Annotated in this window: 37 protein-coding genes and 2 tRNA genes; 20 read left to right on the forward strand and 19 right to left on the reverse strand. The window is 68.0% G+C overall.

All coding sequences use genetic code 11. The features are described 5' to 3' along the window. Positions 1 to 167: 167 nt before the first annotated feature. From SPR02S_RS01435 to rpmH, 8 genes are all read right to left on the reverse strand, one after another. On the reverse strand, positions 168 to 1259 hold the full coding sequence (locus SPR02S_RS01435) for a ParB/RepB/Spo0J family partition protein (protein ID WP_026150111.1): 1092 nt from the start codon (positions 1257 to 1259) through the stop codon (positions 168 to 170). Beyond that, positions 1256 to 2329: a ParA family protein gene (locus tag SPR02S_RS01440; RefSeq protein ID WP_078622775.1), complete on the reverse strand. Its 1074-nt coding sequence runs from the start codon at positions 2327 to 2329 to the stop codon at positions 1256 to 1258. Before SPR02S_RS01440 ends, SPR02S_RS01435 begins: the two co-directional genes overlap by 4 nt. Positions 2330 to 2648: 319 nt before the next feature. After that, on the reverse strand, positions 2649 to 3365 hold the full coding sequence (gene rsmG, locus SPR02S_RS01445) for a 16S rRNA (guanine(527)-N(7))-methyltransferase RsmG (protein ID WP_019055150.1): 717 nt from the start codon (positions 3363 to 3365) through the stop codon (positions 2649 to 2651). A 135-nt stretch (positions 3366 to 3500) separates the two neighbouring features. After that, positions 3501 to 4013, reverse strand: a complete 513-nt coding sequence (locus tag SPR02S_RS01450; protein WP_019055151.1) for a Jag family protein — start codon at positions 4011 to 4013, stop codon at positions 3501 to 3503. A 15-nt stretch (positions 4014 to 4028) separates the two neighbouring features. Then, positions 4029 to 5327 carry a membrane protein insertase YidC gene (gene yidC, locus SPR02S_RS01455; protein ID WP_019055152.1) on the reverse strand — a complete coding sequence of 433 codons (1299 nt, stop codon included), beginning with the start codon at positions 5325 to 5327 and terminating at the stop codon, positions 4029 to 4031. A 3-nt stretch (positions 5328 to 5330) separates the two neighbouring features. Continuing rightward, positions 5331 to 5684, reverse strand: a complete 354-nt coding sequence (gene yidD / locus SPR02S_RS59755) for a membrane protein insertion efficiency factor YidD (RefSeq protein WP_078622776.1) — start codon at positions 5682 to 5684, stop codon at positions 5331 to 5333. After that, a complete protein-coding gene (gene rnpA / locus SPR02S_RS59760) occupies positions 5681 to 6052 on the reverse strand; it encodes a ribonuclease P protein component (protein WP_078532680.1) in 372 nt (123 codons plus the stop codon). The genes yidD and rnpA overlap by 4 nt, the downstream gene beginning before the upstream one ends. A 21-nt stretch (positions 6053 to 6073) precedes the next feature. Further along, positions 6074 to 6211 carry a 50S ribosomal protein L34 gene (rpmH, locus tag SPR02S_RS01465; RefSeq protein ID WP_019055154.1) on the reverse strand — a complete coding sequence of 46 codons (138 nt, stop codon included), beginning with the start codon at positions 6209 to 6211 and terminating at the stop codon, positions 6074 to 6076. 398 nt (positions 6212 to 6609) lie between these two features. On the opposite strand from rpmH, the gene dnaA reads away from it, so the two are divergent. The 9 genes from dnaA to SPR02S_RS01510 all read left to right on the forward strand — a co-directional run bounded on the left by dnaA (position 6610) and on the right by SPR02S_RS01510 (position 19706). Next, complete coding sequence (gene dnaA / locus SPR02S_RS01470; protein ID WP_078622777.1) at positions 6610 to 8538, forward strand: chromosomal replication initiator protein DnaA; 1929 nt, start codon at positions 6610 to 6612, stop codon at positions 8536 to 8538. Positions 8539 to 9716: 1178 nt separating this feature from the next. Continuing rightward, on the forward strand, positions 9717 to 10847 hold the full coding sequence (gene dnaN, locus SPR02S_RS01475; RefSeq protein WP_019055156.1) for a DNA polymerase III subunit beta: 1131 nt from the start codon (positions 9717 to 9719) through the stop codon (positions 10845 to 10847). Positions 10848 to 10997: 150 nt separating this feature from the next. Continuing rightward, on the forward strand, positions 10998 to 11873 hold the full coding sequence (gene gnd, locus SPR02S_RS01480) for a phosphogluconate dehydrogenase (NAD(+)-dependent, decarboxylating) (protein WP_019055157.1): 876 nt from the start codon (positions 10998 to 11000) through the stop codon (positions 11871 to 11873). 87 nt (positions 11874 to 11960) lie between these two features. Continuing rightward, a complete protein-coding gene (gene recF / locus SPR02S_RS01485) occupies positions 11961 to 13082 on the forward strand; it encodes a DNA replication/repair protein RecF (protein WP_019055158.1) in 1122 nt (373 codons plus the stop codon). After that, positions 13079 to 13627, forward strand: a complete 549-nt coding sequence (locus SPR02S_RS01490; RefSeq protein ID WP_019055159.1) for a DciA family protein — start codon at positions 13079 to 13081, stop codon at positions 13625 to 13627. Before recF ends, SPR02S_RS01490 begins: the two co-directional genes overlap by 4 nt. Before the next feature lie 352 nt (positions 13628 to 13979). After that, positions 13980 to 16040, forward strand: a complete 2061-nt coding sequence (gyrB, locus tag SPR02S_RS01495) for a DNA topoisomerase (ATP-hydrolyzing) subunit B (protein ID WP_174447512.1) — start codon at positions 13980 to 13982, stop codon at positions 16038 to 16040. Positions 16041 to 16082: 42 nt separating this feature from the next. Further along, entirely contained in the window at positions 16083 to 18674 is a 2592-nt protein-coding gene (gyrA, locus tag SPR02S_RS01500) for a DNA gyrase subunit A (protein WP_026150114.1), read from the forward strand. Between the two features lie 18 nt (positions 18675 to 18692). After that, complete coding sequence (locus SPR02S_RS01505) at positions 18693 to 19505, forward strand: DUF3566 domain-containing protein (protein WP_019055162.1); 813 nt, start codon at positions 18693 to 18695, stop codon at positions 19503 to 19505. A 124-nt stretch (positions 19506 to 19629) separates the two neighbouring features. Continuing rightward, positions 19630 to 19706 (forward strand) — tRNA-Ile (locus tag SPR02S_RS01510). A gap of 509 nt (positions 19707 to 20215) precedes the next feature. Here the strand turns inward: SPR02S_RS01510 and SPR02S_RS01520 are convergent. Then, positions 20216 to 20554, reverse strand: coding sequence for a DUF6344 domain-containing protein (locus SPR02S_RS01520; protein ID WP_019055164.1), 339 nt, complete (start codon positions 20552 to 20554; stop codon positions 20216 to 20218). 338 nt (positions 20555 to 20892) lie between these two features. Here SPR02S_RS01520 and SPR02S_RS64475 point away from each other — a divergent pair, with 338 nt between their 5' ends. Both SPR02S_RS64475 and SPR02S_RS01530 read left to right on the forward strand, forming a co-directional pair. Further along, complete coding sequence (locus SPR02S_RS64475; protein WP_003999697.1) at positions 20893 to 21021, forward strand: DLW-39 family protein; 129 nt, start codon at positions 20893 to 20895, stop codon at positions 21019 to 21021. 152 nt (positions 21022 to 21173) lie between these two features. Next, a complete protein-coding gene (locus SPR02S_RS01530) occupies positions 21174 to 22559 on the forward strand; it encodes a hypothetical protein (protein WP_026150115.1) in 1386 nt (461 codons plus the stop codon). Positions 22560 to 22603: 44 nt separating this feature from the next. On the opposite strand, the gene SPR02S_RS01535 is transcribed toward SPR02S_RS01530, so the two are convergent. Beyond that, positions 22604 to 24034 carry a serine/threonine-protein kinase gene (locus SPR02S_RS01535; RefSeq protein ID WP_019055166.1) on the reverse strand — a complete coding sequence of 477 codons (1431 nt, stop codon included), beginning with the start codon at positions 24032 to 24034 and terminating at the stop codon, positions 22604 to 22606. A gap of 216 nt (positions 24035 to 24250) precedes the next feature. Further along, positions 24251 to 24799 carry a helix-turn-helix domain-containing protein gene (locus SPR02S_RS01540; protein WP_019055167.1) on the reverse strand — a complete coding sequence of 183 codons (549 nt, stop codon included), beginning with the start codon at positions 24797 to 24799 and terminating at the stop codon, positions 24251 to 24253. A 180-nt stretch (positions 24800 to 24979) separates the two neighbouring features. On the opposite strand from SPR02S_RS01540, the gene SPR02S_RS01545 reads away from it, so the two are divergent. Beyond that, positions 24980 to 25052 (forward strand) — tRNA-Ala (locus tag SPR02S_RS01545). Positions 25053 to 25479: 427 nt separating this feature from the next. Here the strand turns inward: SPR02S_RS01545 and SPR02S_RS01550 are convergent. Further along, a complete protein-coding gene (locus SPR02S_RS01550; RefSeq protein WP_019055168.1) occupies positions 25480 to 26181 on the reverse strand; it encodes a DUF5324 family protein in 702 nt (233 codons plus the stop codon). Between the two features lie 318 nt (positions 26182 to 26499). Between SPR02S_RS01550 and SPR02S_RS01555 the strand changes: the two genes are divergently transcribed. Together SPR02S_RS01555 and SPR02S_RS01560 are read left to right on the forward strand one after the other, a co-directional pair. Next, a complete protein-coding gene (locus tag SPR02S_RS01555; RefSeq protein ID WP_019055169.1) occupies positions 26500 to 27027 on the forward strand; it encodes a peptidylprolyl isomerase in 528 nt (175 codons plus the stop codon). Between the two features lie 104 nt (positions 27028 to 27131). Then, entirely contained in the window at positions 27132 to 28043 is a 912-nt protein-coding gene (locus SPR02S_RS01560; protein WP_019055170.1) for a rhomboid family intramembrane serine protease, read from the forward strand. Between the two features lie 295 nt (positions 28044 to 28338). On the opposite strand, the gene crgA is transcribed toward SPR02S_RS01560, so the two are convergent. Further along, positions 28339 to 28593 carry a cell division protein CrgA gene (crgA, locus tag SPR02S_RS01565; RefSeq protein WP_019055171.1) on the reverse strand — a complete coding sequence of 85 codons (255 nt, stop codon included), beginning with the start codon at positions 28591 to 28593 and terminating at the stop codon, positions 28339 to 28341. A 142-nt stretch (positions 28594 to 28735) separates the two neighbouring features. Between crgA and SPR02S_RS01570 the strand changes: the two genes are divergently transcribed. The 6 genes from SPR02S_RS01570 to SPR02S_RS01595 are packed head-to-tail and all read left to right on the forward strand — an operon-like array spanning position 28736 to position 32952. Next, positions 28736 to 29515, forward strand: a complete 780-nt coding sequence (locus SPR02S_RS01570; RefSeq protein ID WP_078622779.1) for a DUF881 domain-containing protein — start codon at positions 28736 to 28738, stop codon at positions 29513 to 29515. A 36-nt stretch (positions 29516 to 29551) separates the two neighbouring features. Then, positions 29552 to 30244: a class E sortase gene (locus tag SPR02S_RS01575; protein ID WP_019055173.1), complete on the forward strand. Its 693-nt coding sequence runs from the start codon at positions 29552 to 29554 to the stop codon at positions 30242 to 30244. A gap of 4 nt (positions 30245 to 30248) precedes the next feature. Then, positions 30249 to 30458, forward strand: a complete 210-nt coding sequence (locus SPR02S_RS01580) for a hypothetical protein (protein ID WP_019055174.1) — start codon at positions 30249 to 30251, stop codon at positions 30456 to 30458. Next, on the forward strand, positions 30455 to 31093 hold the full coding sequence (locus tag SPR02S_RS01585; RefSeq protein ID WP_019055175.1) for an aminodeoxychorismate/anthranilate synthase component II: 639 nt from the start codon (positions 30455 to 30457) through the stop codon (positions 31091 to 31093). The genes SPR02S_RS01580 and SPR02S_RS01585 overlap by 4 nt, the downstream gene beginning before the upstream one ends. Then, positions 31090 to 32190, forward strand: a complete 1101-nt coding sequence (locus SPR02S_RS01590) for a class E sortase (RefSeq protein ID WP_019055176.1) — start codon at positions 31090 to 31092, stop codon at positions 32188 to 32190. The genes SPR02S_RS01585 and SPR02S_RS01590 overlap by 4 nt, the downstream gene beginning before the upstream one ends. A 6-nt stretch (positions 32191 to 32196) precedes the next feature. Further along, entirely contained in the window at positions 32197 to 32952 is a 756-nt protein-coding gene (locus SPR02S_RS01595; protein WP_019055177.1) for a class E sortase, read from the forward strand. 90 nt (positions 32953 to 33042) lie between these two features. Here the strand turns inward: SPR02S_RS01595 and pknB are convergent, their stop codons facing one another. The 6 genes from pknB to SPR02S_RS01625 all read right to left on the reverse strand — a co-directional run. Continuing rightward, a complete protein-coding gene (gene pknB / locus SPR02S_RS01600) occupies positions 33043 to 35034 on the reverse strand; it encodes a Stk1 family PASTA domain-containing Ser/Thr kinase (RefSeq protein ID WP_019055178.1) in 1992 nt (663 codons plus the stop codon). 170 nt (positions 35035 to 35204) lie between these two features. Beyond that, complete coding sequence (locus SPR02S_RS01605) at positions 35205 to 36692, reverse strand: peptidoglycan D,D-transpeptidase FtsI family protein (RefSeq protein ID WP_019055179.1); 1488 nt, start codon at positions 36690 to 36692, stop codon at positions 35205 to 35207. Then, positions 36689 to 38131 carry an FtsW/RodA/SpoVE family cell cycle protein gene (locus tag SPR02S_RS01610; RefSeq protein WP_019055180.1) on the reverse strand — a complete coding sequence of 481 codons (1443 nt, stop codon included), beginning with the start codon at positions 38129 to 38131 and terminating at the stop codon, positions 36689 to 36691. Before SPR02S_RS01610 ends, SPR02S_RS01605 begins: the two co-directional genes overlap by 4 nt. A gap of 30 nt (positions 38132 to 38161) precedes the next feature. Continuing rightward, positions 38162 to 39694, reverse strand: a complete 1533-nt coding sequence (locus tag SPR02S_RS01615) for a Stp1/IreP family PP2C-type Ser/Thr phosphatase (protein WP_174447515.1) — start codon at positions 39692 to 39694, stop codon at positions 38162 to 38164. Positions 39695 to 39785: 91 nt separating this feature from the next. Next, positions 39786 to 40307, reverse strand: a complete 522-nt coding sequence (locus tag SPR02S_RS01620; protein WP_019055182.1) for an FHA domain-containing protein FhaB/FipA — start codon at positions 40305 to 40307, stop codon at positions 39786 to 39788. A gap of 10 nt (positions 40308 to 40317) precedes the next feature. Next, positions 40318 to 40651, reverse strand: a 334-nt coding sequence (locus tag SPR02S_RS01625; RefSeq protein WP_019055183.1) for an FHA domain-containing protein, incomplete at its 5' end; no start/stop codon positions are given.

Genomic DNA, 40651 nt, shown 5'->3' on the forward strand with positions numbered 1-40651 from the left:
CTAAGAGGTGCTGCCAGGTGGATGCGCCATACCCGAACGCATCGTATCGATGATGCGATTGCATCGATACCGACAGAAAGCAAAGAGCGGGCCGCCTTCCGGTACACACCGGACGCGGCCCGCTCTGCTGGTCGGACGGACAGAACCCATGCCGTCGGCAGGACGGCTCAGGCCTCGTCCTCCGATTCGTCGTCCAGCAGACTCCGTTGCAGGACCGGCCCCTCGCCCGGAGCCAACGAACCGAGGATCCGCTCAAGGTCCTCCATCGAGGCGAACTCGACAGTGATCTTGCCCTTCTTCTGGCCCAGGTCGACCTTCACCCGGGTCTCGAAGCGATCGGAGAGACGGGTGGCGAGATCGGACAGCGCCGGGGAGACCAGGGCGCCGGCCCGCGGTCCCTTGGAGCGCTGAGCGGTCTGCGGCCGGGAACCCATCAGGGTCACGATCTCCTCGACGGCCCGCACCGAGAGCCCCTCGGCCACGATCCGGTGGGCCAGCCGGTCCTGCTCCTCCGAGTCGTCGACGGAGAGCAGTGCCCGGGCGTGACCGGCGGAGAGAACTCCGGCGGCGACACGGCGCTGGACCGACGGCGAGAGCTTCAGCAGACGCAGGGTGTTGGAGACCTGCGGGCGCGAACGTCCGATGCGGTCCGCCAGCTGGTCGTGCGTGCAGTTGAAGTCCTTGAGCAACTGGTCGTAGGCAGCCGCCTCTTCGAGCGGGTTCAGCTGGGCGCGGTGCAGGTTCTCCAGGAGGGCGTCCAGGAGAAGCTTCTCGTCGTCCGTGGCCCGCACGATCGCCGGGATCGCCTCCAGGCCGGCCTCACGGCAGGCACGCCAGCGCCGCTCGCCCATGATGAGCTCGTAGCTCGTCAGGCCGATCTGCCGTACGACGACGGGCTGGAGGAGGCCGACCTCCTTGATGGAGGTGACCAGTTCCTGCAGCGCGTCCTCGTCGAAGACCTCACGCGGCTGGCGTGAGTTCGGCGTGATGGAGTCGAGGGGCAGCTCGGCGAAGAAGGCACCGATGGGAGGTGCCGGTGTCTCCGGAGTGCCGTACGCCGACAGGTCCTCTGTCTCGTAGGAGACCGGCGGCAGTGTGGTGACCTTTGCCGCGGCCACCCCCCGGTCGCCGGTGATGACCGGAACAGCCGAGGGGGATGTGGAACCCATGGCGGCCGGAGCCACCGTCTTCTCCCCGGTCGGGGCTGCGGGGATCAGTGCGCCGAGCCCACGGCCCAAACCCCTCCGTCGCTCGCTCACTGGATACCCTCCACCATGCTCTGGTCGCCCTGAGCGCCGATATGCGCATGCGGTGCGTCGTAGCTGACGCCCACACCCTTCAGCGCGATTTCCCTTGCTGCCTCAAAGTAGGAGAGGGCACCGCTCGATCCGGGATCGTAGGTCAGTACCGTCTGCCCATAGCTCGGCGCCTCGGAGATACGGACCGAGCGGGGAATGCTCGTCCGCAGCACCTCGTCGCCGAAGTGGCTGCGCACCTCGTCCGCGACCTGGGACGCGAGACGCGTCCGGCCGTCGTACATGGTGAGCAGGATGGTCGACACATGCAGGTTGGGGTTGAGGTGCCCCCGAACCAGGTCGACGTTGCGGAGCAACTGTCCGAGGCCTTCCAGCGCGTAGTACTCGCACTGGATCGGGATGAGAACCTCCGCGCCGGCGACCAACGCGTTGACCGTCAGCAGGCCGAGCGAGGGCGGACAGTCGATGAGGATGTAGTCCAGCGGCTGCTCGTAGGCCTGAATCGCCCGCTGCAGTCTGCTCTCTCGGGCCACCAGGGACACCAGCTCGATCTCCGCACCGGCGAGATCGATCGTGGCGGGGGCACAGAAGAGACCCTCGACATCGGGAACCGGCTGCACGACCTCGGAGAGAGGTCGGCTGTCGACCAACACGTCATAGATGGAAGGAACTTCCGCGTGGTGATCGATCCCCAGTGCTGTGGACGCATTGCCCTGTGGGTCGAGGTCGACCACCAGAACACGGGCACCGTGCAGTGCCAGCGAAGCGGCAAGATTGACGGTCGTCGTCGTCTTGCCCACCCCGCCCTTCTGGTTGGCGACGACCATGATGCGGGTCTGCTCAGGACGCGGCAGACCCTCGCCGGCACGACCTAGGGCTTCCACCGCCAGTTGGGCAGCACGACCGATGGGAGTGTCGTCCATAGGGGGCGGTGTTTCACGTGAAACATCCTCCCCCATCGACTCGGTACGGGGACCGGGGACCGGATCGGTCATCGGTCCCGCGATGTTGGCGTCGGACCGCAAGGATTCACTCTCCTCGACTTCAGGCTCGCAATGAACAGAGCCTCCCATGTCTTCAGGGTCGTGAACCAGTGAGGCCTGTTGTTCTGTGGAGAATTCCACCTCTGTGGACAACTCCGTGCCCTCTCCGAGTGATCCGAGAGGCTTCCGGTCGCGGGGTTCGGCCGCGGCGCGGGTGCGACCGATGATGCCGTGTAGCAGTGAGCGACGTTTCACGTGAAACACGATGCACAGCCGCCGAGGCCGAACTGTCCGCGACACTCCGGCATGCATAGGTTTGACAGCTTGTGTGGAGTAAGTCTCGTCGTCAGGACGGATCAGCGACGTACTTCAAGCGCTGGGACCGACCCGCCCCAGCGCTGACACAGTCTCAACGACGCCGACGTGTACGGCCCGTACGAGCCGCCTTGGCCCGCTTCGCCGCGAATCGAACCCCACCGGGGCTCTCTCCGACCTCGACACGCACCACCGTGGACAGCGGATCGACGATGCCCTCGCCGACATGCAGGATGGACGTCTCCACGGCTCCAAGCTTGCTGAGCACGGTCCCCGCACTCTTAAGCTCCTCCTCGGCCGTGTCCCCCTTCAGGGCGAGCATCTCGCCATAGGGACGGAGCAGCGGGATGCCCCAGGTGGCCAGGCGCTCCAGCGGAGCCACCGCCCGGGCCGTCACGACATGGACCGGCTGCAGTGTGCCCATGACCTCCTCGGCACGCCCACGCACGACGGTGACGTGGTCGAGGCCCAGGAGTTCGACGACCTCGGTGAGGAAGGTCGTACGGCGGAGGAGCGGTTCGAGGAGGGTGATCTTGATGTCCTCGCGAACCAGGGCCAGGGGAATGCCCGGCAGGCCGGCGCCGGAGCCGACGTCGCACACCGTCACTCCGTCCGGCACGACCTCCGAGAGGACCGCGCAGTTCAGCAGGTGCCGCTCCCACAGGCGGGGCACCTCACGTGGGCCGATCAGGCCGCGCTGCACACCCGCGTCGGCGAGCAGCTCGGCGTATCGGACCGCATCCTCGAAGCGATCGCCGAACACCTCGCGCGCCTGCTCGGGCGCGGGGGGAAGCTCCGCTGCCTCCGTCACGGGGGACCGTCCTTCCGTACCGCAAAAGCGCATTGGGCGCTGACCACCAGGACCACCAGAACTACAGGACTATCAGGCTGACAAAGTTCGGCCCCGTCTGATCGACAGACGGGGCCGGTGGAACGTAGGGACCGATCAGGCGGGAAGCACGACGACGAAGCGCTGCGGCTCCTCGCCCTCCGACTCGCTGCGCAGTCCCGCCGCCTTGACCGCGTCGTGCACGACCTTGCGCTCGAACGGGGTCATCGGGTTCAGCTTCACCGGCTCGCCGGTGTTCTTCACGTCGGCCGCGGCCTTGGCGCCGAGCTCGGAGAGCTCGGTGCGCTTCTTGGCGCGGTAGCCCGCGATGTCCAGCATCAGTCGGCTGCGGTCGCCGGTCTCCCGGTGCACGGCCAGGCGGGTGAGCTCCTGAAGTGCCTCCAGCACCTCACCGTCACGGCCGACGAGCTTCTGGAGGTCACGGCCGCTGCTGTCGCTGATGATCGAGACAGCGGCGCGGTCGGCCTCGACATCCATGTCGATGTCGCCGTCGAGATCGGCGATGTCGAGCAGACCCTCGAGGTAGTCCGCCGCGATCTCGCCCTCCTGCTCCAGGCGGGACAGGGTGTCTGCACCCTCGGCAGCGGCGGAGGTGGTGCCTTCCGTCACGGGATGGACTCCTTCTTACTTCTTGGACGGGGACTTGGGCCGCTGCGGACCCTTGCGCTGTCCGGACTGGGCCTTGCTGCGAGTACCGCCCGCGGGCTTCGGGGTGGGCTTCTTCGCAGCAGTGGCGGGCTTGGCGTCCTCGGGCTCGTCCGACTTGGTCAGCGAGGTCTTCGGCTCGTCGGCATCGTCGTCCGGGTGCTCGGCGCTGTCGTCGGCCGCCTTCGCGGCGGCGGACTGGCGCTGGGCCTTGGTCTGCCGCTTGGGCTGCTGGCGCCTGGGGGCTGCCGGGGTCGGCGTACCGTCCTCGGACTCCACAGCCGTGCTCTCGCCCTTCACCACGGTGCCGTCCGGCTGGGCCACGAGGCCCACCTTCGTGAGGCTGTTGATGAACTTGCGCTCGAACTCGTTGCGGTCGCGACCCTTGGAGACGATCGCCTTGACGATGGCCTTCTCACCCCGGCTGCGCGTCTTCTCGTGGTGCGTGACGTGCTTGGTGAGGCGCTCCAGGTAGGACGCCTGAGCCTTGGAACCCGGGGTCGGGTTGTTGTGGATGACGTACATCTGCTGGCCCATGGTCCACACGTTGGTGGTCAGCCAGTAGACGAGGACACCGACGGGGAAGTTGATGCCGAAGATGGCGAACATGACGGGGAAGACGTACATCAGCATCTTCTGCTGCTGCATGAACGGTGTCTTCACCGTGGTGTCGACGTTCTTCGTCATCAGCTGGCGCTGCGTGTAGAACTGCGACGCCGACATCATCACGATCATGATCGCGGTGACGACGCGGACGTCGGTCAGCGTGGCACCGAGCGCCTCGACCTTGCTGCTGCCGTCCGTGAACTTCGCGGCCAGCGGGGCACCGAAGATGTGCGCCTTACGCGCGCTGGCGAGCAGCGAGTCGTTGATGACGCCGATCGTCGAGCCCGTCGCGATGCCGTTGAGCACGTGGTACAGGGCGAAGAAGAACGGGGACTGCGCCAGGATGGGAAGGCACGAGGAGAGCGGGTTGGTACCCGACTCCTTGTACAGCTTCATCATCTCTTCGGACTGACGCTGCTTGTCGTTCTTGTAGCGTTCCTGGATCTTCTTCATCTCGGGCTGCAGGGTCTGCATGGCCCGGGTCGCCTTGATCTGCTTCACAAAGAGCGGGATCAGACAGATGCGGATCAGGATCACCAGGGACACGATGGACAGGCCCCAGGCCCAGCCCGTGTCGGGACCGAAAACCTTCCCGTACACCGAGTGGAACTGGACGATGACCCAAGAAACGGGTGTCGTGATGAAGCTGAAAAGACTGGCAATCGTGTCCACTAATCATGCTCCTTGGGCATGGGACGGTGTCTCTGCGGCCGGGCTCGAAGGACTCAGCCCTTCTGTGGCCGTTTCGGCGGCGGAGGTCCCGCCCTTGCGTGCGCGCCATGCGCCCCGCAACATCTCGTGCCACCTAGGACGCTTACTCGGTGGGACATGGTCCACACCGCCGAGCGACCACGGATTGCAGCGCAGGATGCGCCAGGCCGTGAGCGCTGTGCCCTTGATCGCGCCGTGCCGGTCTATGGCCGTATAGCCGTAGTGGGAGCACGACGGGTAGTACTTGCACACCGGGCCGAGCAATGGACTGATCGTCCACTGGTACAGCTTGATCAGCGCCAGCAGTGGGTACTTCATCGCGCGCCCCCTCCCAGCAGCCGCTGAACGGCGGCATCCAGGTCTTGGGCCAGCTGTGCATGGTCGGCGTCGCCCGCTCCGGGCAGCGCTCGTACGACTACCAGGCTACCGGGGGGAAACAGGGCGACTCGCTCGCGCATCAGATGACGGAGTCTGCGCTTCACCTTGTTGCGCACCACGGCGCCGCCCACCGCTTTGCTGACGACGAAACCCGCACGCGTCGGGGGAGCGCTCTCCCCTGGCGCGTGCGGGTCCGTGGCACCGCTACGAAAGTGGACGACGAGAAGCGGGCGGCCGGCCCGGCGACCCCGTCGTACCGCGGTCGCGAAGTCTTCGCGCCGCCTCAGCCGATGCTCGGTAGGCAGCACGACGTCATGACCTGATCGGGATCAGGCGGACAGGCTGGTGCGACCCTTGCCACGACGGTTCGCGAGAATCGCGCGACCGGCACGGGTACGCATCCGCAGGCGGAAGCCGTGGGTCTTGGCACGACGACGGTTGTTCGGCTGGAAGGTGCGCTTGCTCACGAGGGGGCTCCAGAAATAAATCGGTGGTGGCGGGTGCCGTCCTGGCTGTCACCGTGCGCCCACGAGTAGCTCGCAGTTACGCCCGAGTGCACCGCTTCCCGATCACCTAGAAGCGATCTGTGCCCATCGGAGGCAGGCGGCAGCAGCCATCGACAACTCGACCTGGTCACGGTACGCGGGGCTACGCCATCCGGTCAAACCAGCGGTCACGAGGAGACACTATCCACAGGCTGGGGACAACAACTTGAACCGCACCCGTCGCCCTGACTACCGTGGCTGGACTCCGATTCGTTCCTTTGTCCCCCGCCCCACACCTTTTTCCCGAGCGCCCCACCCGATGTACATCCCGTCCCGTCCGCGAACCACACGTTCGTGGGACCCGTGAGAGAGCGTGCCCTGTGGCTGACGTACCTGCCGATCTTGCCGCAGTGTGGCCACGAGTGCTGGAGCAACTTCTCGGTGAGGGGCGTGGGCAGGGTGTCGAGACCAAGGACGAGCACTGGATCCGGCGCTGCCAACCCCTGGCACTCGTCGCCGACACCGCCTTGCTCGCCGTACCGAACGAATTTGCGAAAGGCGTGCTCGAAGGCCGCCTCGCCCCGATCGTCAGCGAGACGCTGAGCCGCGAGTGCGGTCGGCCGATCCGCATCGCGATCACCGTCGACGACTCCGCGGGCGAGCCCCCCGGCCCGCCGGCACCCCCCGCCCAGCCACAGCGGCGCTACGAGGAACCCGAGCAGAGCCGGGACCCCTACGAGGGCGGCTACGGCCGTCATCGCGCAGAGCCGCTCGCGGGCGGCCCCGGCGACCAGCTGCCCACCGCCCGGCCCGCCTACCCGTCGGAGTACCAGCGCCCCGAGCCTGGCGCCTGGCCGCGGCCGGCGCAGGACGACTACGGCTGGCAGCAGCAGCGGCTCGGCTTCCCGGACCGGGACCCGTACGCGTCGCCTCCGCAGGACCAGTACGGACCGCCGTCCCAGGACCAGTACGGGGCACCGGCGAAGGACAAGTACGGTCCGCCGCAGGACTCGTACCAGTCGCAGCAGGACCAGTACGCGCCGCCGACGCAGGACTACCGCCCACAGTCGATGGAGCGTCCGTCCTACGAGCAGCAGCGCGCCGAGTACGAACAGTCGCGGGCCGAGTACGAGAAGTCCCGCGAGCACTACAACCAGCGCGACGCGCGACGCGACCTGTCCGACTCGCACTCGCCGTCCAACTCCGGGCATGTGCACCGCAGCGGTCCGGGGCCGCTGGGCTCGAAGCCCGCGCCGGCCGCGGGCCCGGGTGAGCCGACCGCGCGTCTGAACCCGAAGTACCTCTTCGACACCTTTGTCATCGGCGCCTCGAACCGGTTCGCGCACGCGGCCGCGGTCGCCGTCGCCGAGGCGCCCGCGAAGGCGTACAACCCCCTGTTCATCTATGGGGAGTCGGGGCTCGGCAAGACGCACCTGCTGCACGCGATCGGGCACTACGCGCGGAGCCTGTACCCCGGCACGCGCGTGCGGTACGTCAGCTCCGAGGAGTTCACCAACGAGTTCATCAACTCGATCCGCGACGGCAAGGGCGACAGCTTCCGCAAGCGGTACCGCGAGATGGACATCCTTCTTGTCGACGACATCCAGTTCCTCGCGGACAAGGAGTCGACGCAGGAGGAGTTCTTCCACACGTTCAACACGCTCCACAACGCGAACAAGCAGATCGTGCTCTCCAGCGACCGGCCGCCCAAGCAGCTGGTCACGCTGGAGGACCGGCTGCGGAACCGTTTCGAGTGGGGGCTGATCACCGATGTCCAGCCGCCCGAGCTGGAGACCCGTATCGCCATCCTTCGTAAGAAGGCGGTGCAGGAGCAGCTCAACGCCCCGCCCGAGGTCCTGGAGTTCATCGCCTCCCGCATCTCGCGCAACATCCGCGAGCTGGAGGGGGCGCTGATCCGGGTGACGGCGTTCGCGTCGCTCAACCGGCAACCGGTCGACCTCGGTCTCACCGAGATCGTCCTCAAGGACCTGATCCCGGGCGGCGAGGACTCCACACCGGAGATCACCGCGACGGCGATCATGGGAGCGACCGCCGACTACTTCGGCATCACGGTCGAGGACCTGTGCGGCAGTTCGCGCGGCCGCCAGCTGGTCACGGCCCGGCAGATCGCCATGTACGTGTGCCGCGAGCTGACCGATCTCTCCCTGCCGAAGATCGGCGCGCAGTTCGGCGGCCGCGACCACACCACGGTCATGCACGCCGACCGCAAGATCCGCGCGCTGATGGCCGAACGCCGCTCGATCTACAACCAGGTCACCGAACTGACCAACCGCATCAAGAACGGCTGACAGCCGCGGAGTTACGACACCAGAGCTACGACACCGAAGGGCGCCCCGGGATCTTCCCGGGGCGCCCTTCGGCTTGCCGGGAGGCGGTCGGTACGGCGCTCGGAGACGCCGGGAGGTGCTTCGGCGGGCGCAGGGAGAGGAGGGAGAGGGCGCGTCGGAGAGGCGGCGAAAGAGAGCATCCCGGAGGCGTGCGGAGGTGTCAGAGGCGTCCGGAGACGATCCGCGGCCGGTTCCGGACCTGCCTCGGAGCCATTCCGGAGCCACTCTGAAGCGTCCCGGAAGCCACTCTGAAGCGGTCCGCGGCCGATCCTCAGCCCGTCCGGAGCCCGTCCGGAGCCCGCCGTGAGCCGATCCGGCAGCCGCTCGCCCTCGTTTCAAACCCACGGACCGACCACCCGCTGTTCGAATACCCGCCGGGTTACGGCCGTCCTCCACAGATTCGGCGACTTTCTTCCGTCCACACCCTGGGGACTGAGAAGTTGTCCAGATCGTGTCCACAGGCGCCGCGAGTGCGGGACGATCAGACCAGGTCAGGTGCTTGTGGATTCGTGGACAAAAGATATCCACAGGCTGTGGACGGATCCTTGATCCCCAGCCTGTGGATCAAGTTGTCCACCGACAACCCACAGGCTGGAGCCGGTTGTCCCCAGCGATCTCCAGCTTCTCCACACCGCTGTCCACTGTTCGGCAACCCAACGCGCCACCTCACCGTGTCGAGTGAAAGGCGTCACACGAAGGTGCCGGGTTGGGCTGTGGGAAAGGCGGGTAAAGCTGGGGACGGCGCTGGGGAGAAGTGGCCCTCGGCTGTGCATGGGGTGTGCAGAACTTTCCGTTCTCCACAGAAACCCGAGGTTGTCCACCGCCGTCACCCACAGGGTCGGTGGACAAAATTCCCGCCCTGAGCTGCGAAAACGCGGTTATCCACGGTATCCACAGCCCCTACTACTACTAGCAACTAGAGAGAGCTGGGAAACCGTTTCGAAGCGGGGCCTGTGCACAACTCGCGCTTCGTCGCCCGACAGCCCCTCGTCACGACTTGACCCCGATAGGCACCTACTGTCAGTGCCGTGCGTCAGACTGTTCCCCGTGTCCTTCCCCTCACAGGGACCGACGACACCGAGACAGACGACGAAGCCAGGCAGGCCGAGAAGCGCCGGCAACAGCAGGAGGCGGCAACAGTGAAGATCCGGGTGGAACGCGACGTACTCGCGGAGGCAGTGGCCTGGGCGGCACGCAGCCTCCCGGCCCGTCCGCCGGCGCCGGTCCTCGCCGGCCTCCTGCTGAAGTCCGAGGAGGGGCAGCTGAGCCTGTCCAGCTTCGACTACGAGGTCTCCGCGCGCGTGTCGGTCGACGCGGAGGTCGAGGAGGAGGGCACGGTCCTCGTCTCCGGCCGACTGCTCGCCGACATCTGCCGCGCCCTCCCCAACCGGCCGGTGGAGATTTCCACAGACGGTGTACGGGCGACGGTGGTCTGCGGCTCCTCCCGCTTCACGCTGCACACACTGCCTGTGGAGGAGTACCCGGCGCTGCCGCAGATGCCGGGCGCGACCGGCACCGTCCCTGGTGAGGTGTTCGCCTCGGCGGCCGCCCAGGTGGCCATCGCCGCCGGCCGTGACGACACGCTGCCCGTCCTCACCGGTGTGCGCATCGAGATCGAGGGCGACACGGTGACGCTGGCGTCCACCGACCGCTACCGCTTCGCGGTCCGTGAGTTCCTGTGGAAGCCGGAGGACCCGGAGGCGTCCGCGGTCGCCCTGGTGCCCGCCAAGACGCTCCTGGACACCGCCAAGGCCCTCACGAGCGGCGACAGCGTCATCCTGGCGCTGTCCGGCTCGGGCGCGGGAGAGGGCCTCATCGGCTTCGAGGGCGCCGGGCGTCGTACGACGACCCGCCTCCTGGAGGGCGACCTCCCGAAGTACCGCTCGCTGTTCCCGACGGAGTTCAACACCATCGCGGTGATCGAGACCGCCCCCTTCGTTGAGGCCGTCAAGCGCGTCGCCCTGGTCGCCGAGCGCAACACCCCGGTGCGGCTGAGCTTCGAGCAGGGCGTGCTGATCCTGGAGGCCGGTTCCAGCGACGACGCACAGGCTGTGGAGCGCGTCGACGCGAACCTTGAGGGCGACGACGTGTCGATCGCCTTCAACCCGACGTTCCTGCTGGACGGCCTGAGCGCGATCGACTCCCCGGTGGCCCAGCTGTCCTTCACGACCTCCACCAAGCCCGCGCTGCTCAGTGGCAAGCCCGCCCTGGACGCCGAGGCGGACGAGGCCTACAAGTACCTGATCATGCCGGTTCGCCTCAGCGGCTGATCCGTACCCGACGAGAACACCGCAGGTCGGGGCATACCGCTCGGTACTTCTGAGCGCGTATGCCCACAGGTGTGCATGACCGTCCGGGTTTAGGCTCGGACACAGGTACGCAAGTGCCTTCATGCCACGTCGCACCCTAAGGAACAACTGATGGAGCTCGGTCTCGTCGGCCTCGGCAAGATGGGCGGCAACATGCGCGAGCGCATCCGCCGCGCAGGCCACACCGTCATCGGATACGACCGCAACCCGGACCTCGCCGATGTCCACAGCCTGGGCGAGCTTGTGGGCAAGCTCAAGGGCCCGCGCGTCGTGTGGGTGATGGTCCCGGCCGGTGCCCCGACCCAGGCGACCGTCGACGAGCTGGCCGGACTCCTGGAGCCCGGCGACGTCGTCGTGGACGGCGGCAACTCCCGCTGGACGGACGACGAGAAGCACGCCGAGGAGCTCGGGGCCAAGGGCATCGGCTTCGTCGACGCGGGCGTCTCAGGCGGCGTCTGGGGCCTCCAGAACGGCTACGCCCTGATGGTCGGCGGCGACGCCGAGAACATCGCGAAGGTCCAGCCCGTCTTCGACGCCCTCAAGCCCGAGGGTGACTTCGGCTTCGTGCACGCCGGCAAGGTCGGCGCGGGCCACTTCTCGAAGATGGTCCACAACGGCATCGAGTACGCGATGATGCAGGCCTATGCCGAGGGCTGGGAGCTGCTGGAGAAGGTCGACTCGGTGACGGACGTCCGCGAGGTCTTCCGCTCCTGGCAGGAGGGCACGGTCATCCGTTCCTGGCTGCTCGACCTGGCGGTCAACGCCCTGGACGGCGACGAGCACCTCGACAAGCTCAAGGGCTACGCCGAGGACTCCGGCGAGGGCCGCTGGACCGTAGAAGCGGCCATCGACAACGCCGTGCCGCTGCCCGCGATCACGGCCTCCCTCTTCGCGCGGTTCGCGTCGCGTCAGGAGGACTCGCCGCAGATGAAGATGATCGCGGCGCTGCGCAACCAGTTCGGCGGCCACGCGGTCGAGACGAAGTAGTCCACAACGACGAGGTAATCCACAGCTCCGCAGATCCACCGGCCGCGACCGGTGGATCCACAACCTGGGGGAGGTCGGCGAACGACCATGCACGTCACGCATCTGTCGCTGGCCGACTTCCGCTCGTACGCCGGGGTCGACGTCCCGCTCGACCCCGGCGTCACCGCGTTCGTCGGGCCCAACGGGCAGGGCAAGACCAACCTCGTAGAGGCCATCGGCTATCTCGCCACCCTGAGCAGTCACCGCGTCTCCTCCGACGCCCCGCTGGTCCGTATGGGCGCCGAACGCGCGATCATCCGGGCCCAGGTCAAGCAGGGCGAGCGGCAGCAGCTGGTCGAGCTGGAGCTGAACCCCGGCCGCGCCAACCGCGCCCGCATCAACCGGTCCTCGCAGGTCAGGCCCCGTGACGTGCTGGGCATCGTACGGACCGTGCTGTTCGCGCCCGAGGATCTCGCCCTGGTGAAGGGGGATCCCGGGGAGCGGCGGCGTTTTCTGGACGAGCTGATCACCGCGCGGTCCCCGCGTATGGCCGGGGTCCGTTCGGACTACGAGCGGGTGCTGAAGCAGCGCAACACCCTGCTGAAGTCGGCCGCGTTGGCACGGCGGCACGGCGGGCGGTCGATGGACCTGTCGACGCTCGACGTGTGGGATCAGCATCTCGCGCGCGTGGGGGCCGAGTTGCTCGCCCAGCGGCTCGATCTGATCGCCGCGGTCCAGCCCCTCGCCGACAAGGCGTACGAGCAACTCGCCCCCGGGGGCGGCCCGGTGGCCCTGGAGTACAAGCCGTCGGCGCCCGGTGAGGAACACACGCGTGAAGACCTCTACGAGCAGTTGATGGCGGCGATCGCGGAGGCGCGCAAGCAGGAGATCGAGCGGGGCGTCACCCTCGTAGGACCGCATCGGGACGATTTGGTTCTCAAACTCGGTCAGTTGCCCGCCAAAGGGTACGCCTCGCACGGGGAGTCCTGGTCGTACGCGCTGGCGTTGCGGCTCGCGTCGTACGACCTGCTCCGGGGTGAGGGCAATGAGCCGGTGCTCGTGCTCGACGACGTGTTCGCGGAGCTGGACACGCGGCGTCGGGAGCGGCTGGCCGAGCTGGTGGCGCCCGGTGAGCAGGTGCTGGTGACGGCCGCGGTCGACGACGATGTGCCGCACGTGCTGGCGGGGACGCGGTACAGCGTCGCGGAGGGGGCGGTGGAGCGCGTATGACGACCGATCAGCCCCCGGCCGGGGAACCCGCGCCCAAGAAGGCCGCCGAGCCCTCCGGCGTCGACCTCGCGCGCGTGGCGTTGCGCGCGGCGAAGGAACAGGCACGCGCGCGTGGGGACGCGGCGCAGCAGAAGAAGCAGGCGCGGCGCGGCGGCCTGCGCTCCGGCGCGCGCGCCGACGGCCGCGACCCGATGGCCCTCGGTGCTGCGATCAACCGGCTGCTGAACGAGCGCGGCTGGGAGACGCCGGCCGCGGTGGGCGGAGTGATGGGCCGCTGGCCGCAGATCGTCGGCGAGGATCTGGCCAATCACTGCGTCCCGGAGAAGTACGACGAGGACGAGCGGGTCCTGATCGTGCGCTGCGATTCGACGGCCTGGGCGACCAATCTGCGCCTCCTCGCCCCCCAATTGGTGGCCCGGCTGAACGAGGACCTGGGGCACGGCACGGTGAAGCTCCTCAAGGTGAACGGCCCCGGTGGCCCGCCCCGTCGCTACGGTCCCCTGCGCGCTCCCGGCAGCACGGGTCCCGGCGACACCTATGGGTGACTGACATCACAGTGCGGGCTCCGGCGGGTGAACGGACGCGGTTGCGAATACCGACCTGACCCTTGAGTAGCAAAGGGTTGACACCCGGAAGCGCTGAGTGCCTCCGTGAGCCTCTTTGAGCCCCGTTCCGCATATGGGGAGTCGGGAGAGACCGGTTGAGGGCGGCACATGAGGACTCAGGTACCGGCAAACCCCCATCCATGTCGGCGCTACCGGTAGACTGGAAGCAATCCCGCCCCACTTGTGGGACAGACACCGAGCAACGCTGACTAAGGCTTACCAACGCAACACGCCGCAGCCGCTCCGGCCACCAGCCTGAGCCTGGCTTGTGCTGTGCCAGAAAGGGCGCTTCGTGGCCGATTCCGGCAACCCCAACGAGAACATCCCGTCCACCGACGCCGGCGCCAACGGCGGGGCTCACACCTCGAACGGCGAGGTCACCGCCTCGTACGACGCCAGCGCCATCACCGTCCTCGAGGGTCTGGACGCGGTCCGCAAGCGACCCGGTATGTACATCGGCTCGACCGGCGAGCGCGGCCTGCACCACCTCGTGCAGGAAGTCGTCGACAACTCCGTCGACGAGGCGCTGGCCGGCCACGCGGACACGATCGACGTCACGATCCTTCACGACGGTGGCGTGCGCGTCATCGACAACGGCCGCGGCATCCCGGTGGGCATCGTCCCGTCCGAGGGCAAGCCGGCCGTCGAGGTCGTGCTGACGGTGCTGCACGCGGGCGGCAAGTTCGGGGGCGGCGGTTACGCGGTCTCCGGCGGTCTGCACGGCGTGGGCGTGTCCGTGGTCAACGCGCTGTCCAGCAAGGTCACGGTCGAGGTCAGGACCGACGGCTACCGCTGGACGCAGGACTACAAGCTGGGCGTTCCGACCGCCCCGCTCGCGCAGCACGAGGCCACGGACGAGACCGGTACGTCGGTCACCTTCTGGGCCGACCCGGACGTCTTCGAGACCACCGAGTACTCCTTCGAGACGCTCTCGCGGCGCTTCCAGGAGATGGCGTTCCTCAACAAGGGTTTGACCATCAAACTCACTGACGAGCGCGAGTTGGCGAAGGCCACGGCCGGTGCCGACGAGGCGGGTGCGGACGAGAAGGACGAAGTCAAGACCGTCACGTACCACTACGAGGGCGGCATCGTCGATTACGTGACGTACCTCAACTCCCGCAAGGGAGACGTGGTGCACCCGACCGTCATCGACCTGGAGGCGGAGGACAAGGACAAGAGCCTGTCCCTCGAGGTCGCGATGCAGTGGAACAGCGGTTACAGCGAGGGTGTGTACTCCTTCGCCAACATCATCCACACGCATGAGGGTGGTACGCACGAAGAGGGCTTCCGGGCCGCGCTGACGTCACTGATCAACAAGTACGCGCGCGACAAGAAGCTGCTCCGCGAGAAGGACGACAACCTCACGGGCGACGACATCCGCGAGGGTCTGACCGCGATCATCTCGGTGAAGCTGGCCGAGCCGCAGTTCGAGGGCCAGACCAAGACCAAGCTCGGCAACACCGAAGCGAAGACCTTCGTACAGAAGGCGGTCTACGAGCACCTCAACGACTGGCTGGACCGCAACCCGAACGAGGCCTCGGACATCATCCGCAAGGGCATCCAGGCGGCCACCGCGCGCGTGGCGGCCCGCAAGGCCCGCGACCTCACCCGTCGCAAGGGGCTCCTGGAGACCGCGTCCCTGCCGGGCAAGCTGTCCGACTGCCAGTCGAACGACCCCACCAAGTGCGAGATCTTCATCGTCGAGGGTGACTCCGCCGGCGGCTCGGCCAAGTCCGGCCGGAACCCGCAGTACCAGGCGATCCTCCCGATCCGAGGAAAGATCCTCAACGTCGAGAAGGCCAGGATCGACAAGATCCTGCAGAACCAGGAGATCCAGGCACTGATCTCCGCCTTCGGCACCGGAGTCCACGAGGACTTCGACATCGCCAGGCTGCGCTATCACAAGATCATTCTGATGGCGGACGCCGACGTCGACGGTCAGCACATCAGCACCCTGCTGCTGACCTTCCTGTTCCGCTTCATGCGGCCGCTGGTCGAGGCCGGGCACGTGTTCCTGTCGCGTCCCCCGCTCTACAAGATCAAGTGGGGCCGTGACGACTTCGAGTACGCGTACTCGGACCGCGAGCGCGACGCCCTGATCGAGCTGGGCCGGCAGAGCGGCAAGCGCATCAAGGAAGACTCGATCCAGCGCTTCAAGGGTCTCGGCGAGATGAACGCCGAGGAGCTGCGCATCACCACGATGGACCAGGAGCACCGCGTCCTCGGCCAGGTCACCCTGGACGACGCCGCGCAGGCCGACGACCTGTTCTCGGTCCTCATGGGCGAGGACGTCGAGGCACGCCGCCAGTTCATCCAGCGCAACGCCAAGGACGTCCGCTTCCTCGACATCTGAGTCGGTCTCAGCTGACCGCATCAGGAAGGATCTTCACCAGCAATGGCCGACGAGAACACTCCTAGTACGCCTGAAGAGGGCGTCATCGCTCAGCGTGTCGAGCCCGTAGGGCTTGAGACCGAGATGCAGCGCTCGTACCTCGACTACGCGATGTCCGTCATCGTGTCGCGAGCCCTGCCCGACGTCCGTGACGGCCTCAAGCCCGTCCACCGCCGCGTCCTGTACGCCATGTACGACGGCGGCTACCGGCCCGAGAAGGGCTTCTACAAGTGCGCCCGTGTCGTCGGCGACGTCATGGGCAACTACCACCCGCACGGCGACTCCTCGATCTACGACGCGCTGGTCCGCCTCGCGCAGCCGTGGTCGATGCGGATGCCGCTGGTGGACTCGAACGGCAACTTCGGCTCTCCGGGCAACGACCCCGCCGCCGCCATGCGCTACACCGAGTGCAAGCTGGCGCCGCTGTCCATGGAGATGGTCCGTGACATCGACGAGGACACCGTCGACTTCACGGACAACTACGACGGCCGCTCCCAGGAGCCGACCGTCCTGCCGGCCCGCTTCCCGAACCTGCTGATCAACGGCTCGGCGGGCATCGCGGTCGGCATGGCCACCAACATCCCGCCGCACAACCTCCGTGAGGTCGCGGCGGGCGCCCAGTGGTGCCTGGAGAACCCCGAGGCCTCGCACGAGGAGCTGCTGGACGCGCTGATCGAGCGCATCAAGGGCCCCGACTTCCCGACCGGCGCGCTCGTCGTCGGCCGTAAGGGCATCGAGGAGGCGTACCGCACCGGGCGCGGCTCGATCACCATGCGCGCGGTCGTCGAGGTCGAGGAGATCCAGAACCGCCAGTGCCTGGTGGTCACCGAACTCCCCTACCAGACCAACCCCGACAACCTCGCGCAGAAGATCGCCGACCTGGTGAAGGACGGCAAGGTCGGCGGCATCGCGGACGTCCGCGACGAGACGTCGTCCCGTACCGGCCAGCGCCTCGTCATCGTCCTCAAGAGGGACGCGGTCGCCAAGGTCGTACTGAACAACCTCTACAAGCACACGGACCTTCAGTCGAACTTCAGCGCCAACATGCTGGCCCTGGTCGACGGTGTGCCGAGGACCCTCTCCCTGGACGCGTTCATCCGGCACTGGGTGGCGCACCAGATCGAGGTCATCGTCCGACGGACGAAGTTCCGGCTGCGCAAGGCCGAGGAGCGGGCGCACATCCTGCGCGGCCTTCTGAAGGCCCTGGACGCCATCGACGAGGTCATCGCGCTGATCCGGCGCAGCGACACCGTGGAGATCGCGCGCACGGGCCTGATGGCCCTCCTGGAGATCGACGAGATCCAGGCGAACGCCATCCTGGAGATGCAGCTCCGCCGACTGGCCGCCCTGGAGCGCCAGAAGATCGTCCAGGAGCACGACGAACTCCAGGCGAAGATCACCGAGTACAACGCGATCCTGGCCTCCCCGGTCCGTCAGCGCGGCATCGTCAGCGAGGAACTCGCCGCGATCGTCGAGAAGTTCGGCGACGACCGCAAGACGATGCTGGTGCCCTTCGACGGCGACATGTCCATGGAGGACCTGATCGCCGAAGAGGACATCGTCGTCACCATCTCGCGCGGCGGCTACGTCAAGCGCACCAAGGCGGACGACTACCGCTCCCAGAAGCGCGGCGGCAAGGGCGTACGCGGCACGAAGCTCAAGGAAGACGACATCGTCGACCACTTCTTCGTGTCGACCACCCACCACTGGCTGCTGTTCTTCACCAACAAGGGCCGCGTCTACCGCGCGAAGGCGTACGAACTCCCCGACGCCGGCCGGGACGCGCGCGGGCAGCACGTGGCGAACCTGCTCGCCTTCCAGCCGGACGAGGCGATCGCCGAGATCCTCGCGATCCGCGACTACGAAGCGGCGCCCTACCTGGTCCTCGCCACCAAGGGCGGCCTGGTCAAGAAGACGCCTCTGAAGGATTACGATTCGCCCCGCTCCGGCGGTGTCATCGCGATCAACCTCCGTGAGACGGAGGACGGTTCCGACGACGAACTGATCGGCGCCGAACTCGTCTCGAACGAGGACGATCTGCTGCTGATCAGCAAGAAGGCACAGTCGATCAGGTTCACGGCCACGGATGACGCGTTGCGCCCCATGGGGCGGGCGACCTCCGGTGTCAAGGGCATGAGTTTCCGCGAGGGTGACCAGCTTCTCTCGATGAATGTTGTTCGACCCGGTACGTTCGTGTTCACTGCCACAGACGGCGGGTACGCGAAGCGGACCGCCGTCGACGAGTACCGCGTCCAGGGTCGCGGCGGCCTGGGTATCAAGGCCGCCAAGATCGTCGAGGACCGCGGTTCTCTCGTCGGCGCGCTGGTGGTCGAGGAGACCGACGAGATCCTCGCCATCACGCTGTCCGGCGGTGTGATTCGTACGCGAGTCAACGAGGTCAGGGAGACGGGCCGTGACACCATGGGCGTCCAACTGATCAACCTGGGCAAGCGCGATGCCGTCGTCGGTATCGCTCGTAACGCCGAGGCGGGATCCGAGGCGGAGGAAGTCGTCGGCGACGAAGCCGTCGACGAGACCGCCGAGGGTGTCGCGACCACCGGCACGGACGAGGGTGACGCACCCTCGGTCGAGTAGCACGAGGAGAGAGTCATCGTGAGCGGAGCCACGGGCGCCGGATCGACCGGTACGGACACGGACGGCGGCGGCCGTGGCTCCGCCGCGAACACGACAGATCCGCACACGACCCAACTGCGTGCGATCGACGTGAAGAAGACGGACTCGCACGCGCCCGACTCGCATGGATCCCAGGGGGGAACTGTGATGGACACCCGAGGTCCGCAGACCCAGCAGCAGTCGGCCGGTGCGGGCCCGGCCGCGCCCGGCGCCAAGGCTCCGGCCCAGGGCCAGGCGCCGGCGCAGCCCGCCGCACCGCCGACGGCGTCCCCGCTGCCGGGTTCGCCCCTGCCGGGGGAGCGTCAGCCGCAGCAGGCGGCGGGGCCGTACCACCCGCCGCAGGCCTACCCCACGCAGGCGCCCGCCGCCGCCCAGAGCGGTGCCGTACGGCGTCCGCGCACGGGGGCGCGCACCGCGCCGCGCACCCGTAAGGCGCGGCTGCGGGTGGCCAAGGCCGACCCGTGGTCGGTGATGAAGGTCAGCTTCCTGCTCTCCATCGCGCTGGGCATCTGCACGGTGGTGGCGTCCGCGGTGCTGTGGATGGTCATGGACGCGATGGGGGTCTTCTCGACGGTCGGCGGCACGATCTCGGAGGCGACCGGCTCGAACGAGTCGAACGGCTTCGACCTGCAGTCCTTCCTGTCCCTCCCGCACGTCCTGACGTTCTCGGGGATCATCGCGGTCATCGACGTCGTCCTGGCGACGGCCCTCGCGACGCTCGGCGCGTTCATCTACAACCTCTCCGCCGGCTTCGTCGGCGGCATCGAGCTGACGCTCGCCGAGGACGAGTGAGAAGACGCGTGAACGCGGGTTGAAACCCCTGTCGACGGTCCTGTGACTATCGATTTTGGGACTGCCCATGTCGTGCGCTAATCTTCAGGAGTCAGCGCGCGGGACATACTCCGCAGAGCGCGGCGGGGCTATAGCTCAGTTGGTTAGAGCGCATCCCTGATAAGGATGAGGCCACAGGTTCAAATCCTGTTAGCCCCACCATCACGAAGGCCCCCAGCCGATCAGGCTGGGGGCCTTTTGACACCTCCGGTGACACCAACCGGCAGCGGTCGGCTGATGAGCGGCCCGCCGCGCCTCCACGGGAGAACCATGCGCTTCTTGTACTGGCTACTCGGGGGAGGCTTCACCCTGATCGGCCCGGTGGGCTTCTTTCTCGCATGCGCCGAGTGGTGGGGCCATCGGGATCAAGATCGGTCGAACAGACGGAAGGACACCGTCATATGGGCCGGTGTGGGAGTCGTCGGCTCGGGGATGGCTTTCTTCTTTTGGACGCGGTGACGACCCTCGCGCCGACGGCAAGGTGACAAGCGGCCGGGCGGTGGGCCTGAGCAATGATGAGCTGAGGGCACGCCAGAAGACCCCCGGCCGCGGTGGACCAGGGGTTTTCGGGGTCTCCTGTGTTGTCTCTGGAGCGTTGTACGCAAGTTCGCCGCTGTGTCAGAGAGGGCGGGCGGTCGGGCAGGTCGGTACTGGAGGGGACGGGGCCCGGGTCAGCGCTGGAGCGGGGCTCCCGGCTCGGCGTGGTCCGTCTCCGTCGTGTCGGCCTGCTCTGTGGTCTCGTCCATGTCCGTCGGCGGGCGGTGGCGGCAGCTCGGGGACTTGCCGTGGGCCTCGGCGCGGATGCGTTGCTTCATCGTGGGGGGCAGGGACCTGGTGAAGGTCCAGGGGGAGACCGCCGGGGTCGTCGCCTGCGCGGTGGCGCTGGTGCTCGTGCTCGTCGTCGCGGCGGCCGCCGTCGCGGTGACCGTGATGAGTCCGAGCGCCGTGCACAGTGCCAGGAAGCCGGTGACGAAGGCGTTCCACAACTTCATGACCTTGATCTGGGCCATGGCCCCTCACTTTCAGGTTGGGCGATTTGCGTACTTTCCTCATGATGTGTATGGGGGCCGCGAAGTGGTGGACCGACGCCCATGGCGCGTCGATGTTCTGATGAACACCACTCGGATGGGTGCAAGAGCTATGAAAACCGCCGAATATGCGCGAAAAGAGGGCGAAGTAACCATCCGTAGAGATGTGATCACCCTCCGATCGGAGCGGTCGCGTCCGCTCCTACTGCACTGTCCTGGGCGGGAGTTGGCCCCGGACGCAGGTCACCGATCGGTCTCGGTCGGTGTGTATAGTCGGGCGACAGAGGTCCCCCTACGTCAAAGAAAGACGAGGTCGCGCGGTGAAGAAGCTTCTCCTGGTCGCACTGGCTGCCATCGGCGGTCTCCTCGTGTACCGCCAGATCCAGGCGGATCGCGCCGAGCAGGACCTGTGGACGGAGGCGACCGACTCCGTGCCCACGGGTTCCTGAGTACCGAGATCCAGTTCTGAGCAAGCCCCGGCCGCCTGGCGGTCGGGGCTTTGTGTTGCGCGCTCGCCCCCGTGCCGGTACGGCCGCCACGACCCGGGCGTTTCGGACGCGCGCACGGATTGTCCGGATGCCACGCGCGCGTGCGGGGCAGGATGGGCCACGTCCGGAGCAACGACGAGGGGTGGCGCGTGATGGGGCGGCGGCGTACGGCGTGGTGGCGGACGCGGGCACAGGGCGGCCGTACGCCCGTTGCCGGGGCCGTACGACGTGTCGTGGTCCTCGGCGCGGTGCTGTGCGCGACGGTCGCCCTCACGGGCCGGCCCGCCACCGCGGCCGGGTCACCCGGCTCCTACGGCTACGACAAGGGCGGCCGGGTTGTCGACGGAGCGAACAGCGCCGCGCACGCCGTGGACCTGGAGCCTGGTGGGACGTACAGGAGTTCCCTCTCCAAGGGGGCCAGTGTCTATTACGGCCTTCATCTCGACGCCACGTCGGACGTCTACGTCTCCGTGACCGCCGTGCCTCCGGCGGGCACCACGGTCGCCGCCACCGACGGCATCAAGGTGTCGATGCGGAACGCCAAGGGCACCGGCTGCACGTATCAGAGCGCCACCTTCGGGGCCGGTCGGAGCCCCCACCCCGTGGCCGCCTGGGCCGTACGGGAGGCGGGTAAGGCGCTGTGCAAGGGCAGCGGCGAGTTCTCCGTGCTCGTCGAGCGCGTCGACGCGTCGGATTCCTCGTCGGACACCTGGGGCCTGGAACTCACCGCGGTGTCGGAGCCCTCGCCGGCACAAGTCGGCGCGACCGGCGCGCCCCAGGTGTGGGACTCGGCCTCGCCCGAGGCCGTCACGGGGGAGGCTCGGCATCGTGCGGGCGGCTCGGGGTTCGCCGGGGCGGTCGCCGTCGGGCAGGGCGCGTGGCGCGACGACATCGGGCCGGGCCGGACTCTCTTCTACAAGGTGCCGGTCGACTGGGGTCAACAGCTGTCCGTCACCGTCGAGTTGGGCGGTTCCGAGGGCGGTAGCGGCTATGTGAACCGCGCGCTCGACCTGGCGCTCTACAACCCCGTGCGCGGCTCCGTCGACGAGGCCGGCCTCAGCTACCAGGGCACCCAGAGGTCGGTGGCGCTGGAACCCCTGCCGCCCGTCGAGTACCGCAACCGTTACTCCGTCGTCGACCACGAGAACGGGATGCGCTTCGCCGGGTCGTACTACCTGGTCGTGCACCTCGACGCGCAGCTGGCCGACGACTTCGGCCAGGGACCGTTCCCGGTGACGCTGCGCGTGCGCGTCGCCGGTACGGCGCACGCCGGTCCCGGGTACGCGGGCCCGGCCGAGCCCCGGAACATCTTCGACGTCACCGCGCAGGACCGTGCGGCGGCCGTGACGGGGCCGGGGACAGGGAGTGTCGGGGGAGGCGGCGACGCCGCGATGAAGGTGCTCGCGGTGGCCGGGATCGGCGCGGGCACCGCGCTGCTGGCGACGCTCGGCGTGTGGACGGTGTCGGCCAGGCGCCGGGCCTCGACGGCCACGCCGTAGGCCCCGTCAGTCCCCGTTTTGTAGACCCCGTTAGCCCCTGCTTCTCAGACGTGGGCAAGTGCCCAGAACCCCACCGCATAACAGGCCAGCGCGAGCAGCAGCACCGGGATCACCACCTTCGCGGGCGGCCCGGGACGACGCCGTGCCCGCCTGCCGCGGTGCTGCGGAACCGGCGGCGCCGACGGTGGAACCTGCGGGGCCTGAGCGGTGTATGAAGCAGTAGAGGGATCAGCACGCGGCTGGGGGGAGGACAGGACATGCGTGAACTCATGGGGAGAGGAGTACGAGGGCTGGTACTGGCCGCCTTGCTGTGGCTGCTGTCCCTGCGGGGGCGGCAGGTGGAAGCTGCCGGTGTCCGACATCGGGGACGGGAGCGGTGGCGGGGAAGTCGGCGGGGCCGGAGTCGGGGTGGGAGTCGGGGTCGGCCGGCAGACGATGCCCTGCCGTGGATCCACGGGTACGGAGTCCGTGCCGGGCCAGGCCGAGTCACGGCCGTTGCTCTCGGCGCCGAGGCCCGGGGTGTTCTCGGGTTCGGGGGATCCGGCGGACGGCACGGAAGACGTCGTCGACCCCGTGTCCACCCCGGAAGCCCGCTTCAGTGGGCCCTCGGGCGCGAACTCCGAAGGGAGCGGCCCGATTTGGTCGAAGATCTCGATCAAATCGTCATCGGGACCGGGCTCGGGCAACAGCTCCGCGGCCGCCGCGAGCGCCTTGCGTGCCCCCGTGGCCGTGCGGAAGCGGGCCTGCGGATCCGGCTGCAGCAACATCGCCACGACCTGCCACAGCGCCTCGGGGATGCTCTTGGGCGCCCCCGGGGTCCCATGCTCCGCGAAGTACTGCACCAGCGCCTTGGCGTCCGGCTTGGCCCCCTCCAGCAGATACAGCGCCACCAGCCCTACGGCGAACAGGTCGGCGGGGAAGTCCGGCTCCGCGCCCATCATCTGCTCGGGCGCGAGGTAACCCGGCGTCCCCACCACGAGGTTGGTCTCCGTCAGACGTGCCTCGCCCAGCCGCATCGCGATGCCGAAGTCGGACAGACGCAGGCGCGGACGGGCCGTGCCGGTGGCTTCGAGGAGCACGTTGGCGGGCTTGATGTCACGGTGCACGACGCCTTCCGCGTGGACCGCGGCGAGACCGGAGAGGAGCTGGTCGAGCAGCGTGCAGACGAAGGCGGGGGGCAAGGGACCGTAGTCCCCGATGAGATGGACGAGCGAACCGCCGGCCACCAGGTCCATGGTGAACAGGACCTTGTCGTCGTCGGCCGCCCAGCTGGCCGGTGCGAGCACATGGGGGTGGTCGATCCGCAGCGCCTGTTCCCGTACGAAGCGCAGCAGCGAGTGCGCGTCGCTCTGCTGCAGGACCTTGGCGGCCACATAGCGGCGACGCCGGTGGTCCCAGGCGCGCCAGACCGCGCCGACACCGCCGCGTCCGATCGGGTCGACCAGTTCGTACCGGCCGGCGAAGACCTCACCCATGGCTGTGCGTCGCTCCTCCCCCTTCGGCTACCTCCGTTGCTTCCCCCGAGACGAGCGATACGACTCCCTCTGACCGCACTTCCTCATGGCACTCCCTCGCGGCTGTTCCACACGGCTGTTCCGCACGTGCTTCCGGTGAGTGTCACGACCCCCTCGTGCCCCTCGCCGGCCGTGTGCCCGGCTGCCGAACCCCCGATCGGCGGCCGGGCCGTGGGCTCAGCTCTGGTGGGACTGGTAGTGCGCGACCGCGTCGGAGGTGCGTCCGGCGCCGTACACCCGGAGGAACTCTGCCAGTTCGGGGTGGGTCGGGGCGAGAGTGTCCGCCGCGTCGATGATGTCGCCCGCGGCGGCCACCGAGCGCAGCAGCGACTGGATCTCGCGGACCACCCGTTTGACCGTGGGCGCTCCCGAACTGCTCGTCGTGGTCGTGGTGTTGCTGAGCACCGAGCCCCCTTGGGACTTCTTGATCTCGTCCATGCGCTCGGTCGCCTCGGCCGCGCTCACGCTGCCGTCCGCGACCTGTCCCGCCAGGTCCTGCAGCAACTGCACCCGCTGGACCACTGCGGGATTGCCGATCTTCGCCCGCTGACCGCTCATCAGCTGGGACAACATCGGGGCGGACAGCCCCAACACCCCTGCGAGACGAGCCTGGTTGAGACCAAGATCGTCGATGAGCTTACGGAAGAGCGCCCCCAAAGGCTCCCCGTACCAATTCCGCTGCAGCTCCCGCGCTCTGGCGGTGGCTTCCTGCTGTGCGGCGTCCATTGCGTCTCCCCATCGCTTCCCCAAAACCGCGGTTCGCTCTAGCGAACCACGACGAGCATCTTACGGAGAGTGGTCGTTCACCGGGACCCCCAAGTTTTTGCGAGATACCCGGGGTGACCCGGTACGCTGGTCCCGGAAGCCCGCCGGTGTGTGGTTCTGCCGGTCGGATGCTTCTCTAGCGGGGCCTTAGCTCAGTTGGTAGAGCGCTGTCTTTGCATGGCAGATGTCAGGGGTTCGACTCCCCTAGGCTCCACATCCCGCACCGGCCGGTCGCCCTCAGTGGCGTCCGGCCGGTGCTTCTTTGCGCCCTGGAGGTGACGTGCGTCACGTAAAGGGCGGATCTTCGTTGCAGTTGTTTGCGCAAATATCGGTGCCGAGCGCGGTTCGCGGGGCGTCGTGGCGGCGATCGGCGTGATGTGGGGAACGTGTGCCCGCGTGTGCGGGAGGTGTGTGAGCTGGTGTGAATACGGCCGTGTAATCAGGGGTGTGCGGTCCGTTAAGGGAGTCTGTGCGCCGGTTGTACACCTGGGGCGTTGCAAACGTCATCGCAGGCAACTTGCGTACGTCAAGAAAACGAGGGCGTTCGTCCGCGCCCGGGAGTGTTCCACGTGAAACATCGCCGCGGGGCAGGAGACCCTCAAGTCTCCTGCCCCGCGGCGATGTTGGAAGTGCGTCGGACGTCAGCGGTGGTCGTCGCTGTCGGCGGCCTCGTCCTCGGCCTGCTTGGCCTCGACCTCGGGGTCGAGCAGGGCCTCAGGGCTGCCGTCCACCGAGGTGAGGTGTCCCGATTCGGGCACCTCGGTCGCGGCGGGCGGCTCGACCAGCCAGTCCGGGTTGGCCTGCTTGTCCCACCACTTCCAGGCGGCGAAAGCACCGCCCGCCAGGATGCCCAGCACCGCCAGCCCCTTCGCGAGCCGGCCGGCCCTCGCCCGCCGCTCGTGCTTGCGGACCAGCTTCTGGATCTCCTTGGGCGAGACCTGGCCACGCAGCGCGGCGAACGCCGCCGCACCGCGGGCGGCGGCCTCGTCCTTGACCGGGCCGGCGGCGGCGACCGCCTGCTCGATCCTCGGCCGTGAGTACTCGGCGGCCTGCTGGGCAGCCTTGCGGGTACGGACGGCTGCCTCCTGGGCGGCCTGGTCGACCTTCGGCGGTACATGGGTGCGGGCCTGCTCCAGGCGCGGTACGACATGGGCGCCGTACTGGACGCGGGCCTGGTCGGCGGCCAGCGACACCTTGGGCGCGAGTCGTACGCGTGCCTCATGGGCGTAGTACGAGGCCCGGTCCTTGGCCGTGTCGGCGTAGGGCGCCACCACTTCCGCGGCGTGCAGCACGCTGCCCTTCGCCGATCCGGTCGCGGAGCGCACGCTGTCGATGCGGGTCACGAGTTCCTCCTCCTCGGTGGCGTACGGTTCTTCGTCTATCCACCCAATTACGGATCATGCCTGCCAGAGCGATACGAGGCATGTGAGGGCGGGCATCCGGGTCACGATCACGTGCAATAACGGATGAATGTGAGGGAACAGGGGGTTGTCGTCGACAATGCCACGGATCCCCGTGCCGCGCCCCTGTCCCGAAGCCACTCGGCCGGTTTTCTGCGAGGGGATCCTGTGGAGAGGCTGCGAGAGAAAGGTCGTCGGGCGACGGGGCACGGCGAGCGTGCGAGGATCTGGGGGTCACAGGAAGACAACGGAAGGCAGATCGTGGCCGAGCAGCTCTACGCCACCCTGAAGACCAACCTCGGCGACATCGAGATCCGGCTGCTGCCGAACCACGCGCCCAAGACGGTCAAGAACTTCGTCGAGCTCGCCACGGGCGAGCGTGAGTGGACCAACCCCACGACCGGCGTGAAGTCCACGGACAAGCTCTACGACGGCACGGTCTTCCACCGGGTGATCAGCGGCTTCATGATTCAGGGCGGGGACCCGCTGGGCAACGGCACGGGTGGCCCCGGCTACCAGTTCGAGGACGAGTTCCACCCGGACCTGCGCTTCGACAAGCCCTACCTGCTGGCCATGGCCAACGCCGGGCCGGGCACCAACGGCTCGCAGTTCTTCGTCACCGTCTCCCCGACGGCCTGGCTGACCCGCAAGCACACCATCTTCGGTGAGGTCACCGACGCGGCGAGCCAGAAGGTCGTGGACACCATCGCGGCCAGCGACACCAACCCGCGCACCGACCGCCCGGTCAACGACGTCGTCATCGAGTCGGTCGTCGTCGAGACCCGCTAGATCCCAGGGTTGAGACCAGCTCTTACCGCCGGGAACCAAACGCCCCGCTCGTCCGTAAGGATGGGCGGGGCGGTGCATTGCGTACGAAGGATTGAGGGGACCCCATGGACCAGGCGCCAGGCAGCCCGCAGGGCCCGGAGGAGCAGCGGCCCCCGGACGCCCAGAGTCTGCCGGTCTGCTACCGGCACCCGGACCGTGAGACCGGCGTCCGCTGCACCCGCTGCGAGCGCCCGATCTGCCCCGAGTGCATGGTCAGCGCGTCCGTCGGATTCCAGTGCCCCGAGTGCGTCCGCGGCGGCTCCGGTACCGGGCACGCCCCGACGGCGGCTCAGCCCCGCACGATCGCCGGCGGCACGGTGGCGGCGGATCCGCGGCTCGCGACGAAGATCCTGATCGGTCTCTGTGTCGCCTTCTATCTGGTTCAGCTGGCGGTGGGCGACCGCTTCACCGAGCACTTCGAACTCCTCGGCCAGGCGTACGTCCCGGTCTTCGGCTCTGTCGAGGGCATCGCCGAGGGCCAGCCGTACCGGCTGCTGACCGCGATGTTCCTGCACGGCAGCCCGATCCACATCATCTTCAACATGATGAGCCTGTGGTGGATCGGCGGGCCTCTGGAGGCGGCCCTCGGCCGGGCCCGCTATCTCGCCCTGTACTTCGTCTCGGGCCTCGCGGGCAGCGCGCTCACCTATCTGATCGCCGCCCCGAACCAGCCCTCGCTCGGTGCCTCCGGTGCGATCTTCGGGCTCTTCGGTGCGACCGCCGTGCTGATGCGCCGGCTCAGGTACGACATGCGGCCGGTCATCGCCCTGCTGGTGATCAACCTCATCTTCACCTTCGGCTGGGCCAACATCGCCTGGCAGGCCCACATCGGCGGTCTGGTCGCCGGAGTGATCACCGGGTACGCGATGGTGCACGCCCCGCGTGAGCGGCGGGCCCTGATCCAGTACGGCACCTGTGCGGTCGTACTCGTGGTCGTCGTGGTGTTGACGCTGATCAGGACGGCTCAGCTCAGCTGATACCAAACCGTTGTCCACAGCGTGTGCCGGATCTTGTGCATACCGTGGGGGAACAGCTGTGCCCCCTGTCGCTGACCCGTGTTTATGCAGGTCAGGCAGGGGGCGAACAGGCTTGCGGTTGCCGGTGTGTCAGTCACACCAGCGTCAACACCCAGTGGGTTATCCACAGATCGTCGTTCTTTTTCCCCAGGCCCGCTGTGGATACTTCTCTGGCCTGTGGATAACTCAGCGGAAAGTCGTGGGCAGAGCTGCGTTCACCGAGTGGTGGCCGCAGCTTCGACCGCTGCTTCCGCCGCTACTTCCACTGCGTGGAGACGCCGAACCCGGCGGCGATGAAGCCGAAGCCCACCACGATGTTCCAGTTGTCCAGGCTGTCGATGGGCATCGAACCGTCGGTGACGTAGAAGACGACGATCCAGGCCAGCCCGATGACGAACATGGCCAGCATGACCGGTGCGACCCAGGCACGGCTGTTCAACTTGATGGCGGTCGCCGCTTTCGCCGACGGCGGCGTGTAGTCGGCCTTCTTGCGGATACGTGACTTCGGCACGAGGGTCTCTCCTGTCGATGCGCTGCGTGGCCGCGCAGGGAACTGGGGCGGGCTCCGGGGCAGCGTACAAGGGGACACTGAGTGCTCCCCCGGGCGTCCGTTAGCGTAGTGCTTCCGCGGCGCCGAAGGAGATAAGGGTACGTTGAGCAATTCTGCCGACTCCCCCGGGACGGGTACCAGTCCTGCCGGTATCCGCCGTTTCCGCCCCGTGCGGATTCTCACGGTGGCCGTCTTCGCCCTCGCGGGGCTCATCTTCTTCACCAGTTTCAACACGGCCAAGGGCACCAACATCCGCACGGACGCCTCCTTGCTCAAGCTGTCCGACCTCATCCAGACCCGCAGCCAGAAGAACGGCCGGCTGAACGACGCGAACGGGGTCCTGCGCGACGAGGTCGACTCCCTCCGAAAGGAGGACGACGGCAGCACCGGCGCCGACGACAGGAAGCTCACGGCACTGGAGAAGACCGCGGGCGCGCAGCGGCTCAAGGGCAAGGCCATCACCGTCACCCTCAACGACGCCCCGCCCAACGCCACCGCCAAGCTCCCCGGCTACCCCGAGCCGCAGCCCGACTACCTGGTCATCCACCAGCAGGACCTCCAGGCCGTGGTGAACGCCCTCTGGCAGGGCGGCGCCAAGGGCATCAAGGTCATGGACCAGCGGCTGATCGCGACCAGCGCCGTGCGCTGTGTGGGCAACACCCTGATCCTCCAGGGCCGGGTCTACTCACCGCCGTACAAGATCACGGCGGTCGGGGACACGGGGAAGTTGCAGGCGGCGCTGACGGCGTCCAAGGCGATCCAGAACTACAAGGTGTACGTCGACGTCTACGGGCTCGGGTGGAAAGTGACCGACGACGGGACGGTGACTCTTCCCGGGTACTCGGGCACAGTGGATCTGCACTACGCGAAGCCAGTGGAGTAGAAGCCAGTGGAGTAAGCGGCCGTACGGGAGCTGCCGGTGCGCGTGATCGTCAGGAGCGTCAGCGAACTCTGCATCACCGTAGGCGCCTTGATCGTGCTCTTCGTGGTCTATGTGCTGTTCTGGACCGGCGTGAAGGCCGACCACACGATGAGCGACCAGGTGCACCAGCTGCAGAGCCAGTGGTCGCGGCAGACCGCGCACCCGAAGGCGTCCCCGGCGCCCGCCGCCTCCCCCGTTCCGGCGAAACCCGCCGCGTACAAGGACGGCAAGCCTTTCGCGATCATGTACATCCCGCGGCTTGGTTTCACGTGGAACAAGCCCGTCCTCGAGGACACCGACGTGAGCACCCTCAAGAAGGGGCTCGGTCACTACGCGGGCACCGCGCGGCTGGGGCAGGTCGGCAACTTCGCGGTGGCGGGGCACCGGCGGACGTACGGCAACCCCTTCGTGAACTTTCCGGAGCTGCGCGTGGGTGACGCGGTGGTGCTGACCGACGGGACCACCTGGTTCACGTATCGGATCGACAAAGGGCCTTACAAAACAGTGCCCACCGACATTGAGGTGATCGCTCCTGTGCCACGTAAGTCCGGGTACACGGCCTCGGGCCGCTATCTCACGCTGACCACGTGCGATCCGGAGTGGGGGCACAGCCACCGGCTGATCGTCTGGGCCCATCTCGACTCCACACAGCCTGTGGAGGCCGGGAGACCAGCCGCGCTGCGCCGTTAGTCTGGTGACGTACGGCGTGAGTCTGGTGCCGTGGCGCGACGGAAGGGACGGCATGTACGGCTGGATCTGGCGGCATCTGCCGGGCAACGTGTGGGTCAAGGCGCTCATCTCGCTCGTCCTTGCCCTGGCCGTGGTCTACATCCTCTTCCAGTACGTCTTCCCGTGGGCCGAACCGCTGCTGCCCTTCAACGATGTGACGGTGGACAACCAGTGAGTGCACGGATTCTCGTCGTCGACAACTACGACAGCTTCGTCTTCAACCTGGTCCAGTACCTGTACCAACTGGGCGCCGAGTGCGAGGTGCTGCGCAACGACGAGGTGTCGACGGCGCACGCCCAGGACGGCTTCGACGGCGTCCTGCTCTCGCCCGGCCCCGGCACCCCCGAGGAGGCCGGCGTCTGCATCGAGATGGTGCGGCACTGCGCCTCGACCGGGGTACCCGTCTTCGGCGTCTGCCTCGGCATGCAGTCGATGCAGGTGGCCTACGGCGGCGTCGTGGACCGCGCCCCCGAACTGCTGCACGGCAAGACCTCGCTCGTCGAGCACGAGGGCAAGGGCGTCTTCGCCGGACTGCCCTCGCCCTTCACGGCGACCCGCTACCACTCGCTGGCGGCCGAGCCGGGGACGGTCCCGGCCGAGCTGGAAGTCACCGCCCGGACGCACGACGGCATCATCATGGGCCTGCGCCACCGCGAACTGCCCGTCGAGGGCGTCCAGTTCCATCCGGAGTCGGTGCTCACCGAGCACGGGCACCGGATGCTGGCCAACTGGCTGGTGGAGTGCGGCGACCAGGGTGCCGTGGCGAGGTCGGTGGGGCTCGCCCCGGTGGTGGGCAGGGCCACGGCGTGACCGCGCTGCGCCCCGAGCGCGAGTCCGAGGCCGCGTACGGGGAGCAGCCGTACGCCGAGCCGTCGTACGGGGAACAGGGCGGGTTCGACCAGTGGCACGGCACGCAGGCGCAGGGTGCGTCCGGGGTGCCGTACGGACCGATCGACGAAGAGACCGTCGCGCTGCGGATAGCGGACCTGCCGCCGGAGCGGACGGGCCACGGGCGGTCCATATCGGCGTCTGACGCCTCATCCGCCTCCTCCGCCACAGGAACCCCCACCGGCGGGCGCGCGGCCCGCAGAAAGGCCGCCAAGGGGCGGCACGGGCGTCATGGGGCCGGCGGGGCCGCGGAGGAGACCACCGAGGCCCCGGAATCCGGTGCCGGCGCGCGTGCCGGCGCGCCGCTCTCGCGCGTCGAGGCGCGGCGGCGGCAGCGGGCGAACAAGCCGGGCCCCGCGGTCGTCGCGAGCCGGGCGATCGGCGAGGTGTTCATCACCACCGGCGTGCTGATGCTGCTGTTCGTCAGCTACCAGCTGTGGTGGACGAACGTACGGGCGCACGCGCAGGCCGGCAGCGAGGCGAGCCAGCTCCAGAACGACTGGGCGAGCGGGAAGCGCGCCCCCGGAGAGTTCTCGCCGGGGCAGGGCTTCGCCATCCTGCACATCCCCAAACTGGACGTCATCGCGCCGATCGCCGAGGGCGTCAGCAACAAGAAGGTGCTCGACAAGGGGATGGTCGGGCACTACAGCGAGGGCTCCCTCAAGACCGCGATGCCGGACGCCAAGACCGGCAACTTCGCGCTCGCCGCGCACCGCAACACCCATGGCGAACCGTTCCGGTACATCAACCAGCTCAAGCCGGGCGACGAGGTCGTGGTGGAGACCCAGGACACCTACTTCGTCTACAAGATGACGTCGTCGCTGCCCGTCACCTCGCCGAGCAACACCAGTGTCATCGACCCCATCCCCAAGGGCTCGGGCTTCACCAAGCCCGGCCGCTACATCACGCTGACGACCTGTACGCCGGAGTTCACCAGCAAGTACCGGCTGATCGTCTGGGGCAAGATGGTCGAGGAACGGCCGCGCAGCAAGGGCAAGCCGGATGCGCTCATCGAGTAGGGGCAGATGAACGTGGCAGCGACCACCGACCACACCGACGAGCAGACCGACACGCCCGCCTCCCCACCGGACCGCCCCCGCGGCACCGGTCCGGTCGCGACGGCGGTCAGCTTCTTCGGTGAACTCCTCATCACGGCGGGCCTGATCCTCGGCCTGTTCGTCGTCTACTCCCTGTGGTGGACGAACGTCGTCGCCGACCGCACGGCCGACAAGCAGGGCGACAAGGTCAGGAACAACTGGTCCAAGGACAAGGACACCGGTCCCGGCGCCCTCGACACCAAGGACGGCATCGGCTTCCTGCACGTGCCCGCCATGAAGAACGGCGAGGTACTGGTCGAGAAGGGCACCGAGACGAGCGTCCTGAACGACGGCGTCGCCGGCTACTACACGGACCCCGTCAAGGCCGCCCTCCCGACCACCGGCAAGACCGGCAACTTCACCCTCGCCGCCCACCGCGACGGCCACGGCGCCAAGTTCCACAACATCGACAGGCTCAGGAAGGGCGACCCGATCGTCTTCGAGACGAAGGACGACTGGTACGTCTACAAGGTCTACGACATCCTTCCCGAGACCTCGAAGTACAACGTCAAGACCCTCGCCCAGATCCCCGTGGAGTCCGGCAAGAAGAAGGCCGGGCACTACATCACGCTGACGACCTGCACGCCGGTGTACACCTCCCGGTACCGGTACGTGGTGTGGGGCGAGCTGGTCCGCGTCGACAAGGTGGACAGCGCCCGGACGCCGCCGAAGGAACTGAGCTGACGGCGGGGTCGTAGCGCACCGCACGTACGAAAGAGCCCCTGCACCCTTCTCAGGGTGCCGGGGCTCCGTCATGTCGTAACGGTGTGCCGCCTAGCCGTTGTTGCCTCCGAGGAAGCCGCTGCCACCGTTGTTGCCGTTGCCCGTGCCCACGGTGGTGAGGGTGATCTGCGTGTTGCCGGGGTCGTCCACCTGGTTGCCCGAGCCCGGGTCCTGCTGGATCACGATCGCGTTGTCGCCCTGATCGCTGTTGTCGCTGAACTGGATGTTGGTGAAGCCGTTCTGCTGCAGGATCTGCTTGGCGTTCGCCACCGTCTGGTTGACGACGTTCGGGACCTGGGTCTGGGAGACCTTGCCGATCTGGATGTTGACCGACGAGTTCTTGTCGACCTGCGTCCCGGCCGAGGGCGTGGTCGTGACGACCTTGCCGTTCAGGTTCGTGTCGGTGGTCGCCACCTCGGTGCAGTTGCCGACGAGGTCGTTCTGCTGCATCTGCTTCTTGGCGTCGTCACAGGTCTGACCGCTGACGTCCGGGACCGTGGACTTCTCCTGGGCCTTGGCGACGGTCAGGGTGATCGTGGTGCCCTTCTGCACCTCGGCACCGAGCTTCGGGTTCTGCTCCAGGACGGTGCCCGGATCCTCCCCGGACACCTTCTCCTGCGTCTTCACGACGAACTTGTACTTGTCGCCCTCGAGCGTCGTGGTGGCGTCGTCGACGCTCTGGCCCAGGACACTCGGTACGACGACCTTCGGTGCCCCGGTCGAGACGACCAGGTTGACGGTGTCGTCCTTGTGGACGTCGGTGCCCGCCTTCGGGTCCTGCGAGCAGACGCTGCCCTTCGGCGCGTTCTCGCAGGCCTTGCGGGTGGGCTCGGCCAGCTTCAGGCCGGAGTTGACGGCCATGGTCTTCGCGGTGTCGTAGGTCTGGCCGACGAAGTTCGGGGCCGCGAACGGCTTGTCCGCGCCGCCGTCCCCGCTGAACGCCCACTTCCCGATCAGGATCGCGCCCACCAGCACCAGGACCGCCGCCACGACCAGCAGGATCGTCGAGGTGTTCGACTTCTTCTTCTGCTGGCGGCGCCGGTCGGGACGGTCGTCGTAGCCGAAGCCGCCGTCGTCCGGGTTCATGGGGGGCAGCATCGTCGTGGCGCCGGCACCGGCGTCCGAGCGCAGGGCCGTGGTCGGCATGTCGTCGCCGTAACCGCCGTAGCCGACCGAACCCAGCGCCGCCGTCGCCGCGACCGGCTGGCCGTCGAGGCAGGCCTCGATGTCGATGCGCATGTCGTCGGCGGACTGGTAGCGGTAGTTGGGGTCCTTGACCAGGGCCCGCAGGACGATCGCGTCCATCTCGGGGGTGATCTCGGGGTCGAAGACGGACGGCGGCTGCGGCTCCTCGCGTACGTGCTGGTACGCGACCGCGACCGGGGAGTCGCCCACGAACGGCGGCCGCACGGTCAGGAGTTCGTAGAGGAGACAGCCCGTCGAGTAGAGGTCCGAGCGGGCGTCGACCTGCTCGCCCTTGGCCTGCTCCGGGGAGAGGTACTGGGCGGTGCCGATCACCGCGGACGTCTGCGTCATCGTCATGCCGGAGTCGCCCATGGCGCGGGCGATGCCGAAGTCCATCACCTTGACCTGGCCGGTGCGCGTCAGCATGACGTTGGCCGGCTTGATGTCGCGGTGGACGATGCCGTTGCGGTGCGAGTACTCCAGGGCCTGGAGGATGCCGATGGTCATCTCCATGGAGCGCTCCGGCAGCAGCTTGCGGCCGCTGTGGAGCAGCTCACGGAGCGTGGAGCCGTCGACGTACTCCATGACGATGTACGGGATCGAGACCCCGTCGACGTAGTCCTCGCCCGTGTCGTAGACCGCGACGATCGCGGGATGGTTGAGCGAGGCGGCCGACTGGGCCTCCCGGCGGAACCGGGCCTGGAAGGAAGGGTCGCGCGCAAGGTCGACGCGCAGCGTCTTCACCGCCACCGTGCGGCCGAGGCGTGTGTCATGGGCGAGGTATACCTCCGCCATGCCACCACGGCCGAGCACCTGGCCCAGCTCGTACCGGCCGCCGAGGCGACGCGGCTCTTCCATAGTTCCCTACCAGCCCTCTCCGTCGGTCCCGACCCGCACGGATGTGCGGTCGGAGGCTAGCCGTCCGGGCCTACCGTACCCGGCTGGCTCTGTGTGACCTGGCCAAGCCCGTCACCCGATACAGGACCGGTATCCCAACGTGCACCGATGTGAAGGGGACGTGAGCGGGGTCACTTCTTGCTGTCGATGACGGCCTCCATCACGCTCTTCGCGATCGGGGCCGCGAGGCCGCCGCCGGAGATGTCGTCACGGTTGGCCTTGTCGTCCTCGATGACCACGGCCACGGCGACCGGCGAGCTGCCGTCCGCGTTCTTGGCGTAGGAGAGGAACCAGGCGTACGGGTTCTCGCTGTTGTTCTCGCCGTGCTGGGCGGTACCGGTCTTGCCGCCGACGGTGACGCCGGGGATCTTCGCGCTCGTACCGGTGCCCTTCTCGACGACGGTCTCCATCATCGACTGCAGGATCTGCGCGTTCTTCGACGACAGCGGCTGGCTGAGCTCTTCCGGCTCGGTCTGCGCGATGGTGTCGACGCCCGACGACTGGAGCTTGTCGACCATGTACGGCTTCATCAGCTTGCCGTCGTTGGCGACCGCGGAGGCGACCATGGCCATCTGCAGCGGGGTCGCGGCGGTGTTGAACTGGCCGATCGAGGACAGCGCGGTCTGCGAGTCGTTCATCTTGTCGGAGAAGACCGAGGCGCTGGAGCGGATCGGGGTGAACTGCTCGGTGTCGAAGCCGAACTTCTTCGCCTCGGCCAGCATCTTGGCGTTGCCGAGGTCGGCGCCGATCTTGCCGAAGACGCTGTTGCAGGAGACGCGGAGGGCCTCGCGCAGGGTGGCGTTCTTGCAGGGCAGGTTGCCCTCGTTCTTCAGCGGGGTCGTGGTGCCCGGCATGATCCACGGCAGCGGCGAGTTCGTGGCCTCGTCGGCGGACGAGTACAGGTTGTTCTCCAGCGCCGCGGACGCGGTGACCACCTTGAAGGTGGAGCCCGGCGGGTAGGTCTCGCGCAGCGCGCGGTTGAGCATCGGGTCGTTGGGGTCGTACTTCTTCTGCAGCTTCTGCCAGGCCTTGGAGTCCGTGGAGGTGGAGTTCCCGGCGAACGACGAGGGGTCGTACGACGGGTAGGACGCCAGCGCCAGGATCTTGCCGGTGGACGGGTCGAGGGCGACGACCGCGCCCTTGCCGCCCTGCTTCTTCAGACCGCTCCACGCGGCGCTCTGCGCGGCCTGGTTGAGGGTGGTGACGACGTTGCCGCCCGACTTCGCCTTGCCCGTGAGCATGCCGAGCGTGTTGCGGAAGAAGAGCCGGTCGTCGGTGCCGGAGAGGATGCCGTCCTCGATGGACTCCAGCTGGTTGGCGCCGAAGGCCTGCGAGGCGTATCCCGTGACCGGCGCCCACATCGCGCCGTTCTTGTACGTGCGCTTGTACTTCAGGTCGTTCAGCCCGGAGGTGCTGGTCTCGGTGGAACCGGTGATCGGGCTGCCGTCGACGATGATGTCGCCGCGCGGGATGGAGTAGCGGGCGATCGTGACGCGACGGTTCTTCGGGTCGTCCTTGAGGCTGTCGGTCTTGACGTACTGGAGCCAGTTGTCGCGCAGCAGCAGGGTCAGGACCAGGAGGCCGCAGAAGAGCGCGATCCGGCGCAGGGGCTTGTTCATGACGGGCGGACCACCTGGGTCATCTCGGCGTCGGGGCTGGGGGCGGGCGCGGGGGCCGGGCGGCGGGCGGTGTCGCTGATGCGGATCAGGATGCCGATCAGCGCCCAGTTGGCCAGCACGGAGGAACCGCCGTAGGCCATGAACGGCATGGTCATACCGGTCAGCGGGATGAGGCCCATGACACCGCCGGACACCACGAAGACCTGGAGCGCGAAGGCGCCGGACAGGCCGACGGCGAGCAGCTTGCCGAACGGGTCGCGGGCGGCCAGCGCGGTGCGGACACCGCGCTCCACGATCAGGCCGTAGATCAGCAGGATCGCCATGATGCCGGCCAGGCCCAGTTCCTCGCCGAAGGTGGCGAGGATGAAGTCGGAGTTGGCGGCGAAGCGGATCAGGTCGGAGTGGCCCTGGCCGAGGCCGCTGCCCAGGGTGCCGCCGGAGCCGAAGGCCCACAGCGCCTGCATCGACTGCTCGGAGTGCCCGGCCGCGCCCGCCTGGCTGAGCTTGTACTCCTTCATCGGGTCGAGCCAGGCCTGGACGCGCTGCTGGACGTGCGGTTCGAAGGTGGCCACGCCGACCGCGCCGGCCGCGGACATCAGCAGACCGAAGACGATCCAGCTGGTCCGCTCGGTGGCGACGTACAGCATGATGATGAACATGCCGAAGAACAGCAGCGAGGTTCCGAGGTCGGTCTCGAAGACCAGGATCAGGATCGAGATGAACCAGACGACCAGGATCGGGCCGAGGTCGCGGCCACGCGGCAGGTAGAGGCCGATGAAGCGGCGGCTGGCCAGGGCGAGCGCGTCGCGCTTCACCATCAGGTAGCCGGCGAAGAAGACGGCCAGGGCGATCTTCGCGAACTCGCCGGGCTGCAGGGAGCCGAGGCCGGGGATCTTGATCCAGATCTTGGCGCCGTAGATGTTGGCCCCGAGGCCGGGCACCAGCGGCAGCAGAAGCAGCACCAGGGCGGCGAACATCGAGATGTACGTGTAGCGCTGCAGGACGCGGTGGTCCTTGAGGAAGATCAGCACGACGACGAAGAACGCGATGCCCAGTGCGGTGTACAGCAGTTGCCGCGGCGCCGCGTTGCCCGCCTGGTTGATGGACTGCAGCAGCTTCGACTGGTCCAGCCGCCAGATGACGACCAGTCCGAGGCCGTTGAGCAGCGTGGCCAGCGGCAGCAGCAGCGGGTCCGCGTACGGCGCGAACTTGCGGACGCCCAGATGCGCGACGCCGGCCAGCAGGCCGAGGCCCAGGCCGTAACTCAGCAGCCCGGTCGGCACCTTGTCGTCGATGGCCAGGCCCACGTTGGCGTAGGCGAACACCGGGATGACGACCGCGAACACCAGGAGCGCCAGCTCGGTGTTGCGCCGGCTCGGTGCGCCGATGGCGCCGATCGTGGACGTGTGGTGCGACGGCGTGTTGGTAGAACTGCTCATCGTGTGACGGGGCCTCTCACGGCTTGCCTATTACTTGCTGCACTGCGAGACGACCTGCTGCTCTTCCTCCGAAAGACTGGGACCGGGGCTGGGAGTCGCAGACGGGGTCGGGGACGTCGAGGCCGAGGTCGAAGGATTCGGCTTCGGCGTGGCCTTGGACGTGGGGGAGGTGCTGGCGGTTCCCGTGGTGCCACTGGGCTTACTGGTGGCACTCTCGCGCTGGGACTCCTTCTTGCACGCGGAGGCCTGCACGGCGAGGTCGGCGATCTTCTTCTGGGCGTCCTGGAGACCGCCCTCGGCGATCGTCGCCTTGACCTGCTTCTGCTGGTAGGGCGGCAGGTACTTGAGTTCGATGTCGGGGTGGTCCTTCTCCACCTTCGACAGCGAGACCCAGGCGAGGTCCTGGCTGATGCCCTGGTACAGCGCGACGTGTTCGCCGTTGGCGCCGACGAAGTACTGCGTCTGCGTCCAGCGCCAGCCGCCGTACAGGCCGCCGCCGATGACCGCGAGCGCGAGCACGGTGTAGAAGGATCTCTTGAACCACTTGCGGCCCTTGGAGGGCTTCACGAAGTCGTCGTCGGTGTAGTCCCCGAAGCTGCCCTCGGGGACGTAGCCGGTGGTGTCGCCGGAGCCGGGCGGGCCGAACTCGCCGCCCCCGCCGTTCTGTCCGGGCACCTGGCGGCCGAGTCCGGAGGCGCGGCCCGCCGGGGTCTGCATGATGCCGTTGTCGTGCTGGTGGAGCTGGTTCTCGGCGACCGCGCCGACGATCACCGGGGTGTCCGAGAGCTGCGCGGCGAGGGTGTCGCCGGTGTCGAGGTCCAGGACGTCGGCGATGATCACCGTGATGTTGTCGGGGCCGCCGCCGCGCAGCGCGAGCTGGATCAGCTCCTGCACGGTCTCCTGGGGGCCCTGGTAGCTGGCGAGGGTGTCTTCCATCGTCTGGTGGGAGACGACTCCTGACAGCCCGTCGGAACAGATCAAGTACCGGTCGCCGGCGCGGACCTCACGGATCGACAGGTCCGGCTCGACGTGGTCGCCACTGCCGAGCGCGCGCATCAGGAGCGCGCGCTGCGGGTGGGTGGTGGCCTCTTCCTCGGTGATCCGGCCCTCGTCGACCAGCCGCTGCACCCAGGTGTGGTCCTGGGTGATCTGGGTCAGCACGCCGTCGCGCAGCAAGTAGGCGCGAGAGTCGCCGACATGGACGAGGCCGAGCCGCTGCCCGGTCCACAGCAGGGCGGTGAGCGTGGTGCCCATGCCCTCCAGCTGGGGATCCTCCTCGACCATCATCCGCAACTGGTCGTTGGCCCGCTGCACGGCGGTGCCGAGCGAGGTGAGGATGTCGGAGCCCGGCACGTCGTCGTCGAGCGAGACGATGGTCGAGATCACCTCGGAGGAGGCGACCTCGCCGGCGGCCTGGCCGCCCATCCCGTCGGCGATCGCGAGGAGACGGGGACCGGCGTAACCGGAGTCCTCGTTGCCCTCGCGGATCATGCCTTTGTGCGATCCGGCGGCGAAGCGCAGTGACAGACTCATGCGCACCTCGCCCGTCGGCTCCGGGTACATCCGCACGGTGCCCACCCTCCGGTCGGGAGCGCGCCGGGGTCCGCCAGGCGGTCCGCCGCTGCGTGCTCGCTCCGCTCGCTCATTGTCTGTACTACTTCCGCAGCTCGATGACGGTCTTGCCGATGCGGATCGGCGCGCCCAGCGGAATCGGTGTGGGGGTCGTCAGCCGGGACCGGTCCAGGTACGTGCCGTTCGTGGATCCGAGGTCCTCGACGATCCACTGGCCGTCGCGGTCCGGGTAGATCCTGGCATGACGGCTGGACGCGTAGTCGTCGTCCAGCACGATCGTCGAATCGTGCGCCCGGCCCAGAGTGATGGTCTGGCCCTGGAGCGCGACGGTGGTGCCGGTGAGGATTCCCTCACTGACGACGAGTTTGGTGGGGGCGTTACGGCCCCGCCGGCCGCCCCCGCTCGGCTGCTGCTGGCGCTGTTGCGGAGGCGCCGCCTGCCGGGCGGCCTGTTGCTGCGGTCGTCCGGCTTCCCGTCGCGAGCCGCGCTGTGTGACACGCGTTCCGAACAGGTCGCTGCGGATGACCTGCACGGCCACGATCACGAACAGCCACAGTACGGCCAGGAAACCCAGCCGCATGACCGTGAGGGTCAGCTCTGACATTGCCCCCGCTTCACCCTTCGGCTTGCCGGTAAATGATGGTGGTGCTGCCCACGACGATCCGCGAGCCGTCGCGGAGCGTAGCGCGGGTGGTGTGCTGCCCGTCCACCACGATGCCGTTGGTGGACCCGAGATCCTGGATCACTGAGGGCGTTCCGGTCCGGATCTCACAGTGCCGGCGGGATACGCCGGGGTCGTCGATCCGCACGTCGGCTTCGGTGCTGCGGCCCATCACCAACGTCGCGCGGGAGATCTGATGGCGGGCGCCGTTGATCTCCACCCAGTACCGCATCCGTGCGCCGGCCGCCGGGGCGGCGGGCGCGGGCTGGAGGTACGGCGCCGAGCCC

The organism is Streptomyces prunicolor NBRC 13075 (genome assembly GCF_000367365.1).
GTDB lineage: Bacteria > Actinomycetota > Actinomycetes > Streptomycetales > Streptomycetaceae > Streptomyces > Streptomyces prunicolor.

Excerpts from the sequence above, each read along its gene's own strand:
- SPR02S_RS01440 (WP_078622775.1), bottom strand. The coding sequence starts at position 2,329 with ATGGGAGGCTCTGTTCATTGCGAGCCTGAAGTCGAGGAGAGTGAATCC.
- yidD (WP_078622776.1), bottom strand. The coding sequence starts at position 5,684 with ATGAAGTACCCACTGCTGGCGCTGATCAAGCTGTACCAGTGGACGATC.
- gnd (WP_019055157.1), top strand. The coding sequence starts at position 10,998 with ATGGAGCTCGGTCTCGTCGGCCTCGGCAAGATGGGCGGCAACATGCGC.
- recF (WP_019055158.1), top strand. The coding sequence starts at position 11,961 with ATGCACGTCACGCATCTGTCGCTGGCCGACTTCCGCTCGTACGCCGGG.
- SPR02S_RS01490 (WP_019055159.1), top strand. The coding sequence starts at position 13,079 with ATGACGACCGATCAGCCCCCGGCCGGGGAACCCGCGCCCAAGAAGGCC.
- gyrA (WP_026150114.1), top strand. The coding sequence starts at position 16,083 with ATGGCCGACGAGAACACTCCTAGTACGCCTGAAGAGGGCGTCATCGCT.
- SPR02S_RS01520 (WP_019055164.1), bottom strand. The coding sequence starts at position 20,554 with ATGGCCCAGATCAAGGTCATGAAGTTGTGGAACGCCTTCGTCACCGGC.
- SPR02S_RS01530 (WP_026150115.1), top strand. The coding sequence starts at position 21,174 with ATGGGCCACGTCCGGAGCAACGACGAGGGGTGGCGCGTGATGGGGCGG.
- SPR02S_RS01535 (WP_019055166.1), bottom strand. The coding sequence starts at position 24,034 with ATGGGTGAGGTCTTCGCCGGCCGGTACGAACTGGTCGACCCGATCGGA.
- SPR02S_RS01540 (WP_019055167.1), bottom strand. The coding sequence starts at position 24,799 with ATGGACGCCGCACAGCAGGAAGCCACCGCCAGAGCGCGGGAGCTGCAG.
- SPR02S_RS01560 (WP_019055170.1), top strand. The coding sequence starts at position 27,132 with ATGGACCAGGCGCCAGGCAGCCCGCAGGGCCCGGAGGAGCAGCGGCCC.
- SPR02S_RS01595 (WP_019055177.1), top strand. The coding sequence starts at position 32,197 with ATGAACGTGGCAGCGACCACCGACCACACCGACGAGCAGACCGACACG.
- pknB (WP_019055178.1), bottom strand. The coding sequence starts at position 35,034 with ATGGAAGAGCCGCGTCGCCTCGGCGGCCGGTACGAGCTGGGCCAGGTG.
- SPR02S_RS01605 (WP_019055179.1), bottom strand. The coding sequence starts at position 36,692 with ATGAACAAGCCCCTGCGCCGGATCGCGCTCTTCTGCGGCCTCCTGGTC.
- SPR02S_RS01610 (WP_019055180.1), bottom strand. The coding sequence starts at position 38,131 with ATGAGCAGTTCTACCAACACGCCGTCGCACCACACGTCCACGATCGGC.
- SPR02S_RS01615 (WP_174447515.1), bottom strand. The coding sequence starts at position 39,694 with ATGTACCCGGAGCCGACGGGCGAGGTGCGCATGAGTCTGTCACTGCGC.
- SPR02S_RS01620 (WP_019055182.1), bottom strand. The coding sequence starts at position 40,307 with ATGTCAGAGCTGACCCTCACGGTCATGCGGCTGGGTTTCCTGGCCGTA.